General features: G+C 50.2%; 63 protein-coding genes (2 of these 63 only partly in view). 58 read left to right on the forward strand and 5 right to left on the reverse strand.

The genetic code is table 11. The features are described from left to right. From BMX45_RS03540 to BMX45_RS03580, 9 genes are all read left to right on the forward strand, one after another. On the forward strand, positions 1-2,014 hold the 3' portion of the coding sequence (locus BMX45_RS03540) for a DUF6259 domain-containing protein (RefSeq protein WP_090908518.1). Its footprint begins 212 nt before the window's first position; 2,014 of the gene's 2,226 nt are visible here — the last part of the coding sequence; its start codon lies off the left edge, out of view; its stop codon occupies positions 2,012-2,014. A gap of 160 nt (positions 2,015-2,174) precedes the next feature. After that, on the forward strand, positions 2,175-4,193 hold the full coding sequence (locus tag BMX45_RS03545; RefSeq protein WP_090908519.1) for a hypothetical protein: 2,019 nt from the start codon (positions 2,175-2,177) through the stop codon (positions 4,191-4,193). A gap of 14 nt (positions 4,194-4,207) precedes the next feature. Continuing rightward, positions 4,208-5,290, forward strand: a complete 1,083-nt coding sequence (locus BMX45_RS03550) for a glycoside hydrolase family 172 protein (protein ID WP_090908520.1) — start codon at positions 4,208-4,210, stop codon at positions 5,288-5,290. A gap of 98 nt (positions 5,291-5,388) precedes the next feature. After that, positions 5,389-6,402, forward strand: a complete 1,014-nt coding sequence (locus BMX45_RS03555; protein WP_090908521.1) for a LacI family DNA-binding transcriptional regulator — start codon at positions 5,389-5,391, stop codon at positions 6,400-6,402. A 307-nt stretch (positions 6,403-6,709) separates the two neighbouring features. Continuing rightward, a complete protein-coding gene (locus BMX45_RS03560; protein ID WP_090908522.1) occupies positions 6,710-7,204 on the forward strand; it encodes a hypothetical protein in 495 nt (164 codons plus the stop codon). A 292-nt stretch (positions 7,205-7,496) separates the two neighbouring features. Beyond that, positions 7,497-8,453, forward strand: coding sequence for an acetamidase/formamidase family protein (locus BMX45_RS03565; protein ID WP_090908784.1), 957 nt, complete (start codon positions 7,497-7,499; stop codon positions 8,451-8,453). A 93-nt stretch (positions 8,454-8,546) separates the two neighbouring features. Then, positions 8,547-9,335: an alpha/beta fold hydrolase gene (locus BMX45_RS03570; RefSeq protein ID WP_090908523.1), complete on the forward strand. Its 789-nt coding sequence runs from the start codon at positions 8,547-8,549 to the stop codon at positions 9,333-9,335. Beyond that, positions 9,323-10,369, forward strand: coding sequence for an ATP synthase beta subunit C-terminal domain-containing protein (locus BMX45_RS03575; RefSeq protein ID WP_090908524.1), 1,047 nt, complete (start codon positions 9,323-9,325; stop codon positions 10,367-10,369). The genes BMX45_RS03570 and BMX45_RS03575 overlap by 13 nt, the downstream gene beginning before the upstream one ends. 226 nt (positions 10,370-10,595) lie before the next feature. Then, complete coding sequence (locus BMX45_RS03580; protein ID WP_090908525.1) at positions 10,596-11,069, forward strand: DUF3574 domain-containing protein; 474 nt, start codon at positions 10,596-10,598, stop codon at positions 11,067-11,069. Between the two features lie 96 nt (positions 11,070-11,165). On the opposite strand, the gene BMX45_RS03585 is transcribed toward BMX45_RS03580, so the two are convergent. Further along, entirely contained in the window at positions 11,166-12,152 is a 987-nt protein-coding gene (locus BMX45_RS03585; RefSeq protein ID WP_302847860.1) for a DNA-3-methyladenine glycosylase family protein, read from the reverse strand. A gap of 147 nt (positions 12,153-12,299) precedes the next feature. On the opposite strand from BMX45_RS03585, the gene BMX45_RS03590 reads away from it, so the two are divergent. From BMX45_RS03590 to BMX45_RS03630, 9 genes are all read left to right on the forward strand, one after another. Then, the gene (locus tag BMX45_RS03590; RefSeq protein WP_090908526.1) at positions 12,300-12,893 is read left to right on the forward strand and encodes a bifunctional transcriptional activator/DNA repair enzyme AdaA; all 594 of its coding nucleotides are present in this window, start codon (positions 12,300-12,302) and stop codon (positions 12,891-12,893) included. After that, positions 12,883-13,428, forward strand: coding sequence for a methylated-DNA--[protein]-cysteine S-methyltransferase (locus BMX45_RS03595; protein WP_090908527.1), 546 nt, complete (start codon positions 12,883-12,885; stop codon positions 13,426-13,428). Before BMX45_RS03590 ends, BMX45_RS03595 begins: the two co-directional genes overlap by 11 nt. Next, the gene (locus BMX45_RS03600) at positions 13,421-14,134 is read left to right on the forward strand and encodes a 2OG-Fe(II) oxygenase (RefSeq protein WP_090908528.1); all 714 of its coding nucleotides are present in this window, start codon (positions 13,421-13,423) and stop codon (positions 14,132-14,134) included. The genes BMX45_RS03595 and BMX45_RS03600 overlap by 8 nt, the downstream gene beginning before the upstream one ends. A gap of 83 nt (positions 14,135-14,217) precedes the next feature. Continuing rightward, entirely contained in the window at positions 14,218-15,036 is an 819-nt protein-coding gene (locus BMX45_RS03605; protein ID WP_090908529.1) for an SPL family radical SAM protein, read from the forward strand. A gap of 172 nt (positions 15,037-15,208) precedes the next feature. Further along, positions 15,209-15,973, forward strand: a complete 765-nt coding sequence (locus BMX45_RS03610; RefSeq protein WP_090908530.1) for an SDR family NAD(P)-dependent oxidoreductase — start codon at positions 15,209-15,211, stop codon at positions 15,971-15,973. A 159-nt stretch (positions 15,974-16,132) separates the two neighbouring features. Continuing rightward, positions 16,133-16,729 carry an HAD-IA family hydrolase gene (locus BMX45_RS03615; protein WP_090908531.1) on the forward strand — a complete coding sequence of 199 codons (597 nt, stop codon included), beginning with the start codon at positions 16,133-16,135 and terminating at the stop codon, positions 16,727-16,729. Between the two features lie 255 nt (positions 16,730-16,984). Next, the gene (locus BMX45_RS03620) at positions 16,985-17,434 is read left to right on the forward strand and encodes a 2-phosphoglycerate kinase (RefSeq protein WP_254777936.1); all 450 of its coding nucleotides are present in this window, start codon (positions 16,985-16,987) and stop codon (positions 17,432-17,434) included. A 125-nt stretch (positions 17,435-17,559) separates the two neighbouring features. Continuing rightward, complete coding sequence (locus BMX45_RS03625) at positions 17,560-18,099, forward strand: hypothetical protein (protein ID WP_090908532.1); 540 nt, start codon at positions 17,560-17,562, stop codon at positions 18,097-18,099. A gap of 296 nt (positions 18,100-18,395) precedes the next feature. Then, a complete protein-coding gene (locus BMX45_RS03630) occupies positions 18,396-19,859 on the forward strand; it encodes a chitinase (RefSeq protein WP_090908533.1) in 1,464 nt (487 codons plus the stop codon). A gap of 166 nt (positions 19,860-20,025) precedes the next feature. On the opposite strand, the gene BMX45_RS03635 is transcribed toward BMX45_RS03630, so the two are convergent. Beyond that, positions 20,026-22,422, reverse strand: a complete 2,397-nt coding sequence (locus tag BMX45_RS03635; protein ID WP_090908534.1) for an Ig-like domain-containing protein — start codon at positions 22,420-22,422, stop codon at positions 20,026-20,028. A 383-nt stretch (positions 22,423-22,805) separates the two neighbouring features. Here BMX45_RS03635 and BMX45_RS03640 point away from each other — a divergent pair, with 383 nt between their 5' ends. The 8 genes from BMX45_RS03640 to BMX45_RS03675 all read left to right on the forward strand — a co-directional run bounded on the left by BMX45_RS03640 (position 22,806) and on the right by BMX45_RS03675 (position 28,512). Further along, entirely contained in the window at positions 22,806-23,417 is a 612-nt protein-coding gene (locus BMX45_RS03640) for a YkoP family protein (RefSeq protein ID WP_090908786.1), read from the forward strand. A gap of 34 nt (positions 23,418-23,451) precedes the next feature. Beyond that, positions 23,452-24,768 carry an alcohol acetyltransferase gene (locus BMX45_RS03645; RefSeq protein WP_254777937.1) on the forward strand — a complete coding sequence of 439 codons (1,317 nt, stop codon included), beginning with the start codon at positions 23,452-23,454 and terminating at the stop codon, positions 24,766-24,768. Continuing rightward, complete coding sequence (locus BMX45_RS03650; protein WP_090908536.1) at positions 24,765-25,445, forward strand: DUF6320 domain-containing protein; 681 nt, start codon at positions 24,765-24,767, stop codon at positions 25,443-25,445. Before BMX45_RS03645 ends, BMX45_RS03650 begins: the two co-directional genes overlap by 4 nt. Positions 25,446-25,460: 15 nt before the next feature. Further along, positions 25,461-26,060: a GNAT family N-acetyltransferase gene (locus BMX45_RS03655; protein WP_090908537.1), complete on the forward strand. Its 600-nt coding sequence runs from the start codon at positions 25,461-25,463 to the stop codon at positions 26,058-26,060. A 228-nt stretch (positions 26,061-26,288) separates the two neighbouring features. Continuing rightward, positions 26,289-26,921 (forward strand): hypothetical protein, encoded by a 633-nt coding sequence (locus BMX45_RS03660; RefSeq protein ID WP_254777964.1) that lies wholly within the window; start codon positions 26,289-26,291, stop codon positions 26,919-26,921. A 27-nt stretch (positions 26,922-26,948) separates the two neighbouring features. Then, positions 26,949-27,476 carry a hypothetical protein gene (locus BMX45_RS03665; protein ID WP_090908539.1) on the forward strand — a complete coding sequence of 176 codons (528 nt, stop codon included), beginning with the start codon at positions 26,949-26,951 and terminating at the stop codon, positions 27,474-27,476. 11 nt (positions 27,477-27,487) lie between these two features. After that, positions 27,488-28,027 carry a redoxin family protein gene (locus BMX45_RS03670; protein ID WP_090908540.1) on the forward strand — a complete coding sequence of 180 codons (540 nt, stop codon included), beginning with the start codon at positions 27,488-27,490 and terminating at the stop codon, positions 28,025-28,027. 14 nt (positions 28,028-28,041) lie between these two features. Next, the gene (locus BMX45_RS03675) at positions 28,042-28,512 is read left to right on the forward strand and encodes a hypothetical protein (RefSeq protein WP_090908541.1); all 471 of its coding nucleotides are present in this window, start codon (positions 28,042-28,044) and stop codon (positions 28,510-28,512) included. Between the two features lie 30 nt (positions 28,513-28,542). On the opposite strand, the gene BMX45_RS03680 is transcribed toward BMX45_RS03675, so the two are convergent. Next, a complete protein-coding gene (locus BMX45_RS03680; protein ID WP_368087160.1) occupies positions 28,543-29,313 on the reverse strand; it encodes an ABC transporter substrate-binding protein in 771 nt (256 codons plus the stop codon). 440 nt (positions 29,314-29,753) lie between these two features. Between BMX45_RS03680 and BMX45_RS03685 the strand changes: the two genes are divergently transcribed. From BMX45_RS03685 to BMX45_RS03785, 21 genes are all read left to right on the forward strand, one after another. After that, on the forward strand, positions 29,754-30,155 hold the full coding sequence (locus BMX45_RS03685; protein ID WP_090908543.1) for a NusG domain II-containing protein: 402 nt from the start codon (positions 29,754-29,756) through the stop codon (positions 30,153-30,155). A 367-nt stretch (positions 30,156-30,522) separates the two neighbouring features. Next, positions 30,523-31,173, forward strand: coding sequence for a hypothetical protein (locus BMX45_RS03690; RefSeq protein ID WP_090908544.1), 651 nt, complete (start codon positions 30,523-30,525; stop codon positions 31,171-31,173). Next, positions 31,170-31,511: a DUF3139 domain-containing protein gene (locus tag BMX45_RS03695; protein ID WP_090908545.1), complete on the forward strand. Its 342-nt coding sequence runs from the start codon at positions 31,170-31,172 to the stop codon at positions 31,509-31,511. The genes BMX45_RS03690 and BMX45_RS03695 overlap by 4 nt, the downstream gene beginning before the upstream one ends. A gap of 48 nt (positions 31,512-31,559) precedes the next feature. Then, positions 31,560-32,105, forward strand: coding sequence for a GNAT family N-acetyltransferase (locus tag BMX45_RS03700; protein WP_036661139.1), 546 nt, complete (start codon positions 31,560-31,562; stop codon positions 32,103-32,105). Between the two features lie 207 nt (positions 32,106-32,312). Further along, complete coding sequence (locus BMX45_RS03705) at positions 32,313-32,780, forward strand: hypothetical protein (protein WP_090908546.1); 468 nt, start codon at positions 32,313-32,315, stop codon at positions 32,778-32,780. 36 nt (positions 32,781-32,816) lie between these two features. Then, positions 32,817-33,422: a GNAT family N-acetyltransferase gene (locus tag BMX45_RS03710; protein WP_090908547.1), complete on the forward strand. Its 606-nt coding sequence runs from the start codon at positions 32,817-32,819 to the stop codon at positions 33,420-33,422. 74 nt (positions 33,423-33,496) lie between these two features. Continuing rightward, complete coding sequence (locus BMX45_RS03715; RefSeq protein ID WP_090908787.1) at positions 33,497-34,243, forward strand: GNAT family N-acetyltransferase; 747 nt, start codon at positions 33,497-33,499, stop codon at positions 34,241-34,243. Positions 34,244-34,479: 236 nt separating this feature from the next. Continuing rightward, complete coding sequence (locus BMX45_RS03720) at positions 34,480-35,178, forward strand: class I SAM-dependent DNA methyltransferase (protein ID WP_090908548.1); 699 nt, start codon at positions 34,480-34,482, stop codon at positions 35,176-35,178. An 18-nt stretch (positions 35,179-35,196) separates the two neighbouring features. After that, positions 35,197-35,676, forward strand: coding sequence for a GNAT family N-acetyltransferase (locus BMX45_RS03725; protein ID WP_015735951.1), 480 nt, complete (start codon positions 35,197-35,199; stop codon positions 35,674-35,676). Positions 35,677-35,725: 49 nt separating this feature from the next. Then, positions 35,726-36,382, forward strand: coding sequence for an HAD family hydrolase (locus BMX45_RS03730; RefSeq protein ID WP_090908549.1), 657 nt, complete (start codon positions 35,726-35,728; stop codon positions 36,380-36,382). A gap of 4 nt (positions 36,383-36,386) precedes the next feature. After that, positions 36,387-36,986 carry a GNAT family N-acetyltransferase gene (locus BMX45_RS03735; RefSeq protein WP_090908550.1) on the forward strand — a complete coding sequence of 200 codons (600 nt, stop codon included), beginning with the start codon at positions 36,387-36,389 and terminating at the stop codon, positions 36,984-36,986. Between the two features lie 12 nt (positions 36,987-36,998). Further along, positions 36,999-37,268, forward strand: coding sequence for a hypothetical protein (locus tag BMX45_RS03740; RefSeq protein WP_090908551.1), 270 nt, complete (start codon positions 36,999-37,001; stop codon positions 37,266-37,268). Positions 37,269-37,332: 64 nt separating this feature from the next. Beyond that, positions 37,333-38,031, forward strand: a complete 699-nt coding sequence (locus BMX45_RS03745; protein ID WP_090908552.1) for a YjjG family noncanonical pyrimidine nucleotidase — start codon at positions 37,333-37,335, stop codon at positions 38,029-38,031. A gap of 151 nt (positions 38,032-38,182) precedes the next feature. Then, positions 38,183-38,539 carry a zinc ribbon domain-containing protein gene (locus BMX45_RS03750; protein ID WP_254777938.1) on the forward strand — a complete coding sequence of 119 codons (357 nt, stop codon included), beginning with the start codon at positions 38,183-38,185 and terminating at the stop codon, positions 38,537-38,539. A 30-nt stretch (positions 38,540-38,569) separates the two neighbouring features. Beyond that, positions 38,570-39,217, forward strand: a complete 648-nt coding sequence (locus BMX45_RS03755) for an HAD family hydrolase (protein ID WP_090908553.1) — start codon at positions 38,570-38,572, stop codon at positions 39,215-39,217. Positions 39,218-39,547: 330 nt separating this feature from the next. Next, positions 39,548-40,165, forward strand: a complete 618-nt coding sequence (locus BMX45_RS03760) for a YqaA family protein (RefSeq protein ID WP_090908554.1) — start codon at positions 39,548-39,550, stop codon at positions 40,163-40,165. Further along, the gene (locus BMX45_RS03765) at positions 40,166-40,702 is read left to right on the forward strand and encodes a phosphatase PAP2 family protein (protein ID WP_090908555.1); all 537 of its coding nucleotides are present in this window, start codon (positions 40,166-40,168) and stop codon (positions 40,700-40,702) included. A 22-nt stretch (positions 40,703-40,724) separates the two neighbouring features. Next, positions 40,725-41,966: an MGDG synthase family glycosyltransferase gene (locus tag BMX45_RS03770; RefSeq protein WP_090908556.1), complete on the forward strand. Its 1,242-nt coding sequence runs from the start codon at positions 40,725-40,727 to the stop codon at positions 41,964-41,966. An 18-nt stretch (positions 41,967-41,984) separates the two neighbouring features. Next, complete coding sequence (locus tag BMX45_RS03775) at positions 41,985-42,620, forward strand: DedA family protein (protein ID WP_090908557.1); 636 nt, start codon at positions 41,985-41,987, stop codon at positions 42,618-42,620. A gap of 153 nt (positions 42,621-42,773) precedes the next feature. Next, complete coding sequence (locus BMX45_RS03780; RefSeq protein WP_090908558.1) at positions 42,774-43,139, forward strand: glyoxalase superfamily protein; 366 nt, start codon at positions 42,774-42,776, stop codon at positions 43,137-43,139. Continuing rightward, positions 43,139-44,044: a hypothetical protein gene (locus BMX45_RS03785; protein WP_254777965.1), complete on the forward strand. Its 906-nt coding sequence runs from the start codon at positions 43,139-43,141 to the stop codon at positions 44,042-44,044. The genes BMX45_RS03780 and BMX45_RS03785 overlap by 1 nt, the downstream gene beginning before the upstream one ends. Positions 44,045-44,318: 274 nt before the next feature. Here BMX45_RS03785 and BMX45_RS03790 read toward each other — a convergent pair whose 3' ends face one another. Further along, entirely contained in the window at positions 44,319-45,026 is a 708-nt protein-coding gene (locus BMX45_RS03790; RefSeq protein ID WP_254777939.1) for an aminotransferase-like domain-containing protein, read from the reverse strand. Between BMX45_RS03790 and BMX45_RS03795 the strand changes: the two genes are divergently transcribed. The 9 genes from BMX45_RS03795 (at position 45,026) to bshB2 (ending at position 52,662) form a co-directional block, all read left to right on the forward strand. Beyond that, complete coding sequence (locus BMX45_RS03795; RefSeq protein ID WP_254777940.1) at positions 45,026-45,943, forward strand: aldo/keto reductase; 918 nt, start codon at positions 45,026-45,028, stop codon at positions 45,941-45,943. The genes BMX45_RS03790 and BMX45_RS03795 overlap by 1 nt on opposite strands. Positions 45,944-46,114: 171 nt before the next feature. Continuing rightward, positions 46,115-46,639 carry a YfiT family bacillithiol transferase gene (locus BMX45_RS03800; protein WP_090908561.1) on the forward strand — a complete coding sequence of 175 codons (525 nt, stop codon included), beginning with the start codon at positions 46,115-46,117 and terminating at the stop codon, positions 46,637-46,639. Positions 46,640-46,797: 158 nt separating this feature from the next. Then, on the forward strand, positions 46,798-47,799 hold the full coding sequence (locus BMX45_RS03805) for a Gfo/Idh/MocA family protein (RefSeq protein ID WP_090908562.1): 1,002 nt from the start codon (positions 46,798-46,800) through the stop codon (positions 47,797-47,799). A gap of 22 nt (positions 47,800-47,821) precedes the next feature. Beyond that, positions 47,822-48,769, forward strand: a complete 948-nt coding sequence (locus BMX45_RS03810) for an AraC family transcriptional regulator (RefSeq protein WP_015735934.1) — start codon at positions 47,822-47,824, stop codon at positions 48,767-48,769. Between the two features lie 14 nt (positions 48,770-48,783). Further along, complete coding sequence (locus BMX45_RS03815) at positions 48,784-49,872, forward strand: Gfo/Idh/MocA family protein (RefSeq protein WP_090908563.1); 1,089 nt, start codon at positions 48,784-48,786, stop codon at positions 49,870-49,872. 191 nt (positions 49,873-50,063) lie between these two features. Then, on the forward strand, positions 50,064-50,858 hold the full coding sequence (locus BMX45_RS03820; RefSeq protein ID WP_090908789.1) for a helix-turn-helix transcriptional regulator: 795 nt from the start codon (positions 50,064-50,066) through the stop codon (positions 50,856-50,858). Positions 50,859-51,043: 185 nt separating this feature from the next. Then, positions 51,044-51,535: a 2-thiouracil desulfurase family protein gene (locus BMX45_RS03825; RefSeq protein WP_090908790.1), complete on the forward strand. Its 492-nt coding sequence runs from the start codon at positions 51,044-51,046 to the stop codon at positions 51,533-51,535. A 103-nt stretch (positions 51,536-51,638) separates the two neighbouring features. Next, positions 51,639-51,983, forward strand: coding sequence for a YojF family protein (locus BMX45_RS03830; protein ID WP_015735930.1), 345 nt, complete (start codon positions 51,639-51,641; stop codon positions 51,981-51,983). 22 nt (positions 51,984-52,005) lie between these two features. Beyond that, on the forward strand, positions 52,006-52,662 hold the full coding sequence (bshB2, locus tag BMX45_RS03835) for a bacillithiol biosynthesis deacetylase BshB2 (RefSeq protein WP_009596037.1): 657 nt from the start codon (positions 52,006-52,008) through the stop codon (positions 52,660-52,662). 155 nt (positions 52,663-52,817) lie between these two features. Here the strand turns inward: bshB2 and cdaS are convergent, their stop codons facing one another. Continuing rightward, positions 52,818-53,435 carry a sporulation-specific diadenylate cyclase CdaS gene (cdaS, locus tag BMX45_RS03840; protein WP_090908564.1) on the reverse strand — a complete coding sequence of 206 codons (618 nt, stop codon included), beginning with the start codon at positions 53,433-53,435 and terminating at the stop codon, positions 52,818-52,820. Positions 53,436-53,676: 241 nt separating this feature from the next. Here cdaS and BMX45_RS03845 point away from each other — a divergent pair, with 241 nt between their 5' ends. Together BMX45_RS03845 and cysI are read left to right on the forward strand one after the other, a co-directional pair. Next, positions 53,677-55,515, forward strand: coding sequence for an assimilatory sulfite reductase (NADPH) flavoprotein subunit (locus BMX45_RS03845; protein ID WP_090908565.1), 1,839 nt, complete (start codon positions 53,677-53,679; stop codon positions 55,513-55,515). A gap of 36 nt (positions 55,516-55,551) precedes the next feature. Beyond that, positions 55,552-57,256 carry the 5' portion of an assimilatory sulfite reductase (NADPH) hemoprotein subunit gene (cysI, locus tag BMX45_RS03850; RefSeq protein ID WP_090908566.1) on the forward strand. The gene runs 20 nt beyond the window's last position, so only the first 1,705 of its 1,725 coding nucleotides appear in the window; the start codon lies at positions 55,552-55,554; its stop codon lies beyond the right edge, outside the window.

Raw genomic sequence — 57,256 nt, forward strand, 5'->3', positions numbered from 1 at the left:
TCGGTTGAGCTGGGACACGCAGGAAGGTATGATCGTCACGGCTTCCGTAAAGCTCGCAGAAGAAGCGGATTGCATTGAATTCCGATGTGCAGCAGAGAACCATTCGGGAACGCGATTGCTGGGCCTGGAATATCCGGTTATTCCGAATTTGACCACGATCACGGAGCACGGCGAGGAGGATTATATCGCCCATTCCTTTGCAACCGGCTTTGAGGTCAACAATCCGATGAAGGTATTTGAAACGGACGGAATCGGATTTCGTTTCATGCCGTATCCGGAGAGTTTCTCCGGGGCAACGATGCAGTTTTTTGCCTATTACGGCAAAGACAGGGGCGGGCTGCAACTCGCTGCCCTGGACGGCGAGGGCCATCCGAAATGGCTCAATTTCTTCAAGAACGGGAACGGCTTGCTGGAAGCCTCCGTGATCCATGGCTGCAGTGATATGGGACCCGGCAAAGGGATCAAGCCGCATTATCCGGTGCAAGTGTCGACTCTGTCAGGAAGCGGCTGGTACGAAGCCGCTGACCGGTACAAGTGCTGGGCCGTGCAACAGAAGTGGTGTAGACGCGGCAAGCTTTCGGAGAGGGCTGCGAAGGAAGGCAGTCCATGGCTGCATGAGGATATGGGCGCAGCAACCTTTGGAATCAATGCGGGATCGGATCGTACGGCATGGATACAAAAATACCATGACAGCATCGGAACGCCGATGCTCCACATCCTGGGCCCCGATTGGACGCATCGGCCGCAAACCTTCGGCAGCGGCGTGCCGGGGGGATATGATGATTGGTTTCCGACCCGCTTCAACCCAGAAAACATCGCTCTGATCCGAAAGCTAGGGCATCGCTTCGCTCCGTTCGAATTCGATTACCTTTATCATTTTGACGGAGCCGACGGAGAGCTTGGCAGAGCAGCCGAGCAGAAGTTTCCCGAGCTGAAAAAAAGCGTGGATGCTTACCGCTTTCCGTTCCTTTGTCCGGCGCATCCGTACACCCACGATTTTCATGTGAGGCGGGATACGGCGCTGCAGCAGAGCGATGACATCGATTCGATCTACTACGATATCTCCGCCAACAACATTCTGAAGATCTGCATGGATGACAGCCACGGTCATCCGGTCGGAGCCGGCAGCGTCATTGAGGAGGCCTACCGGCGGAACTATGCCGATACGAAGGCGGCCATGTGCGAAACAGCCGGACGCTATATCCCCATGGGTACCGAGATGATGAATGAGACGATGCTGGATCTGATCGACTACTACCAAGCCCGGGCAGGGGGACAGCCGGCGGCGCCGCTCGAAGGATGGCCGATCCGGGAGCTGCTCAAAACAGGTGCGGCCTATCTCATCCCGATGTTTACTTACGTATATCACGAGTACGGCGCGCTGAGATTGGACGGCTGGGGCAAGCTGACCGAGGAAATCGGGGAGCTTTACTATTTTACGGTAGCACGCACGTATCTCTGGGGCGGCCTGTACGAATTGAATTACGAGTACAGTCCGATGGAGGCGCTGGACGGCAACGAAAATACCGCGGAGGAGCATTATTATCCGTTTGAACCGCGCGGGTATGCCTTCTCGGCGAACAGGGCCGATTACTTGGCTCTGTATGCACGGCTGCGAATCGGTGCCGCGAAGCCGTATTGGTCGTATGGCACGATGCTTCGGCCGCTCTCCTTCGATGTTCCTATGACGCCGCTGAAGTGGTTTCATTATAACCACGGCAAGGATACGCCGGAATATAATAACTCCGGAGAACTGCTGATCGACGCCGTTATCCACTCGGCATGGCAGAATGAACAAGAGGATGTCGGCTTGTTCTTTGCGAATGTGACCGGAGAGGAGCAGACAATAAGCTTCGAGCTCCGTCCGGAAGACTACGGAAAGACGACCGTGACCGGGCAGCTGTACACGACAGCGGGAGAGCCGGCCATTGATTGCTCCATGGAAGAAGGCGGGTTGCGTTTGCTTAAGCTTCCGGCACGAAGCATAGCGATGTTGGAATTGACTTCGCCTTAACTTGGCACAATGACGCGGTTTTCTGAGGCGGACGATGATAGAAGTCGGGCGGCAACGTCGGACAATTGGATCAGATTAACGATTTCAGCCTGTTAAAGAATGGACGTCGTGTCGCTGGCGGGGGATTCCTTACCGGAATACGAGCAGAATGGAGGGCTTTATGGCACAATTACCGGACGCTTATGTAAAGCGGTGGGATTATGATCAATTAGGGAGTGTTGCTCCCAAGTTGAATCTTAAACAAATCGATAAAGGTACGTATCACTGCATGATGACATTTGAGCTGGATCAGGAGATACGGCAGGATGACTGGCAGGTGCGCCTGGAGCCCGCGTTCCAGCCGTATTTTCACTGGGCTCCTCATATAACGCCGCCTTCCCGGCATGTGATGGATCAGCACTGCTTTCGGTCGCCTGCTCTCATTGCTCATGATGGCACCAGGCTGCTTATACTGATACCGGATCTGGACCTGATCGCGAAGGATGCGGACGCTCGTTGGTACTTGGATCTGGATGCTCCGAACAACCAATTCGTCTTGGGAATGAGCCGGACCCGTGTGAATGATCACGTCCTGTTTGAGAAGGTGGAGGGTGCTGCTTATTCGCCCGGGACGTTCTGCATCGGCTTCTACCTCATGACGTTGGAGGATGATCAAGCTGCATTGAACCCCTGGCGGCCGGTGCTGCAATTTTTATGGGGGCGATGGGGTCACTCCCGACTCCGTCAGGGCATCCATGACAGAGCTCCTCTCGAACACTATGTAAAACACGCTTACGACTGGGCTTTTCGCCATTGGAAAGACACGGTGTGGCAGGAATTCGTATGGAGCGGACTGAAGGTCGGGGCTCCCGTATTCATTGCCGACGTGAGTCAAAGCCCGAATTATCCTGGTGTTCCGAACGAACGGGAAAGCCGATCGATCTGGAACCAAGCGTGGTTCAGCTCCCTTCGTTCGGCGCAAGGCATTTATCGTTACGGTAAGAAACAGGATGATCCGGAACTGGTTCGCAAGGCCAGGCTCATGAAAGAGCTGGCTCTTGCTGCTCCGCAGCGCAGAGGGTTCTTTCCCGCCGTTATTGCGACGGAGATGAAGCGGGTGATGGTGGAGGGACAGGAAGTTAACCGGTCCGGTAGTTGGGACCATGCCTTCTGGGGGAATTCCAATCGCAATCCGGCCGATCCTTGGGGCTCGATCGCGAAAGCGCCTTACCATGTGCTGGACATGAGCTGGACGGCGCTGCTCATGCTTCGCTGGCATGATGAAATCGAGCCGGATCCAAGGCTCATGGAATACGCCGTACGCTATGCGGATGCGCTTCTGGCTCTTCAGGACGAGAAGGGCTATTTTCCGGCCTGGCTTGACCAAGATGCGTTAGTGCCGCTGGATATTCTACGGGAGTCTCCGGAGACGTCGCTCTCCGTCACGTTTTTGCTGAAGCTGCACGACATGCGGCCGGATCCCAAATATCTTGAAACGGCAGTAAGGGCGCTGGAGGTTGTCATCAACGAGATCGTGCCGTCCGGCAGATGGGAGGATTTCGAGACGTATTGGTCCTGCTGCTCCTATGGCCGCGAAGAGCTCCCCGGCCGCAAGGTGGTTAGGAATAACATGTTCAAGCAGTGCAATTTCTCCATGTTCTGGACGGCGGAGGCCTTATTTCAGATGTACAAGACGACCGGCGAGATGCGATATCTGACACTCGGCCAACGTGTGCTGGATGAAATGCTGATGACGCAAGCCTCCTGGCAGCCTCCCTATTTGCATGTTGACGTATTGGGCGGATTCGGCGTCATGAACTGCGACGGGGAGTGGAATGACGCGAGGCAAAGCCTGTTTGCCGAGCTGATCCTTCAATATGGCGTGGAATTGGACCAACCGGAATATATTGAACGCGGTGTTGCCGCATTGCAGGCCTCTTTTGCCATGATGTATTGCCCCGAGAATATAAAAACAAAGCAGCAGTGGGAACGGGCGCATCCTTTCTTTAACGAGAAGGATTACGGCTTCATGATGGAGAATTACGGTCATGACGGCGATGTAGGTGAGGACGGGCGGGGCATGGGGACTTTCACCATTTTTGATTGGGGGAACGGCGCGGCCGCCGAAGCTTACCTGCGGATCAAGGCCCATCTGGGTCAGACGTTGAAAGACCGGTACGGGTACGATATCACACATTAAAGGAGCGATTACGGATGATGAACTTTAACGGGCTCAACATGCATCTCGGAAACTTATCCAAGCTGTCTAATGCGCAGACGAGTTCCATCAGCGCGGAGAATTTTACAGGCGAGAAAGGAAAAGGGGGCATGGCGACGGACGGCACGGGTGCAGCGGCTTCCAGGGATCTGGGCGCGGGCTGGAAGGTGTCTCCTTCCGTGGAGATTATGCCGGGAGAAACCTTTACTATGGGTGACATTCAAGGCCCTGGGGCCATTCAGCATATTTGGCTGACCTGTCATCCGTCACTGTGGCGCAATATGATCATCCGCATGTATTGGGACGAAGAGCAGGACCCTTCGGTTGAGGTTCCGGTGGGCGATTTATTCTGTAACGGGTGGGGTGAACGAAGCGATGTCAATTCGATTCCGGTTGCCGTTAATCCGGCCGGCGGCATGAACAGCTACTGGCAGATGCCGTTTCGCAAGCAAGCCCGATTGACGATGGAGAATCGCGCGCCGGAAAAGGCGGTCCTTTACTACCAAATCGACTATACCCTGACGGACATCCCCGAAGACGAGGCTTATTTTCATGCACAGTGGCGGAGAACGAATCCCGTTCCTTATAAGGACGTTTACACGATCCTGGATGGCGTGAAGGGACAGGGGCACTATGTAGGAACTTACCTTGCCTGGCAGGTGAACAACAGCGGCTGGTGGGGCGAAGGGGAGATCAAGTTTTATATGGACGGGGACCAGGATTACCCGACCATCTGCGGTACGGGAACGGAGGATTATTTCGGCGGAGCGTGGAACTGGGAACAGCCGATCGGTACGTATCGAACCTACTCGACGCCTTATCTGGGGATGCACCAAGTGCTGAAGCCGGACGGATTATATCGCAGTCAGCAGCGCTTCGGCATGTATCGATGGCATGTCATGGATCCGATCCGCTTCCAAAGCGATCTTCGCGTCACGATCCAGGATCTCGGCTGGAGGTCCGGAGGCAGATACCTGCCGCAGCAGAGCGATATTGCATCGACGGCGTTCTGGTATCAGGCGGAGCCCCATGGGCCATTCCCGGAACTCCCGGATAACGATGAGCGGGAGGTTATATAAGCAGGCGCTATTGCTTAGCTTCCGGTATGGTGATAGTGTGAAGCCATGAACCCTGTTGCATCTGCTTGTCAGTTTCATGGTCGTTAATGGAGGATAGGATGGACAAACATACAATTTATACCATTGCAGATCGGGTAGGCGTATCTCCTTCCACGGTGTCCAGAGCCTTGTCGGGGAGAGGTTACTGCAGTCCCAAGACGAAGAGCAAAATTCTGGCGGCTGCCCAAGAAATGAACTATGCACCCGATCATGCAGCGAAGATGCTGAAATTGAGGCAAACCAATAAAATCATTTTTGCCGTTCCGGATATATGCAACCCTTTCTATTTTGATATGATCAACGGCATCAATCAGGTGCTGGAGGAGCATGATTACCTGATGATTCTGTTCTACACCAAGCACAGGCTCCAGGAGGAGATGAAGGCGATTCAGACGCTTCGGGAAAACGTCGCCGACGGCATGATCATGGTGTCTTTCGATTTTGGAGAAGAAAATATCGGGGCTATCAATGCGCTGCAGGCTCCGGTCGTGCTGACGAATAAATACGTGTCGCCAGGTGGCAGCGACCGCTTCGATTACGTATATGTGGATACGTATGACGGAATCAAGCAAAGCACGGAGCATCTGATCAAGCAAGGTCTGCGCAGCATCGCCTATGTCGGCGGTAATCTCGGCGAGCAGACCGGCCATGAGCGGTTCTGCGGGTATCGGGATGCCATGCTGGAGGCAGGAATCCCCTTGGCTCCTCGTTTTATCGCCGAATCCGACTATACGGAAAGCGGCGGTTATGCGATGGCGAAAGCGTGGCTGCAAGGGCCCGACCACCCCGAGGGCATCGTTGCCGCGAACGACTTAATGGCGATCGGCGTCATGAAAGCTTGCGAAGAAGCCGGATTAAAAATTCCCCATGACGTTGCCGTTGTGGGCATGGATAATCTGGACATTGCCTCCCGCGTATATCCCAAGTTGACGTCCGTTGCTTTGCAGCAGGAGGAAATCGGCCGCAAAGCGGCCCAGATCCTGATGGATCGCATAATGGGAATTCCGAGGGAGGAGCGGGCCGTGAAATTGATGCCGCAGATGGTCGTGCGCGATTCCAGCGTAAAGCCATGAAGCGAGGATGGAGTATAATGGGATGTTTCCGAATGAACATGAACGTCATGATAAAGGCTTCATCATGAACTAGCACGCTTGCAGTTGAATATGGTGTTAAACCGTTCCTAGCAGGACAACTGCCAAGGGAACGGTTCTTTTTTTGCTGTAAGGAAATTATCTTTGGACATAAAAAGCTGCAAAAACCTAGTCGCCATCATATAATCAGGAGGAGGCAATTTCGTAATGAGCGAAGAATTCAATCAGGGGCGTGATCGCAATTTCTAAAAAAAGCAAAGTACTCTTTGGACTCGGTTTGGTTGTTTGTATGACGATTTTGTCGGTTTATATGCTAAGCAGCAACAAGATGAAGCTGTATGGTAACGACAAGGAATCCATCGTGAACGTCATCCATTCCATTGATGGATATGAAAATAAGGCAATCGACGTTCTGGATATTCACGATAACCATGATAGCCGAGTGGTTGCATTTACATCCGATCAAATTCCGGCTTACATTCAGTTCACACGAAATGCTAAAGGAAATTATGAATGGAATCATATAGAAGCAGATCGAGATGCTTTTGGTTTTTTCATGCTCAATTACCCTAAGGAAAAAACTCCACGGGTCATGATCGTAGCTAGTGCGGCGAGCCCGATCGCCAAAATGCAGGTCAAGGTCAATGGGGAACTGCTTGAACAAACATTCGCTCCCTATCGCTCGTATGTATCCTATATCGATTTACCGCCGTCTGATGAGCAATCGTATACATTCAGGGATTATAAGTTCTTTGATAAGGATGGCGTGCTCCTCGATAAATGACATGCTTGAACTATTGTGGTTATTCGTATATAGCATCTCAGCACAAACATCAATAAGTCCCCAACCTTCGCGCTTGCGTGATCGGGTTGGGGACTTTGTCGTGGATCGAGGATTTATAGGATCATAGCGGTACTGAGAAGAGGTGTTGTAGCAATAGGTGTAATTATTATTACTTTTGAAAGTAAATAATGATTGACTGTTAGAGTAATTTAAAATACTCTATAAAGTAACAAGGAGGTTCGCATTGAAAAAGTCCAATCGAGTCATGGTTGTTGTGAAGGGAGAGAAACGGATGTCAAAGATCCATAGTCTTCAACCGGATATTCACACGCTTCACGGATTTTTTAGCAAGGAGCTGGAACCGGCCCTCTATATTCAGTCCGGGGATACCGTAGTGTATCGAACCCTGGATGCGGGATGGGGACTTGCGAAGCGCTCTGCTCCGGGAGCGCCGAGAATGAAGTTTACGGAGCGTGTGCCGGAGCGGGTGGAGAAGCAGTTTGGGCATGCCTTATTGGGTCCCGTGCATATCCACGGGGCTAAACCGGGGCTTACCTTGGAGATTCAGATCAACGAAGTCGTTCCCGGGCCGTGGGGTTGGACCTCTGCCGGTGGGTTTCCAAGCTATTGGAACGAGAAGCTGGGCATGACCGATACCCAGGAAATGACATTGGACTTTGAATTGGATGCCCAAACAATGACTGGCAGGAGTCAGTTCGAAAATTTCAAGTATAGCGTCGGACTGAAGCCATTCATGGGGATTATGGGCATGCCGCCGGAGGAAGAAGGTCAGCATACGACTTTTGTGCCGCGTCCTTATGGAGGAAATCTCGATTGCAAAGAATTAACCGCCGGGAGCTCCTTGTATCTGCCGATTCCGGTAGATGGCGGACTGTTCTCAACAGGGGATGGACATGCGGCTCAAGGCGACGGCGAAGTTAGCGGTCCCGCTTTGGAATGTCCCATGGAGAAGGTGAGCCTAACCTTTCATGTCCGTGACGACATGCCCATTAAGATGCCCAGAGCAAAGACGAGTACCGGTTGGTTAACGATGGGATTCCATGAGGACCTGGACGAAGCGATGTGGATGGCCTTGAGCGGGATGCTGGATCTCATGACCGAGCTTTATTCCATTTCGAGAACGGAGGCGTACGCATATGCCACCTTGACGGTGGATCTGAGAGTAACCCAGATCGTGAATATCCTGAAGGGCGTGCATGCATTATTGCCTTTTGGCACGTTGAGGTGAAAGAATGCATCAAGTGTTGGCTTAGCGACTGAAAAGGATATCCCGATGATTAAACTTCATAATTAAATGTCGATTTTATAGGAGGGCTCATGCATGCAGTTATACGAAACGATGGTCAATAACCATGGGGTACATATTCACGTGACGGAGGTACATCGAGAACTTAGGAATGGACAAAGCACACTGGTTATCATCCCGGGCCTTTCCGAGTCGGCCGAGGATTATATCGACATTATGGAAAAAATGGTAACGCTGTCGCCCAGGCATATCGTTGTCATTACGCTCCGAGGCCGTGGCCAAAGTGATGCTCCTGATTCGGGATACACGCTCGAGGATCATATCAGCGATCTGGATGCGGCCATTCGCCATCTTGAACTGAAACAGTTCGTACTCATGGGGTACTCGCGAGGGGTAGCCTATCAATTAGGTTATGCCATTCGGAACCCGAAACGCATTGAAGGTTTGATCATCGGAGACTATCCGGCGATACATACCCAGCTGCCAGCGGGATGGGTGGATTTCTTTGCAACGCTTCCGCCTTGGAGAGGGAAGAAGCTATTTGACCGGATGAAACCATCGGCCCTGCATGCCCTGCAGAAGGATTCCGCGAAGGTAGAATTTTGGAGCGACCTGTCCCGATTCACATGCCCTGTTCTCATTATACGTGGCGTAAAACCGCATCCCGGGTTATCATTAGAAGCAGTGGAACAATATAAGCTATCGCTGCCTCAGGCACGAATCGTGGAATTCGAGCAGCATGATCATAATATTTTCGAACCGGATGCGGACGAGTTTGTTCGCACCGCAGACTCTTTTCTGAGAGAGATGGAGAAGAAATCAATAAACTATCACAAAAAGGGTGTACGGACTTGGACAATCTGAAGCTGAATGTATCACTTTTACGACAAAGGGTTCCGAACCTCACCAGCGCAGCCAAATCCGTCGGATTGCGGCCCGCCACGGTTTCCAATCTATGTACGGGAAAAATACCCGTAGGCCGGGCGGAAGTTCGCACCATAGCCGCGCTGGCAGCCTTGGCGAAATGCAGCCTTGACGAACTGATCCTGCGCGGGGAAAGCGTGGAGATGATCGAAACGGGCATTAAGCCTCTTGATCTATTCGCTCCTCTGGCAAGAGGCGGTACCGTCGGGCTGGTAGCTCGTCCCGGTATGGGGCAGCTGGTGCTGCTCGGGGAGTTGTTTCATCACTTCAAGCAGGAAGGGTATATGACGATTCTGCTGAAGCCGGAAGGGAACTATCCGGAGCTGCAGGATATGCTGAATGACGTAGAGCGGGTCGCTTCTTCAATAGAAGAAATCTATTCTATCGTTGCACATGCGAATACCGATAAAGAAATTGTGTTTGCCGCGGACCGGGAGCATGTCTTAACCGGTAAAATCTATGATCTTCAGGAACGTTTTCAACAGGAAGGCATCCAGCAAATCACGACTTTTCTTGTGGACCTTAAAGGTGCGGTTGTTGATGAAGACATGCCTTACGGACCGCTGGAGACGCTGTGGTATTTCGATGCCGATCTGGCGGCAAGACATCTGTTTCCTGCCGTGAACCCGTTATATTCCACCTCTTCCGTATTAGAAGGCGTTCATCTGGATCAGGCTCACTTAGCGGTCCAACAGCGCGCCCAGAAGCTGCTCCGCCGCTATCGGGAGCTGCGTTCGCTGGTTCAAGTACGAGGATTGGAGGCCATTCCGTCATCCGAAATGGAGGTTTATGAGCGGGGAGAACGGCTCGAAGCTTATCTAACGCAGCCTTTTTACGTTGCCGAAGCTTATACCGGACTGCCAGGCGAACGGGTCCACTTGCAAGAGGCGCTGCATGACGTGCAAGCCATATTGAACGGCAGCATGGATCATCGAACGGTGGAGAGTTTATCCTGGATCGGGACAATAAAATAAGAAGTTAGTTGACCAAAGCTGAATTCCCTAAGTTTGTTCATCGGGAATATCGGCTTTTTTACATGATTTTGCATAATATAATCCGTACGTCCCATAGCTGATACACAAAGGTCAGTATATAATATGTGCTAGTTTGTACCGTACAAACGGCAAGAAGTTGTATGTAACAACTGAAACTCTGCTGATTCCGTACGGACACGACACTATACATAAGGGAGAAATGGACATGAAAAGAAAAGGTTGGCTTATCGCATTTGCAGCGGCATTATTGTTAACGCTTATCGTAGTACCGGTTCAGCAGTCTTTTAGCGCAGAGGGCAATCCGACGGCAACGGCCATTACGCAGAGCGCCCTGAACGATCAGTTCCATTTGGATCACGTCGTGAAGATTTACGTGCCTTCCACCGTGAAGGGGGATATTCCCATCACGGATGCGGCTCATCAGAAGTTTGTCGATCAAGCGTTGACGAAGCTGTCCGGCTGGTTTGGCGGGGCAACGGCAATACCGGGCGAAGGGGCTTGGGTGGATAACAACAAAACCTTGATCAAGGAAAAAGTAACCATCGTGTATGCTTTTGCCGAGAAACTCGACAAGGATTCGCTCAATCAAGTGGTGGACTATGCGAAGAAGCTCAAGGATGATCTTTCGCAATCTGCCATTTCGCTTGAGGTTGACGGTAAACTGTATTTCATTGAATAGCGGTCTCCAATCCATGAAGTGATCATAGGGGAGGTCTCCCAGCTGTCTGGTATATGGCAGAAGAGGGAGACGTCCTCTTTATTTTGTGTGGACTTGTTAGTAGAGAAACCTCCACAGATAAAAAGTGGCGTAGGATTCCCAGTTCGCCCATCCTGCGGACAGCTCCAGAATCTCCTTCTTCGTCGGCTTCGCCTCTAGTCCCAGCAGATGTTTGATGGCATTATGCAGTCCCACATCATCGATGGGAAAAGCCGCTGACATTCGCAAACAGCGCATCAGCACATAATGGGCCGTCCACGGTCCGATGCCACGGATGCCGACCAGTTGTTTCTCCGCTTTCTTTAAGCTGCCAGCTTCCAGCAGCAGTTCTTTCGTTAATTTTCCATCCGTCATAAGCCCAGCTACTCCGAGGAGATACTCGCATTTTTTCACGGTCATCCGAAGTCCACTTAGGTCTTCAACACGCAGCGGCGCGATGTCCTCAGGCCTTGGAAACATCCAGTAAACCTCGCCTTCACACTCGATGCGTCTGCCGAAGGCCTCGACGAATCGCCTTTTTAGCGTATACGCGTAAGCCAGGTTAATCTGCTGTCCCAGAATGCCCCAGCATAAAGCCTCGAACAGATCCGGAATGCCCATGTTGCGAAGCCCGTAGAAGGACCGGACGGCTTGACTGAGCAGAGGATCGGTCTCGGCCATCGAATAGAACGGCACAAGATCGGTGTTTAGATCGAACCAGTCCCGGACATAAATGGCTACCTCCGCCCGCTTGCTTGGTTCGGTCGGTGTGGTATTCCCCAGAAATCGAACCAGGATCGCTTGCTCTTGATTCCCGGCGCTGACTTCGATTACGGCGGTGTCATCTTCAAGCGGGATAGCCCGGTAGATGCTGTCGTTCCGAATCGTAAAGAGACATTCATTCGGCGATCTTTGCAAATAATTGAGGTTCTCCTGAAAGCTGAATTCCTTCGGCACGAATAGCTTTAGCGTATGGATATGATCCTCCCAGCTGTCCATGGGAAGCCGTTGTGGTTGGTCCATGGTATACGGCTTGTCGCCGCGATTGTGGTCGGGTTTATGCATGATCATCGTTTCCTTTCGTTCCTGATCTACTCTATACTAGTTGTACCATAAACGCGGACCTCATAATTTTGTTATCTTGCTCTTATATTCCAAAAAGCGTACAACCGGATCTTCCTGTGGTTATAATGTTAGCGGAGGTGAGGAAACGTGGCAAACCGGATACAACCGACCGAAGCCCAGTGGAAAGCCATTATCGACAATGACAAGGACAGTGACGGCAAGTTTTTCTACGCGGTGCAGACGACGAAAATCTTCTGCAGGCCATCCTGCAAATCCAGGCCCCCGAAATTTGAAAATGTGCGCGTGTTTCAATCGGCGGATGAAGCGAGGGTTGAGCGCTTCCGGCCATGCAAAAGGTGCAAGCCGACCGGCGAGCGCCTGCCGGACCACGAATGGATCGAACTCGTTGCCGAGTATATCGATGCGCATTATACGGATCATTTGACGCTGGATGTCTTGGCGGATGTAAGCCACGGCAGTCCGTACCATCTGCACCGGATTTTTAAGCGGGTCAAAGGGCAGACTCCGATGGAATACATTCAGGATTACCGGATCGGCAAGGCCAAAGAGCTTCTTGCGAATACCAGCCTGGCTATTTCGGATGTCGGCCATCAAGTGGGCCTAGAGAACACGGCCTATTTTATCACGCTGTTTAAGAAGAAGACGGGAAGGACCCCCCTGAGCTATCGAGGGCAATATCTGAACAATACGAGTGCGGAGGTGCATAATCATGAAATCTAATCATTCGATCATAAGCTGGACACGATTGCGTCATGATGACTGGAACATATATATCGCGGCCACGCCGCAAGGTTTATGCTACATCGGATCACCGGATAAACCGTTCAAAGAGCTGGAGGAATGGGTGAACGCGAAATTTCCTGGCTGTGAACTATTCCAGAATGATGCGGGCATGCAGCCATATGCCGCCGAGCTGGCGGACTATTTTCAGGGGAAACGGGAGCGGTTTGAGTTCGCAATGGATTACAAGGGTACCGATTTCCAGATGGCGGTATGGAATGCACTGTGCCAGATCCCGTATGGGCAAACCTTCACGTATTCGGACATTGCGCATCAGATCGGCAAGCCGGCGGCTGTGCGTGCTGTTGGTGCGGCTATCGGGGCGAACCCGCTGCTTATCACCGTGCCTTGTCATCGGGTAATCGGCAAAAGCGGCGCATTGACGGGATATCGCGGGGGACTTGAAATGAAGACAAGATTGCTGCAATTGGAGCGAATGAACGTCTCCGTGAGGGAGACGAAGGAGTATGCCTAATCCTTTGCTGCAGCGCATAAAGAATCTGGATTGGCCTGCCGTACAGGCAGCTTTGGATGAACAGGGATATGCGGTCATTCCCAAGCTGCTCTTGCCCGAGGAATGCGCAGAGATCATAGGCACGTATACGGAAGAGCAGCGTTTTCGCAGCACGATCCAAATGGCCAGGCACCGGTTCGGACTAGGGGAGTACAAATATTATCAGGCGCCGCTTCCCGAAACGCTGCAGCAGCTTCGGGAAGGCTTGTATCCTGAACTTGCGCTGACGGCGAACCGCTGGTTGAACCAGCTAGGGCATGAAGAGAAGTATCCGGCAAGTCTGGATGAGTTTCTGGGGATGTGTCATGCCCAAGGTCAGGAGCGGTCAACGCCGCTGATTTTAAAATATGAAGAAGGCGGATATAATTGCCTGCATCAGGATTTGTACGGTGATGAGTTCTTTCCGTTCCAAGCGGTCTTTGTGCTGAATGAGAAGGAAGTCGATTACACGGGCGGGGAGTTTCTGCTGGTGGAGCAGCGGCCGCGGGCACAGAGCCGGGGACATGCGATCGCCTTGGATCAGGGAGCGGGACTGATCTTTCCGACCAACCATCGTCCGGTGCAGGGAACAAGGGGATATTACCGGACTACGCTCCGGCATGGCGTCAGCACGGTCACGTCGGGGACAAGATACAGCCTGGGGATTATTTTTCATGACGCGAAGTAAAGGAGCTGGATGCGCATTCACTCATTCGTTATGAAAGGAGGGACGTAGTATAATAGAAGAAAGTATAGGAATGAGGTGTCCAGGTGAAACATGAAGTGCTTTATAAAACGCCGAAGACCCTGCTCAATAAAGGAACCGGCTTCCTGAATGGATACAGCCATACCTTGAATCCGTATACAGGATGTACCTTCGCTTGCTCCTACTGCTACGTCCGGCAAATGCCGGTTTCAATATTCCGAAATCAGGAATGGGGGAGTTGGGTTGACGTTAAGCTCGAATCTGCTGCCATTCTGCGTAAAGAACTGAAGCGTGCCAAGTCCAAGGGGCCCGTCACGATCTTCATGTCATCCAGTACCGATCCCTATCAGCCGATTGAAGCCAAGGAAGAAGTGACCCGTGCCTTGTTGGAGGCTATGGTTAGCGAGCCGCCGGATTTCCTGCTGGTGCAGACGCGCAGTCCGTTGGTCCGACGGGATATCGATTTGCTGCAGCAGTTAGGAGCATGCGTGCGGGTAAGCATGACGGTCGAGACCGATCGAGAGGATATTCGCAAGCATTTTACACCTCACGCTCCGCCGATCCAAGCCAGATTAAAAACCCTTGAGCTGCTGAGAGACGCAGGAATACCAACGCAAGCAGCGATTGCTCCCGTCCTTCCAAGCACGGAGGCATTTCCTGAGATCCTCAGACCGCTCGTCAATCGCGTGTGCATCGACGATTATTTCATGGGGGACGGCAGCGGAGGCAAACGTACGAAACGGCTGCCCGTTCAGGCGTTGTACGAGAAGCTTGGTCTGGAAGATTGGTATGATCCCGCCGCATATCAGGCGGTCTACGATCGATTCAGCAGGGCGTTTCCGGAAGAGCAGCTATTTGTCAGTCAGAAGGGTTTTGAACCTTAAAGCTATAGATAGCTAGTCTAGCAGATGAGCGCTGAGATGTTGGATGTTAAATGAAAGAGTTTGAAGGCGAGAACCGGGAGGTAGCTTCCGGTCTTTTTATCATGCCCAGCAGTAGATGATTATGGTATGATAGGCGAAAATAACCAGTCAAACGTAGAGGAGCGAATGAACAATGAAGTTGGATTTAACGGATCGAATTGCGTTAGTCACCGGTGCTGCAGGCCAATTGGGCCGTGTTATGGTCCGAACTTTGGCGGAATGCGGCGCAGATGTGGTGATCCATTATCGGGGAAGCTTAGCCAAGGCGGAAGAGCTTCAGCGCGAGGTGGAGTCGATGGGCAGACGGGCGTTCACGGTGCAAGCCGACGTGACGGATCAAGCATCCGTGAATGCCATGCGGGATGCAGTGCTTGAACACTTTGGCATGCTGCCTCATATCATCGTTGCGAATGCCGTGGAATCCTATCAATGGACATCTGTTTTGGAGCAAGCGCCGGAAGATTACGAGAGCCAGTTCCAATCCTGCGTCATGCAAAGCGTCTACCTGGCAAAAGCCTTCGTGCCAGCCATGATTGAGCGCAAGAGCGGCCGCTTCATCGGCATCAACACCGAATGTTCGATCCAGAACTTCCCGAGTCAATCCGCCTACGTTGCAGGCAAGCGGGGCATGGACGGCGTCTATCGCGTACTCGCGAAAGAAATCGGCGAGCATGGGATCACCGTCAATCAAGTCGCGCCCGGCTGGACGATCAGCGACCGCGATCGGGAGAACGGTACCGAGCATAGCGCCTCCTACGAAGCCTCCGTGCCGCTGAAACGCCGCGGAACGGACCAGGAGATTGCCAATGCCGTGGCATTCCTGGCTTCGGATTTGTCGTCATTTATCACAGGGGCTTATATTCCGGTATGTGGCGGCAATGTGATGGTGGGGATTTAGCGGTTCGACCCATGGTTGTAAGTGGGAAACGTCCACGAACTTCGGAATCGCATTGTGATTAAGGGAAGGCGAAGTTCGTGAACATGTTAAGCGGACGGTTCCTCGTAAACACGTATACATACATTTCATGAATTCAGTAAGATATAAGGAGACGGGACGATGACGGGAAAACCACAATTGGTATTGGATTTAGCTGGCGTATTGGTGAGTAATTTTTCATCTGCTTTTTGGCTTACATTAGCGGAGGGCTCCGAAATCTCGTTTCAAGATATCAGGGTACAATTTGATGAGGTTCGAAAAGACTTATGGACAGGAAAGATGAAGGAAGATGAGTTTTGGGGATGGATGAGCCTGCGAATGAAGCAGATCAACAAAGAGGAGGCCAGGGAGTTAATAACTCAATCGTTGCAACCGCTTCCTGGATTAAATCACTTGGCGCAATGGAGCGAAATTGCGGATATCCATGTATTAAGCAATCATTGCAAGGAATGGCTGGAGCCGATATTAGAAAAAGTAGAACCTTATGCTAGGAGCATTACCATTTCGAATCAAGTCGGTTTGAGGAAACCCGATCTGCAAATTTATAAACATGTTGTGAAACAATTCGAACGTTCCGAACTGACGGTTGTTTATGTTGATGATCAGGAAAAGAACCTGAAACCGGCTATCGACCTTGGATGGAGAACCTTGCTGGCCGATCAAGAGCATAAATGGATAGAACAAGTGGGACCTATGTTGGTGACAAACGTCTTGTAAGACAGGCGAGAACCACTGGGAAAAATGATATTGGAAATGTAGTCAATGAAAAGTGAGGAATTCTCATTGTTTGGACTGGGCTGCATTTATGAGTCGAGAATGCTTGAATTAACAACAACGTCTTACGATTTTTCGATGAGCAGCACACTTCATGAAATCATTCCAGAGATTTGAACGAAGCATCAAGCATGCAGGGAGGACGCCATGTAAATGATCATATTAATCAGCGGAAACAGCTGTACGGGAAAGACATATATGGCTCAACGATTACTTGAAAAGTATCACATGCCTTATCTGTCCATCGATCATTTGAAAATGGGATTGTACAGAGCCGACATGAACTGCGGTTTCACGCCGATGGATTCAACCGAGCATATCGGTGAACGATTATGGCCGATCATCAAAGGGATCATCATGACAAACATCGAAAACAAGCAAAATCTAATCATCGAAGGCTGTTACATACTGCCTCATCATCTGCAAGATTTTGAGCCGCCCTATTCGCAATACATCATTTCCGTGTTCTTAGGATTCTCGACCACGTACATCCGGCAGAATTTCCAATCCAACATCGTTCAACACCGCAATGCTATCGAAGCGCGAATGTATCCTGAAGAGAGAACTGTTGCCGAGTATATTCACGAGCATGATGTATTCCGTGAAACGTGTGCGGCATCGAATGTCCCCTATTTTGAAATTCAATAGAACTATGAAGAAGAAATCGCAAATATATATGCTTACATAGATCGTGAGAAGAAGAAACTCGAACATGAACAGCGGTAATTAAGGAACAAACCTTAACATAGGTTGACGAAGAAAGGACAGTCGCCATGGATTTATATCTATATCATTATTATGATGCGGCAACAGGGCCCTTTCAAAATCTATCCGCGTTATCCATCGAAGAAGCGCTGCAGGTACAGAGGAGACTCAAACAAAATAAAAATTGGTTTGCGAGTCAACGTACAGATGATTATATGAACATCCGTCGCGATCTGGAAGCACGGGCGAGAGCTCTATTCACGGCCAAAGGCGGCAAACCAACAAAAGAATATCCACATTACATGACGCTTGGACCTTGCGAATGGATTAAGAAATGGTATCCGAATGGAAAAGAAATCAGGATTCTGCTGGATGATATGCAACCCGAAATGATGAGTTTCACTTATGGGGACTTATTTCCTACTATGCGGTATCTAGACGACAAGCCTTATAGAGGAAAGGTATATGTTAAAAACGAAATCCTTCAACTTGTAGACGAGTTTGGCTGGCCTCAAGATTGGAATAAAGACGGACATCATGGACCCGAGCGGTATATTGAAGTGCAGGTATGGGACGATCGGGCACTCGGTCCTTATATGAAATCCTAGATTGGATGAAATTGATAAAATGAAATGTTCTGACCACAATTCGATTAAAACTCGACTTGTGGTTTTTCTTTTCACTAAATTGATCCTTTTGAGCTATTGATAATGATTAACATATAAAGTAAATTTTTTACATATTCATCAACTTACGACATACGTAAAAGCATCAAAATTGAGTATGAACAATGCATCGACATGGTTTTAAGAATTAACAAGTTAATTTTCATAAAGGAGGTGATGCGAGCTTACATCAAGATGGGCTAACGTTTAATTATCAATGATTGAGGAGGGATTAATGGATGAAAAGGGATATCTCCAGCGTGCTGGACAAATCGAGAGTGATGTTATTGCCTTTCATGGTCGTCATGTCTATGATTATGAACTTCTTTCCCCTTGAAGTTTCTGCAGCAGATCGGGGCGCTTGGGCACCTCATGTATCTTATGTCGTTAACGACAACGTGACGTACGACGGGAAAGCGTATAAAGCGATTCAATCTCATACCTCATTACCCGGGTGGGAACCCCCCAATGTTCCTGCATTGTGGCAGTTTGTTCAAGGTAGTGGAGGTAATGATACAGTAGCCCCGACAACTCCTACGAATGTAATTGTAAGCGCAATCACTTCTTCAACCGTTACTTTATCCTGGCAAGCCTCTACGGACAATGTAGGTGTGGCAGGATATGATGTATACCGAGGAACATCCCTTGCCATCTCTGTTACAGGAACGACAGCGACAATAACGGGTCTCTCACCGAACACGACATATTCTTTCAAGATCATTGCAAAGGATGCTGCCGGAAACCTTTCTCCTGCCAGTGCGATCGTCAATGCAACTACTTCAGAAGGAACGGGTGGAGGTCCCCAGCCGACGAAGCATATATTGACAGGCTACTGGCAGAACTTTGTCAATGGTGCCAGCAAATTGAAAGTGAGAGATATACCGGATCAGTACGACATCATTGTTTTAGCGTTTGCCGAGATGGATCCTGCTAACCCTGGTGGTGTCACTTTCAACGTTGATTCCGCACTATCCGCGGCTCTTGGCGGGTACACCAATGCCGAACTAATCGCGGATATTCAGGCTAAACGCGCTCAAGGCAAGAAGGTCATCATATCCATCGGAGGGGAATTAGGGAACATTAATTTGAATAATCCTTCCCCGAATGTAGCGAACTTTGTGAACAGCATGTACGGAATCATCACTCAATATGGGCTTGATGGGATAGACATTGATCTGGAGCATGGCATGAATGTACCTAATTTAACCAATGCGATCCGCCAACTGAAACAAAAAGCAGGAAATGATTTTGTTCTGACGATGGCTCCCCAAACGATAGACATGCAGAATCCAAACACTTCTTACATGCAGCTATATAACAATCTGAAGGATATGACAACCGTAATTAACGTCCAGTATTATAATTCTGGATGCATGTTAGGACGTGACGGGAAATGCTATTCCCAAGGGACGGTTGATTTCCTGACGGCTCTTTCGGACTTAACGCTGCAGTGGGTATCACCTTCCCAATTGGGAATAGGAGTACCTGCTACCTCTTCAGCTGCCGGAGGAGGATATGTTTCTCCAACGGTCGTAAATAATGCCCTCAATTGTCTAGCAACCGGAAACAGCTGTGGAAGTTATAAGCCCGTTGCTAAATATCCCGATATACGAGGAGCGATGACTTGGTCCATTAACTGGGACGCGACCACGAATTACACGCTTGCCAAAACGGTGAGACCATTCCTAAACACCCTTCCGTAACACGCAGGATATTTGTACAACTTAAGTAGATTTTATATAAAATAAGGAAACCTCTCCTAGATGAGTGGTGGTCTCAAACCATCATGATCACAGAGAGGTTTCTGTATGGATATCTAACTTCAACGGAGCAGGCGGAATCTTATAGCTTTGAAATTCAAACTGCGTTTCACGGCTCCCATATCACCGTTGGATACGGGAGTTGGTCATAAGCACTTGCCCAGTAGTAGGAGTCCGCCATGATTCGCCTCGGCAGGAAGCCGATCTCGCCGCGGGATGCGGAGACGGGCTCGGACTGTGATTGGAATATGCCTTCCGCACTTGTTGCGGCCGCAACGTATCTGCCTGCCATATGGGTGAATCGTCCGCTGATTTTGGCCGCAACAGGCATTCTTGTCTCCATATCGACCATCTTAAAAGTGACTTTGGCGTTGCCGGCGGTGTAAGTGATGTTCATCTGGTCGATCACCATCGGTTTCATCGCAGACGGCATCGTCGTTGCGGATGCAGCCAAACTGGGAGCTCCTTCATTGCCGCTGATATCGACTGCAGTGATTTTGTAATAATAGGTGGTGTCCGGCAGCAGCCCTGTATCTTTATAAGAAAGTCCTTTCGAGGTACCGACGTAAGTAGTGGGTCCAATCTCAAAGCCGGCTTCGGTCCCACGATAGATCCGGTATGCATTTACGGCACTGTTATCCATAGCCATATCGTAGGTTACATTGATCCGTTGATAATCAAATGCGATAGCTGCCGTTCCGCTGACCGCGCTTGGCGGTTCATGGTCGGCAGGAGGCTGCCAGGTATAGCCGCCGGGTCCCCATTCGCTTGGAAAATCCAAGATTGAGGAGTAATGGTGGAGGGCAATGCCTCCAAACGCTGGATCATTCTGAACAGAGTCGTACACCTCGTTTAACTCCGACTCCATATAAATTCGTCCTTCTTCATGGAAGCTGATGGTTTCGGGATCCCCGCCGTCCGCGATGTCTTTGGTCTCGACACCGATCACAACCGACTTCGGCTTGCCGATCAGATTGGCGTAGGCCAGCTCGTTCAGCGCTTGCGCGATAATGCCTGCACTGCCATCCGCCTGATCGCGGTAATTCATGATCGAGATGTAATCGGCGGTATCCTGAATGTGTTCAGACAGCCATTTTGTTTGCCCGTTCCACGGGATATTGCTCGCATCGGCGGAAGTGTCATACCATCTCGGGATCGCTGCGCCAACCGACAAGGTGAGTCCCGATGCTTGTTTGCGTTCCATGAGCAGCTGCAGCATATCCAGATACTGAATCTGGACGGAGGGCTTTGCGGTTTTGAAGTCCGGCAGGATATACGGCTCCGTATCCACGTTCACGCCGTCGAAGCGAGCGGATTCGCCGGAAGCCAGGTTGTAATTCAGAATCTGCTCAAACTCCCGCACGGCGTGAGTATGATATCGGCTGTAGGCTCCGAAGTAAGGCGGGACGGTGCCCCCGGCGATTAAGGCCTGAACATAAAAGCCCTCGGCGTGAGCCCACTCAACGAACTGTTGAACTTCGCTCCGGTAATCCTCCAGCATTTTTGCTCCGTTATATTGCCCCACAGCCAAATAGAGCGTCGTGATGGGACGTTGATGAAACGTCGTAACATCCTTTGCCATGGAAGAGAGAACGGCTCGGGAATTCGGATTCAGGACCAGGGGATAGGAGGCATTTTCCCAGATCCAGATCGCACGATCCTGATCCGGCAGCGGTTCCGGGTCATACGTGCTGCTGGTCACCGTCTCAGGATTCGTCGCCGAGGGATTGTAAACATCGCCCATTACATTAGCGAGATGTGGGTCGATATGATCATCCGCCATATAAACGGTATTCGTAACCGCTGCGAAATCCTGATCTTGCTGAGCCGACGTCTGTCCCCCGGTTCTTGCATAGACCGACAGACTATAACCTGTATTGCCGCGTGTATCGGTTGCCCTTGCCTCCAGACTGTGTACCTGGCGAGGGTATTGTCGTAAATCCAATGTATATTGATATCCGTTCTTGGCAGGGGGAACCTGCAGCCAGTCGCCGCCGTCGATGCGGAGCTCAACCAGCGCTATCGGATTTTTACCTTCTGCGGATACGTTGATTTTCATTTTGTTGCGCTGCAGCGTAGACTCGGTTGGGCTGGTAATCTCCACTTCCGGTGTATCAGCTGCAGGATTATCGATGTTCAAGTGAATCCAAGGAGACCAGATGCCATAACGCGTATTCGCGTCATTGCCTTTCAGGACCATTTCGACGGGGCCGTCAAGTCGGCTTGTGTCGAGTTTATAGGACCAGTTCCCGCTGTCATCGCCGTTTGGATCCTCCATCTGAACATCCGCCATGAACTCACCGTTCACGATGAGTTGAAGCTCATACACCCCGGAATAGGTTCCGAATAACTCCGTTACGCCCGGCTGCAGTGCTTGCCCGTCCTGATGGGAGTCAATCGTAATGAACGCTGCCGCTTTAGCCTGCGGTAATGGAACGCAGAGTGTAGTAAACAGAATGGCCGCCAGAAACAAAAGCCCGCACCTTCGTAAATGTGAAAGCATCATCTTAGTCACATCCTTGTCAGTTTTGATGTAAACCCAATGGACTCAACGGCAGCCATCATGGTCTAAAGAGCCTAAAACTACGATATTGCGCATAATTAAAGCGCTTGCTTTTTTAATATTACGAAAAAAATCGATTAGAACCGATGCCTGGCATGTGTCAGGTTATTTTTGTTGTGCTCGAATGAGTGTTCATTCAATCGACACGAGCAGTTTGAAACGGGCCTCCGCCCTGAGACCGAGTAAAACTCTATACCTGAGGCGGTGTGAACCTGCGCAGATCTCCATTAAGATGTGAGTAACGAATTTTCCTGACTAATGATGGAATGTAATCTTCATCAAAAAATGGGGTGTTGGAGCTGCTGCAAAAATCACTTAAAACCATCATGCAGAGCACATGGATGATATGGGAACGTATCTTCAGTTTTATTTCCAAATTCCGCAGCTTGCATATCTCGCGCTTTGGCATATGCACGGTCATGATCAAGAAGCATCGGGGGGAGCGCATCGTCTGCGAGGATTCCACGGTCATTCGAGATGGGGATCTGGTAGGCGAGCTTCATTTGGATAATGAGACGATTCTGAAGCTCATTCGAGCAGAAGGGCCGGACCGCGCGGCCCTGAAGATTGCGAGACTTGGAAGAAAATCCATGCAGCAGATTAGCCGGGCTTATGAAAGCCAGTCCGAGTTCAGCGAGGTTAACGCATTGGTCGGGATTACGCTGCTTCACCGGGGATTAACGCATGGGCTTGGTTTTGAGCATCAAGCAATGAAACCGGATCTGTTCCAGAAGCTGACCACTTCCTATCTGCGCATGCTGTTGTCCGTGATGCACCCGGAGGGGAAGAGCCGCATCGATCGAAGAACCGAATTGCTCGTACCGATGAAGCTGATTCATACCCGATCCTCTTTAAGGAAGCGATTTTCGATGGCAGATCGGAGACAGCCACATAAAGAGGGGAACGCGGTCTTCGTATCGGCTGCGGTAGAAGGTTGAGTATAAGGGCGATGTATCCATATAGTAGACCGGTATGCTGTTTAAAACGGGAGAACATGAAGAAACGGGGAGAACGTACATGGAAGAATGGTATAAACTTGACCACGCGGGTAAGCTGTTCCCCGCGGTTGCGGGGAGGGAGAATTCATCCACCTACCGGCTGTCGATGATGCTGACAAGCCGGGTGAAACCAACGGTTTTGCAAGAGGCGCTGGATAGCGTAATTAAGAGATTTCCTCTACTGAATGTCGAGCTAAGAAATGGACTGTTCTGGAAATTTCTGCGGGAGAAGGAGACACGCTTGATGGTGGAGCCGGAATCCGCCTATCCCTGTGCCCCCGTCACTCTTTCGCATGAGAACGGAAGCTTGGTGAGGGTTCTGTATTACGGCAGCAAGATCAGCGTGGAGATTTTTCATGCTTTAACGGACGGGGGAGGGGCATTGGAGTTCCTCAAAACCTTGGTATTCCAGTATTTATCTCTGCTCGGCGAGGACGTGGAAGACAAGGAAGGCCTGATTCTGCCGCCCGCTTCATTTGCCCGTTATGCTGAAGCTCAAGATAGCTTTCAAGCGCATTATACTTCGGCCACTCCCGATGCCAGGAAGCCGGATGCACTTCAGATTCCGGGCACCCGTTTCTCGCCTTATGGACACAACGTCATACACGGGATGGTTCACGCATCGCGGCTGAATGCGGCAGCCAAGCAGAAGGGAGTAACCCTTACCGCTTACCTGACGGCAATTTTGATTATGGCGGTTTACGATACCACACTGCCTTTCAATAACGATAACCGGCCGGTCGTGATCAGCATGCCGGTGAACCTGCGAAAAATCTTTCCTTCCAGCAGCCTCCGCAACTTTTTTGCGGTCATCAACATTGGCGTGCAACTAAAGGAAGGCATGACATTCGAGCAGGTGCTCGAAATCGTTCATGCACAGATGATAGAGAAAACGACCAAGTCTTATTTAAGCCAAGCGATGGCCGGCAGCATGAAGTACGAAAAAAACCTATTTTCCCGCTTCACGCCGCTGAAATTAAAGGATCTGGCGATCCGTTACGGCTTCGACCATTTCGGGGAAGAAGCCAAAACGCTTACGCTTACCAACCTAGGCCGAGTCGACATTCCAGCGAGCATGGCATCCCATATCGAGGCCATGGAAACCACGATGTATCCCACATCCAAAAGTCCCATGAACTGTGCCGTTAGCTCGATCAACGATCGGCTCACCATCACGTTTGCGCGAAATATCGTCGAAAGCGATGTGATCATGCGCTTTTTTCGCCAGCTTGCCAGCCTAAGCGAATTGGACATTACGATTGTCAGCAATGATTGGGGGATGGGCGCATGAAATGCGAAAGCTGTGGCGTATCCGTAGATCCGGCGCATCAAGCGTGTCCCTTATGCCGCAGGAATGTGCAAGGTAAAGATGATAATCACCTCGTAAGTAATTCATGGTATCCCGTCTATGAGGCTGCGGAGGAGCAGCATGCGAGCAGCAGTCTTGTATCCAAGTGGCTTACCTTTCTTGCGGTATCCGTCATGGGGATATCCGTCCTGATTAACCTACTTGGAAATCGCGAGGTATGGTGGAGTTTAACTCTCATACCCTGCGTGTTGTATGCGTGGTTGTCCATCAGGCATACCCTGATGTCCGAATCGCATCTCGGAGGCAAAATTATCGTTCAGCTGCTCGGGTTATCCGGTATGCTGCTGTGGATCAACGTGGCGTCGGGAACGTCTTACTGGTCGACCGGCTATGTCATTCCGTTCCTGATGATGGCGGCAACCTTGCTCATTACCGTTATATGCTGTTCGCGAAAAATGGGCTGGCGGGAGTTCGCAGGTTATTTATTAACTCTGATCCTTCTTGGTATCGTTCCCTTATTGCTGTATGCCGTTGGCATGTCGCATGTATTATGGACAGCCGTTGCGGCGGCGGCGTACGCCTTGCTGACATTCGGCGGGATGTGCCTGATTGCAGACAAGGGATTCCGCAAGGAAATGAAGCGCAGACTACATTTTTGACAGGAGGTAATCACGATGTGCGCGATCACGGTTAGAAGCATGGCCGATTACGAACGCGATGTTCGCGGGGAAGTGGCCGAGGTGTTTGTTAACGGGTATTATAAGGAGTTGTCTTATTTCACCCGAGACCGGAACATGCTGGAGAACGCCTTCCGGACCTTGTTCAGCCCGGAGGTGTTTTATGTGGCGGAGGTCCAAGGAATCATTGTCGGAATCTTGGCTTGTTCCCATAATGGACAGCGGGCCATGCCGGTCGCGTTAGCTCCGCTTCAGGCTGCTTTTGGAGACAAGACGGGAGAGCTTGCATATCACGTCATGAAGAACGAATTCAACCCGGCATTGCCCTATAATGACGAGACCGGATACATCGAATGCGTGGCTACAACCGAAAAAGCACGCGGCAAAGGCGTTTCAACCGCTTTAATGAAACACGTCATGACGGAGCTGCCATACAGGCGTTACGTTCTGGAAGTGACGGACAGCAACCAAACCGCGCTTCGATTATATCAGAAATTAGGATTTCGGGAGTTTAAGCGTATATCCGAGGACTCGGATGAGAAAGGCTTCAACGACCGGATTTATATGGAGTGGACCAAATCGGCTCCACGCGGTTAGGCAAGCGTGCTATGTTTTGGATTATTTGAAAAAAGCGAATAACTTGCAGAAAGCCGTTCATGGAGATTGTCCATGGACGGCTTCTTTTTATATACATCAAATAGCCACGGGCAAATATGCCCAAGCCATCGTAGATTCGTGCAAATAATCGACAGGCTATCGCTCATAAGATGAAGTGTTAAGGATTCATGTAACGGGATTGTGGGGAGGTGGCATGGCTTGTTGACGATGCTGCTCTTTATGTTTGCGGTCGGTGCCGCAATGGCCAGCGTGGATACCACCTGCGGACTGAACGTGCTAGGCAGCCTGGACAGCACGAAGGTCAGTAAATTCAAATATGCGCTGGTCTATATCGCGACCTGTACCCTTGGCGGCGCCGTAACGGGGCTTGCGGTCGGGGGCATCAATTATGTGCTGAAATTAACCCCCGCGGGCTTATATCAAAACTACGTCATCGTTGTGCTGTTGGTCGTGTTTCTGGTCTTGGAGTTGATTCAAAAATCGGGAATCCTGCCCTCCGGCAATTTCATCGTTCCCTCGGAATGGATCAAGTCTGCAGGGTATCGATCCGCGGCGTTATGGGGCCTGATTCTGGGCTTGGGTTTCATCACGCTGCAAGTGGGCGTCCTCTATCATGCCTACATCGTGGTTTCCTTGTTTGCGGCTCCATGGTGGTTGAGCCTGCTGGCAGGCGCGACGTTTGGAATGGTTCGAGGCACCGTGTTCAGCCTTCCGCTGATCCGGTCCATCGTCTATCGCATGCTTAATAGAAGAGTATACAGCTTCACGCTGCTGACCGCGGTTCGGCTGGCGGCTTCCATGCTGCTGATCATGGGAGCCATCATCTGCATCATCAGCTGATGATGCCAAAAAGGAGCATACAAGTCCATGTACGAATTTCTTGCGATATTCGTTACGCTTCCCATGCTATTGTCGGTGGCAAGTTATGTCTGGGGCCGTGCCTTCGGTGATCCGGATCCATTCCCCGGGGGAGCCGGGCTGCATGTGCTGCTCATTCTTCTGCAATTGTTGACGGTGACCTTGGTATACAGCTTTCCGTCGTTGATCAGCTTCCTGGGCATTTCCTTGCTCTATTTCATTCAAGGAATGGGCGTGGCTTATTTCATCCGAATAAAAGGAAGGGTGGACTGCGGCTGCTTCGGGCCTCAGATCAGCTCCAGGCTGGGGTTTCCGTTGATTGGGTTGAATCTGGCGGTGGGCTGCGCGGGATTGGTTTCCAGCTATACCGCTAGGCTTGCGTTTCATCAGTCGTTTACAGTAACGGGTCTGCTTATGGAGGGCATGATATTACTGCTTGCTCTGTTTGTTGTTGTAGGGGTTCCGGATGCCTTACACGCCATCCGAATATACCGCGAAATTGCCGCACCGCATATTTCAAAGATTAAAAGAAGGTAGAGGAGGCCGCGATGAACACGTTCTTCTGGATCTCATATGCCATGCTGTGGATTTTGGTCGTGCCTTTGGTGATTCTGAATTTGGTCCTGTTCCGGCAGCTCGGGATTATGGTGATGGGTACCGCAAGAGGAGTGAATCAGTCCGGTATCCCGGTCGGCAACAAAATGCCCGGAGCCACAACGACAACCTTGCAAGGAGCCGAGTGGTCCACCAGCGAGCTGATTGGCAAGCCATCCCTCATGCTGTTCGGATCACCGACGTGCAAGGAATGCGCCGAGATCCTGCCGGATTTTCAGCGGATCGCCATGATGAATAACGTGAAACCGATCCTGCTGTTATTTTCGTCCGCGGATTTGGCTTCGGATTATGTCCGCAAAATAGCATATGACGATGAGGTGCTGATCGTAAGCTCGGAGTTCGCAAATCACTTGGATGTACAGGTTACGCCTTACGCCTATGCGGTGGATACAAACGGCATCATCAGGCATAAGGGTCTGGTCAACAGCCGGGAGCAGCTTGAAGCGTATGCGAAAGCATCAAGAGTTTCCTAAGACGAGGTGAGAGCATGTGGAGGAAGCCGGAGAGCAAGGACGAAGAGGCGCAAGTGCTGATCAGCCGGGTTACCCGGAAAATGAACCGCAAGACGCTCCTGAATAAATTCGCGCAAAGGACGGCCGAGGCGCTAGCCAAAGTGTTGGTACGGCCCAACGATGACGATATCCTCAAACACGCGTTTGCCGCGGGGCCCTGCAGACCTCCGCACGGACAATATTGCACGGGCTGCGGCGCAGATGCCTCCTGCCCGTCCGATTATATCGTTTGCACGCCAAAGACGGTGATCAACGATTGCAAGGGCTTATGTCCTTATCCTTCCGGGTGGTGGTATACAAGCGATCCGGTGGGACATCGGGCCAAGTGTCAGGATTGCATCTCGCAATACGTACATCCTTATGTCGGACGGGACTGGTGTTACCAGGGGGCCAGAGTCTATGGGCGGTATGTAATCTGTGCATGCCGTTCAACGGAAATGTATTGATCGAAGAATGAGGCATGCATAGAATAATTGTTATGAAATGGGCGGGGACAATAGTTCAGGCAGCAGATTCAGCAGTTTTACCAGCGTATGTGCATCCCCGTAATTCCAACGGTCGGCTTCCAGTACATAAACAAGGCCGTTTTGGACAGCCGGCAGGTTGTACCAAATCGAGGATTGCATCAAGTTTTCCGCTGCTTGCTTGGATAGGGGGTTACCGGGAAGAAGCATAAAGATACGATCGCCGGCATATGCGGGCAGATCCACAGCCGATATTTCCTTATAACCCATCCCGTCGCTCAGAATCGTACGGACAGGTTCCGTCGGGTGAAAACCACGGGTGTGGTACAGCCCTGTCGATAAACCGGACATCCCCATAACGAAGAGACGCGACCCATGGTCAAAAACGAGGACGGTTGCCGTTTCACCAGGCTTAATCGCTCGCTGAAGTTCCTTCCACATGTCTTCCGACTTGGCCTGGTACCATGCCAACCATTGCTCTGCCTCGCAGGTCCTTCCAAGCCTATCGCCAAGCGTGTGCAAGCGGTGGGCGAGAGGAGCGAATGAATTAAATGTGACGGTAGGCGCGATGCTGGAAAACCACCGATACTCTTTTTCATCGGCATGCGCCAATATAATCAAATCCGGTTTCCATTCCAAGGCTTTAATGGAATTCTTCTGATGGCTTATTTCAAAAACATACTGCCTATCGGCCTTTGGATTATGAGCTTTAGAGGTGTGTTTGCCCATCGGCTGCATCCCGATCGCAAGCAGATCGCCGAAAGTCTCGCCGTAATACAGAATCCGCCGGGGTAGTAGAGTACTTGGGACAAGCCCGTGCTGGCCATGGCAAACAGCCGATCTCCGGGATAGTAGGTGAAGACGGAGGCCGTCTCATCGGCTTGTATGCCGGTTGAATGCAGCTGCTGCACCGGTTCCATTGCAAGCCATCAGCGCGAGACTCATCAACGTTAGGATGCTGATGGTTACGGGTAATTTTTTTGCAGGTTTCATGATTTCTCCTCCACAATGGTATTCGATGATTCATAGACAATGATAATCATTCTCGATACGAACATCATAACGGATGCTGATTCCGGACTCAATGGACAAAAGAAAAGGTGCCCTTTCATTTTGTACAAGCCGTTTAACCCGGATAGCGAATGTGACAAAACTCATTTCCACGGCTTCGAGCATCGTTCATACTTGGGTTCCGAAGACTTTGCACGTCGGGAGGGAGCACTTTGTCCAGAATAAGACGCGGAGATATGCTTTTGTTCGCCATCATCCTGATCCTTGGATCCTTCACGGGGCTGCAATGGTGGAAGCATAGCCATGTGGAATATCAGCAGGGTCAGCTTCAGGCGCTGATCACGGTGAATGGCAAAGAATACGAAACCGTCCCGCTGAACGGGGACGAACGCATCATCGACATTAAGACCAAGTTTGGACACAATACATTGAAAGTTTATGACTACGGGATCCAGATGATATATTCGGATGCTCCGAAGCGAATCGCGCTGGACATGGGTTTTATCTCGGAACCTTATCAACAGATTATTTGCGTGCCGACCAGAGTCGTGGTAGAGGTGCTGGTACCTGAGCAGGAACGGAACGAGTCCGAACTGGATGCCGTGGTGAGCTAGGCTCAGGGAGAGAAGTAAGTATCATGGGCTTAAATGAAAGAACCGGGTTTTGAACCGGTTCTTTTTGTTGTTTAGGACATCTGGTGTGAATATAAGGTTAGCGTAACTTTGTCGCAGAAAAGACAGTTATAATAAATGAAGGGATAAAGTTGCGTAACCACGTGCTTCCGGAGCATAAGATCCGTAGATCTTAGGTCGACGGGATGCCCAGTCGCAGAGTAAAGGTGGGGAGTTAACATGGAAATGGTCGCACTGATACTAGTTGTGGGCTTTTTGTTCGTTGTGGTATATTTGAAGGCAATTTGGAACGTGTTGCTGGACATTCGAAATGAGTTAAGAAGTGATGGCGACAGAGGGGCGTGATACGATGCAGAGCGAGAAAAAAGACTACTCCCATGTATACTGGATCGGAGGCTCCCCCTGCTCGGGCAAGTCGACGATTGCCGAAAAATTGGCGAAGGATTACAGCTGCACCTATTATCAATGCGATCTATTCAACGAGAAGCATGTGACCATATGCCATCCGTCGGAGCACCCCACCATGTCCCGATTGAAGGATATGTCCTGGAATGCATTGTGGTCGCGGCCGGTGGAGCAGCAGGTTGAGGAAGAATTGGAATTTTACCGCGAGGAATTTGGCATGATTATGGATGATGTTTCGGCCCTGCCGGACACGAGCCCCATCATCGTTGAAGGTGCGGCTCTATTGCCGGAAAAAGTCGAGCACCTGGTACCCAGCCCGCATCATGCGATATGGATCGTCCCGGTTCCGGCATTCCAGAAGGAGCATTATGCCAAACGGGAATGGATCCACGAAATTTTGGTATCATGCGATGATCCCGGCGCCGCGTTTCGAAACTGGATGGACCGGGATATCGGGTTTGCGAGATACGTGGCCAAGGATGCCTTGGACCGCGGATTCAAGGTGATGTTCGTGGACGGGAGCCGAAGTGTTCGGGAGAACTACGAAGAGGTCAGGCGTCATTTTATGCTATGCAAACAACAGGGTATCCAATGAAGAAAATCAAAATCGCATTGTTGGTTTTGCTAGTGTTTGTGCTCTTGTCTCCCTTTGTGTATGTGCAAGCCAACAAAATGATCTATGCCAAGAAGGTGAAGACCTACCTGCTTGAAGAAGAACATTATACGCAGGATGAAATCCAGTCGGTCCAAGGCATCTGGGGCGTTAAGCTGCCTCCTTTTTATGCCGTCGTGGTATTTAAAGACGAGCCTGAGGTAGAGTATATTTATTTTGCCCATGATACGATTATGCAGTTTGAATACCGATTGACGCCTGAGGGGGAAGCCCGTGGAATTACACGATCCATGCTAAAGCATGATATCCCAAGGGATTGATATGGTGTTGCAATTTTTAGTTTAAAGCTGTTCAGGGGGGAGCATCGCATGTCCATAACGCTACAAACTTCACGTCTGCAGTTGAAAACCGTGGATCGGGAACGGGCAGCGGATGTGTTGGATTTTATCGTCAGGAACGATGAGTTTTGGAAGATTTGGGAGCCTGCCAGGGAAGCGGAGTTTTATACCCTGGAGAAACAGGCTGAGATTCTGGCAGCGGAAAGTCGAAGCATCGCTGACGGTTCCCTGCTTAAAGTGTGGCTGCATCAAAACGATGAGATGATCGGCTCGATTGCGATCAGCAATATCGTGCGGGGTGTTTTTCAATCGGCTCATGTCGGGTATAAGCTGGCGCAATCTCATACGGGAAAAGGGTATATGACCGAAGCTCTGAGCGCCGTGGTCGGCTATTGCTTTGATACGCTGGAGCTGCACCGTTTGGAAGCCAACATCATGCCGAGAAACAAAGCCTCGATGAACGTCGTGAAACGACTGGGCTTCTATGAGGAAGGTCTGGCGATCAAATACCTGAAGATAAACGGCGTATGGGAAGACCACCTTCACATGGTGCTCCGTAACGAACGTATGGAGTAGATCATGTGGAAGAGAGAGTCTCTACACTTATTCTTCTCGTTTCATCATGACAACATCTAGTCTGGGACCTGAGATTCCATGTACGAAGGTGCTGAGTTTTTTATTTTGATGAGTAAGAGATAAAGTGGAGAGGTTCGTACAGAACACGGCTGCGGAGTTGAGCACATTATTGGCTCCCGAAGGGATCCATGTACAAGGAGGTTAGGCGTGTTACTGAAATACATACAACAAACGGGTTCGTGGATCTGTATCCTATGGATCGTGTTGGCATTATGCTCTTGTCAGAATGGAGGGGAGCGGGTAGAGCACATTGAGGCTTTTATCGTTGAAGATGTGATGATAACTGCAGATGGACTCAACATACCTTCAGGTTATAAAAAAGTGAATTCGATAACCAGTCATGAAGATAATCAAGGGGCCACGCTGACGCGTGTACGAGCGATTGAGGACTATTACGATAGCGAAGGGAAGTTTGTGAAAACCAGGGTGTATGATCAGAGTCATAAACGATGGAAAAATATACCGAACGAGGATTCCAGCAGCCAAGAAAAGGAGCTTGAAACACCTCTAACCATCCACATCCCCGACAATCATTCCTGGACACCCGTTCAGTTATCGGATCAACAAAAGGATGAAATAAAAGCCCATGTTATCAAACACACCCAAAAATGGTGAGTCTATTCGTAATTGTCGATAGGAGGAGGACTCCTCATGTTTCATGTAGAGATTAGGCGACCTAATCGTAATGATACGAAAGCGATGGAGCATTTTTTCCGGTTCGTGATTATCGATACGTTTGCCAAAGAAGGCTTGGCAGATTTATCGGAGGACATCGAGCAGGAGATTGACAGCAAGATTAGGTGCTTGAACGCGGATATTGCAACAAACGGAGAGCAGAGGTATTTTCTGATCGGACTTATAGACAACAGCGTTGTAAGCAGCATCGCGTTTGGCCCGTCCAGTGCATTGATACGGGAAAGTTCCAATGGAGTACTGCGTGACGTGGTTGAAATCGGAACGGTATTTGTGCATCCTGATTACCAGCAACAGGGAATCGGCAATCTGATGCTTCATATCATGTATCTTACACCGCTCAATAAGGGGATAACGGAGTTTTGTTTGGATAGTGGATACACGCGTGCTCAGAAAATATGGAAGAAGAAACTAGGTGAACCCGATTACGTCCTTCAAGATCACTGGGGGAGCGGAGTCGACCATATGATATGGAGAAGAAGGATGACGGACGTTCCCATTGTGTTTAGTATCGCCGATAGATCCAGGGAATTAGCAGGATCGAGTGACGTGCAGGATACATGAAGAAGATTATTTGGGTTGTATAAAAATACAAATAGATGTATATTAATTCCTATCATACGGTAGGAGTGGTATACGTGCTAAAGAGAATCGAAGAACTTGCCTTAAACGCTTGGCCAGCGCTTCAAACCTTGACGCACCATGGATGGCTGTTACGATTTGCAGACGGTTATACGAAGAGATCCAACTCGATTAATGCCTTATACACGGATCCATCGATAGACCTTGACGCCCAAATTTATGAATGCGAGCGGTTATATGTTAAGGCTGGGCTTGACGTCATATTTAAAATCACCCCGTTCAATCCGCAGGAGCTGGACCGTATGTTGGATTCCAGGGGTTATTCCATACTCGATCCAACCAGTCTGAGGGTGTTAGATCATCTGGATCATCTGGAGCTTCCAACGCATAAGGAGGTTAAGATCGAAGAACGGCTGACGGATGAATGGCTGAGCGTGCTGACCGAGATAACTGGAATATCCGAGAAGTATAAGGCTGTAAAAAGACAGCTGTTCAACTATTCCGTGATACAATACGGATTCTTCATCCTATATGATCTTGGTGAACCTGTGGCATGCGGGATCGGGGCAATAGAGCAAGGCGTCGTCGGCATATTTGATCTCGCCACAGCTCCGGCATGCCGAAATCGCGGGTTCGGAAAGCAGTTACTCTTACATATTCTGCATTGGGCCAAGAAGAATGGAGCTGCAAACAGCTATCTACAAGTGGTCCAGAACAATGTTGCTGCAAACCGGTTGTACGATCGTCTTCAGTACAGGGAGATCTATTCCTATTGGTATAGACATAAGCGTATCGAAGGATAAAGGCAGCATCCGTAGCGTATGAACCGGTGAATCTGAGCTTATCGGATCCAGATCCAGGGGTTACCCAATCGAATGAACAGTTGTATAATCATGGAAGATGCCTGCCACAGAGGACCCCGCCTTAGATGAAGCTGTCTAAGTTGGGTCTTTTTAGTCAAATGAGCTGTTCGCAGTCATAAATCGCGTTTTCCCTTTTTCTAACGTACTCATGAAGGATACAGAAAGTTGGTGAAATCATGTTTGACTTATCTTCGAAGTATTATGACGTGATCTACAGCTTCAAGGACTATGAGCAGGAGGCGCGGCAGGTCCGGGAATATATAGAAAGACAAAGCAAGGTGTACCAAACCATTCTGGATGTAGCCTGCGGAACGGCGGAACACGCTGTTTTCTTGAAGCAGCACTATGCAATCGATGGAATCGATTTGAACCCCGAATTCGTAGCTATAGCGAAGTCGAAGAATCCCAAGGGGGATTATTCGGTGGCTGATATGACCCGTTTTCGACTCGGCCGGAAGTATGACGTGATAATGTGTCTGTTCAGCTCCATCGGATATGTGAAGACACCGGAGCTGTTGGTTCAAACCCTTGTGCAGTTTAGGGAACATCTGAACGAGGATGGTGTTATTCTGGTTGAGCCATGGCTAACGCCGGACGTTTGGACAACCGGAAGAGTGGACACGATCGCGACCGAGCGCCATGGGATCCACATGAGCAGAATGTCCCATTCGGATCGCGCAGGTAATGTTTCGATCATGAATTTTTCGTATTTGTTTGGCAGCGAGGTTGGAATCGAGCATTACACGGAGGAGCATCGTATGGGTCTGTTTACCGTGGAAGAGATGATCGGGGCATTTCGGGAAGCGGGACTGGATGTGGAGCACGATACGCAAGGCTTGATCGGAAGAGGCATGTATATTGCCCGAATAGCTTAGTAAGGAGGACCTCAAAATATGTATGCGCATAGACCGCTGAGGGATGAGGATTTGCAAGCGATTTGCAGCTTTCCTCAAACGCCGGAAGAACTGTTTTACATGAGCCCGAGATCGGAATTCCCTTTGACGCCGGATCAAATCCTGAGTTTGCTTGAGAACCGCTTTGATCCCACGGTTATCGTTGAAGAATCCACCGGGCAGGTCGTCGCCTACGCGAATTTTTATGAAGATGCGGATGGATCGTTGTGGCTTGGCAATGTCGTTGTTGCACCGTCGCACCGTGGACTCGGTGCAGCGCAGAAGCTGTTGCGTACCATGATGGACATCGCCAAAGAAAAATACGAAATGGAACGTTTTTATCTAAGCTGTCATAATACCAATTCCAGAGGGCTTGTTTTTTATCATAAGTTGGGGTTCGAGCCGTTCGATGTCCGCATCACGGCGTTAGATGATGATCGGAAAATGATTACCATTCAGATGAGGCTGGATTTGGTCTGAGCAAGTCGTGTTGTTCAGTCGGATTCTGAGGTGAAAGGGGGGCTTTGGGATGAACACCATACAAGCGGTGCTGTTTGATTTCGATGGTACTTTAGCAGATACGCTGCCGCTCTCGTTTAAAGCGTTCCGGGCGGTTTTCTTGAAGTACGAAGGCCAGCGGTTGACCGATGCCGAGATCGTTCAGACGTTTGGGCCAACGGAGGAAGAGATCATTGCCAATTATCTTTCGAATCCGGCCCATGTTGATGAAGCCGTAGAATATTATTACGAAGTGTTTGAGCAGAATTTTCAAGAGCATGTGCAGGTATCGGAAGCCGTACAGGATCTAATTGTGAAGCTGTCGGATTTACGTTTACCCATGGTTATTATCACGGGCAAGAGCAGAAGATGCCTGGATATATGTTTAAGAAACCTGAAACTGGACGGGTATTTTGCCGCTACCATTACGGGAGATGAGGTTGAACGTTCCAAACCGGACCCGGAAGGGATATTCAAAGCCGTTCAGCTGTTGGGTCTGAGGACATCGGACGTGGTTTTTGTCGGGGACAGCGATGCCGACATTGCGGCTGGCAAAGCAGCTCAGGTATTAACCATCGGGGCGCATTGGTTTGATACCGTTCAGAATGCACAATTTGCGGTGGAACCCGACTACATTTTTACACGGACCGATGAGTTGATAACATGGATCATGGCGAGGAATCATTGAGCGAATGAAAGCAGGGGGTATATTGAAAAGCAAGACAACGATCGAATTCCAGGGTAAGCCCTTTACGATTGAATGTGAGGACATCTTCCTTCGGGAATATTTGTTGGAGGATCTGGATGCGATCTGCAAGATCACGCACGAACCGGAGATCAGACATTTCCTGCCTGGCTGGGATGTATCAAGGGAACAGCGGCGAGAGTGGTTAACCGACTATGAAATGCCGGAGAATCGGCGGTTCCTGCAAGCCGTTCAAGACGGCGGGGATGTGGGGCAGCTGCGTCTGCGGTTAGCCATCGTCTTGAAAGAAACAGGGGAATGCATCGGCTGGTGCAATAGCGGTCCTAAGGAAGAGCTGCACCCGCCTAACCGGGAGATTATGTACGGAATCTCCAATCGGTATTACAATAAGGGATATGCCACCCAAGCCGTGCGGGCGTTAATCCGTTATTTGTTCCGGAATACAAGGGAGCGAGAACTCAACGCAATCGCCGTCGTTCATAATCATGCTTCCAATAAAGTAATCCAAAAGTGCGGATTTGCCTATATCGGCGAGATCGAACTTGAGCAGGAGCGGTATCATCACTATAAATTATGCGATGAGTAACAGGGAGGCCCAATGAAACAGCTTGCCCTTGGAGCGGGGATCTTCATTGTGACGGAATTGCTTTTGATTACGCTTTTAGGCGTGGACGAATGGGCAATGATGGTGTTCTCAGCAGGTGTAATCATTACGATATTATTGTTAATTTTCATGCGTCTGACGGAGTTGGTGAAGAGTAACAGAGACCGTCTAGATCATCAACAAAGGCAGAGGATCCAGGAATTGAACCGACAATCCAGATTAACTTCGACATCCGACAATGGTTCGATGAATCCGGATGAATAAAATGTTATGCTGGGTAGCGAAAGGGTAATGGTTTAAGTTAAGCAGCAAGAAAGGAGGCCCAGCCTTGCGATACAACGTTATTTTATTTGATGCGGACGATACGCTATACGACTATGCCCAATCGGAGGCGTTTGCGTTAGCCGGCGTTTTTGGCGAAATCCACCAGGAGTGCACGAATGCGATCGTAGACAGTTACAGGCGCATAAACCAGCAGTTGTGGAACGATTTCGAGCAGGGGATCGTGACGCAGGGCGAATTGCGTACGGCTCGGTTCGAAAGACTCCTGGAGGAACATAGTATCAAATGCGCTTTGGACGCTGAAGCCTTTAGCAATATCTACATAAAGTATTTAGGACAGGGCTCCTTTCTCATGGAAGGGGCAGAGAAGCTGTGCAGTCAACTGTCCGAGCGCGGTCAACGCATGGCCATCATCACGAACGGAATCAAGGAAGTGCAGTTTAATCGTATCAGCCGATCGGCGCTGTGCGATTCCTTTGAATGTATCGTGGTTTCGGAGGATGCAGGATCTCAAAAGCCGCACGAAGGAATATTCGATTACGCCTTCGATAAGTTAAACCACCCGGATAAAAGCGAGGTGCTCATTGTTGGCGATTCGTTAACTTCCGATATACAAGGAGGCATCCGTTACGGGATAGATACCTGCTGGTATAACCCGCAGCGAAAGGCCAATCCGACGTCCATTCACCCCAAGTATGAAATACATACTTTGGAGGAGCTCCACGACGTCATTTCATCCGAATGACCGTGCTTTGGCCAGATCGATGAAGTGGGGGACAACATGATCCTTCCTAGACGTTTATTATTTATGCTGAGGGTTTTTCCATAGGCTCCATGCGAAAAGGGGGGGAAGTGCTGAGGTGGTTCAGTGTCCATGGTGTGCACAGGAGGTAACGTTGATTGATAGTGTGTGTCCGGAATGCAAGCATGAGGTATTGCCGGAGCATCTAGGCACAGAGACGAATGAACAGACTACCGACCGGTACGATTCAACAGCCGAAATGGATTACCTAAGCATTGAGGAATTAATGGCCAGCAAGTTCCATTGCCGCCGCTGCGGTCACCGTGAATGCAGCTCGCAGGAGGTCAGCATGAGCGGTACGGGCTTAAGCAAAATATTCGATATCGACCATCATCATTATCTCTTCGTATCCTGTACGCGGTGCGGTTTCGTCGAGGTATTCAATCCCGATGTCCTCCGCGGACATCAATCCGGAGTGCTGGGAACGGTGCTCGATATCATCTGGGGTTAACTAACAGAACATCAGCAAAGGAGCATGAACATGATACAGGCATTTATTTTTGACATGGACGGGGTCATTATTGACAGCGAACCGCTGCACTTTGAAGTGGATATCCAGGTGATGAACTACTACGGATCCTCGATAACCCATGAACAGTTGGAAAAGTATGTAGGCATGACCAATCCGGAGATGTGGGCAGCCATTAAACATGAGCATCAGCTTGCCCAATCCGTTTCGGAGATTATCGAATACCAATTGTCCAATAAAATCGAGATGCTCACCTCTCGGGAAATGGAGCCGATTGACGGCATCCGGGAGCTCCTGGCTGAACTTAAAGCACGTCGTATCCCTGCTGCGATTGCATCATCCTCGCCTCCCGTATTTATTACGGCCGTCTTGCGCAAGTTCGATCTCCTGGATCAATTCGAATGCGTCGTGAGCGGTGAAGAGGTGGAAAAAGGAAAACCGGCGCCGGACGTGTACCTCAAGGCGGCCGAATTGTTAGGCGTGGAGCCCGAGCACTGCATGGTGCTGGAGGATGCACGGCATGGCGTTGCTGCAGCGAAGGCGGCCGGCATGACATGCATCGGCTTCGTGAACCCGAATTCGGGAAATCAGGATTTGTCGCAAGCCGATCATGTCGTGGATTCCATCGGGGAGGTTCTGAAGATTTGCCAATTTAAATAGACTTGGTCTTGAATCCTGGCAGTTTGGCCGCACATTGCGGCTGAGCTGTTTTTTTGTTTTTGGTTCAAATGGTTATAAACCCAACTTCTTGATCGTAAAACTCGTTTATACTATATCTACTATATTATATCTACTATTAGGATCTAGACCTAAGTCTAGGTTCATTATCGTCTGAAGACGGAGGGCATCCTGCTCCATTCATGATATCCTTGCATTAACATGATACGGGAGAGGAATGTGAACCGATGATTTCAAATTCGAATGTAAGCAACGATATCGCACGATACACGGGCTGCCCAAGGGTCAGCCAAGCAGAGGAGATTAGGCCTGATGGATTTTTTACGTAATTTAGGCGATATCGGATTATTCATTCATGCCATGATCGACGCGATTATTTTTCCGATTCCGGCACTGTTCTCGCAGTTGTCCTTAAGTGCCTTGAGTCCGGACCGTGCGATCTGGCTCGCCACGATCGGGTTTGTCGGGTGCTTGATCGGAACGCCCATCGGATATGGAATCGGCAAGGCTTCAGGGAATTTGGTGTTGACGAAGATCATGAAGAAAAAATGGTATGATTCTGCGACCGCCTTGTTTACCAAGCATGGCGAAGCCGCTATCCTGGTCGGTGCGTTTACGCCGATTCCCTTCAAAATATTCACCATTCTATCCGGCTGCATGAACTATCCTTTATGGAAGCTTATCAGCTATGCAGCGCTCGGACGCGCCGTGAAGTTCTACACGGTGGGTGTGCTGTTCTACGTATATGGCCGTGCTGCCGAGAACATGGTGGACAGCGTGCTTACGATTATTTTGTTATCCGTAGGTGCTCTGATCGGGGGCATTTGGCTGACGGTGCGGCTTATCAAGAAGCGCAGGAATAAACGTTCGGAGGTCCCTGTCGTGCAGGGGCCAAAAGATTCAATTGACGTAACGGCAGGTGAAGAATAAATGATAAAGCGACTGCAAAGCTTTGATCACCGGGTATTCGTCTGGTGCAACCAGACGATCAGCAACCGTGCCTTTGACCGGTTGTTCGGCGGCATCACCCATCTCGGCGGATCCACCTTCACCATTCTGAGCGCATTGCTAATCGCCTGGGCAGCATTCGAAGCTTGGGATATAACGGCATATCAGAGTGCCATTGCGTTAACCGTTAGCCATCTGATCGTGGTCCTCATCAAGAGAATCGTCAGAAGAGATCGTCCCTTCCGGGTTTTGGAGCAGGTAAAGATCGGAAATTTCCCGCTAAAGGATTACTCCTTCCCTTCCGGCCATACAACGGCGATTTTTGCAGTCATTACCCCGCTGTTGTTTCTGGTTTCGCCGCTGCCGACGATACTGCTGATCATTCTGGCTGCGCTGGTCGGTCTATCCCGTATCTATTGGGGATATCACTACCCGACCGATTGTCTGGCGGGAAGCTTGATCGGATTCGGATCGGGATGGCTGGTCGTTTACCTGATGCATGTCTTGGGAAACACATAACGTTAGATAAGGAGTAATATCAATGAGATCCATATATGAGCAAAAAATTATCATCTTAACCGGAAGTCTGGGAGAGGGTCATAACCAGGCATCAAAGGCCATTGTGGAATCAGCAAAAAGAAAATACCCTCATCTGCGCGTTAAAGTCATTGATTACATGGAGCTAACCCATCCGCGGCTGCATGTGGCCGGACAGTTTTTCTTTGTGCAGTGGATGAAGCATTTTCCATCCGTTTACGGTTATTTGTTCCAAAAAACGCGCGAGGAAAACACGCTCATTCAGATGCTGAAACGCTTCAGTACCTTCAGTCTTCAAAAACTGAGCGGGATGCTGGAAACCGAAAAGCCGGCTATCGTAGTCAGTACGTTTCCGCCGGCAGCGGCAGGCATGTCCCTGTTGAAAGCGATGGGTTACACGGACGTGCCGACGGCCACCGTCATGACGGATCATACGGATCACAGTTATTGGATCCATTCGCATACGGATTATTACATGGTCGGGTCCGATGTGGTCCAGGTTGCATTGGAGCGCAAAGGCGTGCCGAGCGAAAAAATCTCCGTGACCGGGATACCCGTCAACCCGCTCTACAGTCAACCGGTGGATGAGGAACGGCTGCGAGATTATTATGGCTTGAAACCATCCGAGCAGGTCGTGTTGATCATGGGCGGCGGAGAAGGGATGATCGATAAAGAAATTATCGAGCTCTTGAAATCCAGGGCATACCCGCAGGATATTCGGTTTATGGTCGTGTGCGGACGCAATATGAAATTATATCAATCGCTGCTGGAAGAGTTTGCGGAGCATCCGCAAATCACCGTCATGGGTTATGTGGATCGTATGCATGAATTGATGGCGATGGCCGACTTGATGGTGACGAAGCCGGGAGGTCTCACGATTTCCGAAGCATTAACAATGGAACGTCCCATGCTGTTGGTAAAACCCTTGCCGGGCCAAGAGCAGGATAATGCGGACTACCTGGTTGGCATTGGCGTGGCACGTCAAGCTATGGCGGGAGAGCTGCAGCATCAATTCATGACGCTAATGACGGATCCGTCCTTGCTGCAAGAGATGAAGCGAAAAGCGGCCATTAACACGCACAAAGATTCGGCGCTATCGGTTCTGACCCGATTGATGGAGATTCAACGGCGTTACCGCCCTTCACGAGAATGGGCCGAAGAAAAGAACACGGTGCCCTACGAGGTGCTGAACAGGGAAGTTTATGTGAATGAAGCCCTGCACCACTACCATGACAGTTATCGGTAAGACGAAGGAGTTTTCCCCATGAATTTGTTTGAATTGGTTGAGCGGTTGTTTGAACAATATGGTTATCTGGTGTTATTGATTGGGCTTCCTCTTGATTTTATTGCTCTTCCAATTCCTCCAGGAAACACTACCCTGACTTATACCGGGTTCCTGGCCTATAAGGGGGTCATCGACATGGTTCCGGCCATGGGATCTGCTTTTATAGGAGCGGCCATGGGACTGACCATTACCTATATCCTCGGCTACCGGTTAGGGATGCCTCTGATTGAACGCTATGGAAAATGGCTGTTCATCAAGCCGTCCCTTGTGGAGAAAACACAGGCGTATTACAGCAAGTATGGGAACAAGCTGCTCATTGTCTGTTTTTTCATTCCCGGAGTCAGGCAGTTTATCGGGTACTTCATCGGCATGATTCGGGTTCCCTACCGGACGGTTTGGATATATGGATACACGGGGGTGGCTGCATGGGTATTGGCATTCTTCAGCATAGGCTTTATATTCGGGGAGCAGTGGCAGTACATTCTGAATGTGGTGGAGCATTATTTAAAAGTCATCTTTCTCTGTCTGGCAGGTTCAGTTCTCGTTCTGCTGGTACGGAGCCGCGTGAAACGCGAGAAGGCCAAGAAACTGACCAACGCGACAAGGAATGAATAGTTAGGATCCATGACCCGGCGTAGGATCATTGGTTTGCTCGGGTATATATAAGACAGGGACGAGCTGTGACGTGATTTGTGGTACGATCTACAATAAGTCAACAGCAGCCCATACATAATGTATACGAATGATGAGAGGAGAGAGGGGCCTGGCATGAGCAAAACCATACCGTTGTTCAGGGTGTTCGACGAAACGAAGGCAAGGGAATTCTACATGCAGTATCTTGGTTTCACCTTGGACTGGGAGCACCGGTTTGACGATTCGGCGCCGCTTTACATGCAAATCTCCAAAGGTTCGTTATTGATCCATTTAACGGAGCATTACGGCGACTGCTCCCCTGGAGCAGCCATCCGCGTGGAGATCGCAGGAATTGAAGCTTTTCACGAACAGCTGTCAAGCCAGAACTATCCGTATCAGAGACCCGGAATTGAGATCGCCCCATGGAACAGCAAAGAGCTATGTGTAACGGATCCGTTCGGCAACCGAATCACTTTCTACGAGGAGATGGAATCCGAGTGATGAAGCTAGACGAGATACGATGGGAACAAGCAAGGCAGTATATGCTGCAGCGGGCCAGAAACCTTGAACGGGCCTTGTTCCGATATGAATTCGAGAACGGGTCGTTTACGGATGTGCTGATTGAGCTCTCCAGCTACCAGAACGAGGATGGCGGATTCGGTCATGGCCTTGAGCCCGACCTTCGCTGCAAGGAGTCATCCGCCCTGGCGACGACCAGAGCCCTGGAGATTCTTCGGTTACATCCGAATCATCCCGAACGGAACGAACGGGTTATATGCGCGTTACAGTATCTCGAGCACACATATGTGCCTGAACGCTCAGGATGGGACATTATCCCCGAAGAAGCGGAGCAGTCACCTAGAGCGATTTGGTGGCAATACGGCGCTTTTAAGGACCATTGGGGCAATCCCAATGCAGAAATCATCGCTTATTTTATCGATGAACGGGAGCTGTATCCTCTGGAATCGCTGGATTTCTTGGTTCGTTATGCTCTGGACTACCTGAATCGAACCAGCGATTTAAAAGAAATGCATGAGCTGTTTTGTTACTTGCGCTTGAATGAGCGGTTGCCAAAGGAACAGGCATCCGAGATCAGGGAGGCTTTGGAGTCTTTCATGGACAACTGCATTAGCCTGGACCCCGGCAACCGGGAGGGATACGGGGCAACACCGCTGAGCATAATGGACACACCGAACTCTCCTTATTTTCCAAAATATCGAGCGCTTCTTCCGGGTGAGCTGGACTTGCTTATAGAGAACCAGGGCGAAGATGGCGCCTGGGAGCCGAATTGGAGCTGGTACCAATTCGAGGACGTATGGCCGTCGGCCAAGGAAGAATGGAAGGGCGTTATGACACTGAATGCGCTTCGGACGCTGCGTAATTTTGACCGGATTGAGGGGATATGATGGCAAGATTCTGAGGATGAAACAGATATGGCTCGGTTCGCCGTAAAGCGAACCGAGCCATTGTTGTTTGGAGAAAGGAAGATATGCCCGCGTATCAAGATGAATCCCTGCAAGAGGAAGCAAATGCGTAAAGCCTGCTTAAGCCTTCTTCGATCTCTATCGTCGAAAGGTTTCCATACCCCAATACGATCCCTGTCGAACTCGGAGGACGCGATGGCGAGATTCTGTAATTAGAAGCAGGCTCGACGCGAAACCCGTGTGAGACCGTATCGTTCTAGGGGAGGAGAGCGTAAGCTTGAGGACCGAATATCACCTGAAGATGCATCCCCGCATCATCGCCGACGATGGAAATATCCTGCCCGAACAAGTGATGGAGCCGTTCCGTTAATACATTGCGGCGTTTCTTGTACACTTTTTTCATCTTATGGATATGCCGTTCCAGATGGCCGTCCAGAATGAATTGGCTTAGCGCTTGTTGAATGGCGGTCGGGGTATGTATATTCAGTTTATCTTTCATCTCGGTTATGGCATCGGTTAGATCCGGCGGCACGATCATGAATCCGATTCGGAGGCTCGGCGTTAAGATTTTGCTGAATGTTCCCACGTAAATGACTCTCGAAGGCGAGAGCGTCTGCAGAGGAGGTACCGGGATTCCTCGAAGCCGGAATTCGCTGTCATAATCATCTTCGATCACGAAGGAGTCGGCTTCCTCCAGCATCCGGATGACCTGATGTCTGCGCTGGATGGATAATACGCTGCCGGATGGAAACTGATGTGACGGCGTTAATAAAACCAGATGACCTGGCGCGAAACTCCTCAGGGCGTCGATGCGCATGCCGCTGTGATCCACCTCAACCGGTGCAAGCCGATAGTTCATCATCTGAAAAATATCGCGGGTAATATCGATCGTGGGGTCTTCGATATAGATGGAATGAAACCTGGAGGCTAACGATAAGCCTGCTCGGCTTAGGCTGCTGGGCAATGGGCGGGAATTTTACGTTGGACAGCTTGTCCGACGGATGGGGTGAGGTGGACGAACGTGAATCCGTTGCAGGGATTCATGCCGCCCTGGACAGAGGCGTTAACTTTTTTGATACGGCAGACGTATATGGTACCGGGCATAGCGAACGGGTGCTTGGCCGAGCATTAAAAGGAAAGCGGCACGAAGCGGTGATAGCCACCAAATTCGGTTATACCTATGATGAAGCAACGAAGGAAGTTTTTACGCGTTATAATGTTACGCCGGATTATATCCGTTACGCTTGTGAGCAGTCTCTTCAGCGACTCGATACGGATTATATCGATCTCTATCAGATTCATGTAGGCGGATTACGACTGGATGAGGTGGAAACGGTGATTGATGCCTTAAACGGCCTTCGTCAAGAAGGGCTGATCCGTACATATGGCTGGAGTACCTGGGATACGGCCAATGCCGAGTTATTTGCGGAGCGATCCGAAGCGGCAGCCATTCAGCACGTGCTGAATGTTCTTAGTGACGATAAGGAGATGATTGCCCTTTGCGAACGTCATGGTTTGGCGAGCATCAATAATACGCCTTTGGCAATGGGGCTGTTAAGCGGGAAATTTAATCAGGACACCCGATTCAGTGATCAAGATGTGCGAGGAAGCGGTCACGACTGGGTCGCCTATTTCAAGGAGGGTAAACCCGTACCGTCGTTCCTCGCTAAACTGGAAGCGGTGCGGGAGATTTTAACGAGTGAAGACCGTACTTTAGTTCAAGGAGCGTTAGGATGGATTTGGGGAAGAAGCCGCGCGGCGATTCCGATTCCAGGCTTTAAAACGAGAAGTCAAGCGGAAGAATTAATAGGAGCCGTTGCTTTTGGACCTTTAACGGCTGGACAGATGAACGAAATCGAAGGTATACTGGGCTCCATGTAGTCACATTCCAGTTATGTAGCGGGAGAGAAGCCCTTGGCAGATGCCGAGGGCCTTTTCGACGGGAAATAAGCAGCATCCATCAGGAGTGCAGACACTATTATTTTTCGGCGGAGATGCTTAAATGATGACGACATGGAATGATTTCAAACATAATGGAAGGAGAGAGGGAACATGGATTTGAGGTATCCGATAGGACAGTTTGACTGGGGAGGCAGCAAGTCGCCAGAGCACAGGAAGGTCTGGGTCCGAGAGATTAAGGGAATGCCGGAGAAGCTGAGGGCAGCGGTCCAGGGGTTAAGCCACGAACAACTGGATAAGGCTTATCGCGAGGGCGGCTGGACGATCCGCCAGGTTGTTCACCATCTTGCTGACAGTCATATGAACAGCTATATCCGGTTTAAACTTGCGTTGACGGAAGAGAACCCGACGATTAAACCGTATGACGAACAGAAATGGGCTGCCCTGCACGATTCCTTGACACAAGACATTGACGCTTCGCTTGCATTGATCGACGGATTACATGCCAGATGGGTCGCATTATTGGAGAATATGAAGGATGGGGACTATCTGAGAACGTTCTACCATCCCGAGAACCAGCGAACAACGAGTTTGGAATACGCCGCAGGCATGTATGCATGGCATGGGAATCACCACATTGCCCACATCACGTCAGCCAGAGAACGATTTGGATTTTAGTCGAAATCACAAAGAACTCCGTCATACGACGGGGTTCTTTGTGTGCGGACATGTCGTGATTTCTAACTTGATTGTCGCAATTTTACACTGTGAATCAGGCGGTACGTGTGATAGATTAATGGCATGATGTCTTAATATTAGATACTGAGGTGACTAGAATGATCAGAATCGGAAAAATTAGTTATTGGCATGTGCACGCATGGGATTATACGAAACAAGCGCAGGAGCATCCCGATGCTCAGATCGTAGCGGTATGGGATGAGAATCCGGAGCGGGGAAGAGAAGCCGCCGAGAAGCAAGGCGTGCGTTTTCATGAATCGCTGGATGACATGCTGCAAAGCGACGATATTGATGCCGTGATCGTGGATGCCCCGACATCCATGCACAGAGAAGTCATGTTGAAGGCCGCAGCGGCAGGCAAGCATATTTTCACGGAAAAAGTAATTGCTGCAACCCTTCAGGAGGTCAATGATATCATGAAAGCCGTGAAGGAGAATCAGGTCAAATTCACGGTATCGCTGCCGCGGCTGAATGACGGTTATACGCTGGCGATCCGTGAGGTATTGGAGCAGGGATTGCTGGGAACCGTGACGCTCGTTCGCGTTCGCTTGTCCCACAATGGCGCAACCGCCGGTTGGCTGCCTGAGCATTTCTACAGCCTGGAGGAGTGCCGCGGGGGTGCCCTGATCGATCTGGGCTGCCATCCGATGTATTTGACGCGCCTGTTCCTTGGCGAGGAAGCCATTGACGTCCAAGCGAATTTCGGATACATAACGGGTAAAGAGGTAGAAGACAACGCCGTTGCCACGCTCTCTACGGCAGCGGGTGCCGTCGGCGTGGTGGAAGCCGGATTCGTTAACAACTTCTCTCCGTTCACGATCGAGATTCATGGCACGGATGGAACCATCCTGTACGGAACGCCGGATAGCAAGCTTCTGATTCGTTCAACGAAAAAAGAAGAGTACAAGGATGCGTGGGTGGAGTTGCCGGTACCGGCGAACCGCGCAAGCGCTTTTGAACAATGGATTTCTCATATTCAAGAAGATACCGTTGCCGAAGAAAATATCGCATACGCGGTTGAATTGACCAAGTTGATGGAGGCAGCCAATCGTTCGGCCAAGGAGCATCGCGCTGTTCGATTGGATGAACTTCAAGCATAAGATACAGGGATGATGCACCGGGATGAATAACCATTTTCCATACGAAATGATGAAAGAGCGGCAGGATGCCTTGGAGCGGCTTGATCTTAGGGTCTATTGGGGACGTTACGAGATCCGAGTCCTTCGGTTTCATCTCACCACCTTCCCGCCCGGGAAGATTGTCTCCTTCCATAAGCATGCGGAGTATGAATTTCATTTCATACCCCGCGGCAAGGGGACCGTTATTATGGAGGATGAGCCGTATGCGCTGCGGGAAGGGATGTTTTATTTAACGGGTCCGAACGTGCTTCATTATCAGGAAGCGGATACCGCGGAACCGATGGACGAATTATGCCTGCACGTCGACATCATTCCCCGCGATGAGATTTCCGAGCCTGAGAGCCCGGCACTGCCTGTTTCGGATCCTTGGGAAATGGCGGAAGCCGATGACTGCATGGAGAAGCTGAGAGAATTGCCGATGAAGCCGACGATGGACATCCATCGCGCGATGCCTTATTTTCTTGAGGCTTATCAGGCTTCGCAGGAGAAATATTCGGGTCTGTACACAACGATCAAGCAATGCCTTATTCAGATATTGCTGCGCGCTGTGCGCGCATATGAATCCGAGCCATCGGAAGCGGAGCTGCCTTCGCGCGATATGAAGGCTTACCGTTATCAATTGGCGCTGGAGTATATCCATGCGAATTCTTCGGGGGAGGTTGTGCTGGATGACGTCGCAGAGAAGCTGCATATCAGCTCAAGACAGCTGCAGCGGATATTCAAGGAACAAGCGGAAGGCCAGTCCTTCAGCGAGATCCTGGAACATGTCCGCCTGGAAGCCGTGTGCAGGAAGCTGATCGATACCAATTGGTCGATTGACAAAATCGCCATTCACGAAGGCTTCTCCAGCGGCAGTTATCTGCATACCGTTTTCCGAAAGAGATACGGATATACGCCAACAACATACCGAGCCATGAATGTGAAATTGTAGGGGGAGTATCAGCCATGGGCAAAACCATTCGAATTGGAATTATCGGAAGCGGCGGCATTGCGGGGGAACATGCAAAGTACTATAAACAAATTGACGATGTGCAAATTGTTGCCGTAGCTGATATTTTACCCGGCAGAGCCGATCAGTTTATTGAGCGCTGGGGATTGCAGGGAGCCATCGGATTCGATGACCACCGCAGATTGTTGGATCTTGACCTGGACGGCGTAAGCATCTGTACGCCGAACGTCGCTCATTACCGTACGACGATCGATGCGCTGTCGGCGGGCAAACACGTTATGCTTGAAAAACCGATGTCGGTCACTTTGGAAGAAGCGATCGAGATGGTTCAAATCTCGAAGAAGACCGGGAATATGCTTAATGTAGGTTTTCAGCCGCGATATGACCCGAACATGGGCATCATTAAGAATTTGATCCAGAACGGCGAGCTTGGAAAAGTGTACTATGTGGAAACCGGGGGCGGCCGCCGACGGGGAATGCCGGGCGGCACGTTTGTTCGCCAGGAAATCGCCGGGGCAGGCGCTATGGCGGACATCGGATGCTATTCCCTGGACATGGCGCTGAACGCCCTGGGATATCCCAAGCCATTAACGGTATCCGCTTATACGTCGAATTATTTCGGGACGAATCCCAAATACCATGCGGAAGCCGGAGCGTTTAACGTAGAGGATTTCGGGGTAGCCATCATTCGGTTTGAAGGCGACCTTGTGCTTAACTTTAAAACATCCTGGGCTATGCATATGGATACGCTCGGAGCAACGATGTTCTTGGGGACGGATGCGGGCATGAAGATTACGCCTGCAGGCTCAGGCCCTTGGAGCGGTGTATGGGACGGGAAGGTAGGATCGATTTCCTTGTTCCACGATATTCAGGGCCATCATACCGAAAGCGCAATACCGCTGATCAGCCATGAGCTGAATGTATTTCAGGAGAAAATCAAGGATTTCGTCAGCGCGGTGCGCGAAGGCAAACCGGCGCCGATTCCGGGTGAGCAGGTGCTTCGCAATCAAGCGATACTGGACGGTATTCTGCGATCCTCCCAAAGCAAAAAAGAAGTGGAAATCCATATTCCTGATATGGATTAAGCTGATGAAAGCCGTGCAAACAGCGCGGCTTTTTAGTTGCAATTTTAATTATTTAATTCGTGAATATAGCATTGCAAATGCTTCCATTTTTTAGATGGATATGATAGTATGAATGCGAACAATTGTTCTTCGAGAGAGATGAATTGGAATCCATACATAACATATCCGGTATGAAAGATGGTGCGGACCTGATGACTGATCGATATGGTGAAATCGATGAAGTAATCGCTTATATTCACAAGAATATTTACGAGCCTCTCCCATTATCAACGCTTGCGGATTACATAGGGTACAGTCCCTATCACTTCTCGCGTATATTCAAGGATCGAATCGGGCTGCCTCCGTTATATTATGTTTCATCGCTTCGCTTGGAGAAGGCAAAGGATTTGCTGTTACATACGCATCTAAGCATACGGGATATCGCCATGGAGATCGGCCAGCAGAGTCTGGGGACGTTTACGACACGATTCACGGAGAGGGTGGGGGTGACCCCTTCGCAATTCCGGAACTCTAAGGAGGAGGCCGACGAGCATCTGTTAGCCCTGCAGAAGCTGAACAGCTGGCGCGAGTCCATGCCGGTTGATAATCCCGATTTGACGGTTGAAGGCACGATCGAGGCCGCGGCTCCCTTTCAGGGCGTGATTTTGATCGGGCTGTTCGCCAAGCCGATCCCCGAAGGGTTTCCCCTATACGGTACTTTGCTTTCTTCCGTCGGCTCCTTTCGTTTCTCAGACGTCAGACCCGGCACTTATTATTTGATGGCTACTTCGGTCCCATGGGGCATGCAGGCGGTCGATTTTCTCCTTCCTCAGTCCACTACGCTGCGTACCCGTTCCAAGGAGCCCGTTATCGTAAAGCCGTACGCCAGGACGCCGCATCTACATGTTACGCTCCACGTTCCCCGGCTGGATGATCCGCCGATTCTGATTTCCTTGCCGATATTAATGAATCATTTCCTTAAGAGGGTTGCTCCCATGCTGAGATGAGCCATGATGGAGTGAAGCGGTTTGGTTCGTAAAAGAGATACACTTTTGGCATTAAGGGCTTCCGAACACCATGGCAGCTCTTTATTGCATTTCGTTGACATTTGGGTTCTGATTCATGATACTTGAATGAGGGCGAACGGCTTCGATTGTAAGTTTGTATGAACGAAAGATTTGAGGTGGCATCTGTGATTGTTGTAAGCTCATGTTTAGCCGGTATGAAAGTTCGCTATAATGCGACTGACAGCATGGATACGAATATTCAGCTGCTTGTTGAAGCGAAGAAAGCCGTAACCGTATGTCCCGAACTGCTGGGTGGATTCACCATCCCTCGAGAACCTGCGGAGATCGTTGGAGGGAACGGGGATGATGTACTGGAGGGTAATGCCAGAGTGGTGGAGCTATCGGGCAAAGACGTGACCGAGATGTATATCCAAGGTGCATACCAGGCTCTTCGAATGGCACAAGACCTTGGAGCCTTGCTGATTGTCCTGAAAGAGGGAAGTCCTTCCTGCGGAAGTGCCATGATTTATAACGGAGAATTTGACAATGTGAAACAGGCCGGTTATGGCGTGACTACGGCTCTTCTGCGCCGGGAAGGCTATACGGTTATATCTGAGCACGAGCTAAGCGTTTATGCGGCACAGCCGGAATACGCAACTCTCTTTGCCGAGAGATAATTTTGTTCATCGGTTTTGAGGGTTTTCGTCCTGCTCAATAATTATGATAGAATTATCATATCAACTGCTTATGGCGTAGTGATTCTTTATATTGGAGGGAAATATGGAACTCATAAATCAAACTGAAGTACAGCAAATGATCGATAAATTGAAGGATCAGGATTTATATATCCATCTTGAGATGACGACAGGCGCCTATGCTGCCCACTATGACAGCTCCAAACACCCGGCGGCTAATTTTATAACGAACGCAACGATTCGTTACAGTCATGGTTCCATATCCGGAAACGGGCCTTACCGGGTCGGATTGAAGATGGGCCAAGGCTGGGTATATACGGAAGGACTCACCCACTTCGAGCAGACGGACACCGAACGGCTCATCATGGCGGGTCATGACAGTCAGGGGAAACTGGTTGTCGCTTTGCAGCTGAGCCGGGAACCTTTTTAATAGAGAGAGGAGACGAGGATTGATGGAGCAAAACATACTGGTCGTATTGCCGCATCCGGATGACGAGGCTTTTGGTTTGTCCGGAACGCTGGCTAAATATATTATTGAAGGCGCACATGTAACCTACGCCTGTTTAACGCTGGGGGAAATGGGCCGCAATATGGGCATTCCTCCCTTCGCGAATCGCATTACGCTTCCAACGATACGCAAAGCGGAGCTGGAAGAATCCTGCAAAGCCATCGGCATACAGGATCTGAGATTGCTTGGTTTCCATGATAAAACGATTGAGTTCGAGGATCAGGACAAACTGGACGGCGTGATTGCTTCTCTGCTTCAGGAGATCAAGCCATCGCTGGTGTTCACGTTCTACCCTGGATACAGCGTACACCCCGATCATGATGCAACAGGCGCGGCCGTCATTCGAACGATTGGTCGGATGCCTGCCGAAGAAAGACCCGTGGTCCAATGTCTGGCTTTCTCCAACAACTGTGAACAGGAACTGGGTAAACCGGATGTCTACCAAGACGTATCCATGTTTATGGTGCAAAAGCTCAACTCCATTCAAGCTCATCGCTCTCAATTCCAAGCAGCCGAGCTGCTTGGCAAGAAACAGATGAAGGCCAAGGAAGTGGAGCAGCGCTTCGGAACGGAGCGTTTCTGGACCTATACCTTTGCTTAAAAGATCCATCATCGGTTGGATCCATAAAAAGAGCCGCAGACTCAGCATCTGCGGCTCTTTTTTTTCAAGGATTAGTCTAATGAGATATGTCGGCTTTGGTCAGGAAGGGTTACTCATCATTTGCTTATAGGAGGCAGATGAATCAACAGCCTATGCTAGGGGGTGCTGATGGATAAAGGATACATTGTGCCTTCCATGCAGAAGGAGGTTCTCCCGGTCTCTTCCGATACAACGAGAACCAAGGCATCACTGATCTCGGATAAGCCTATGGCTGCACGATGACGGGTGCCGAGCTTGCGATCCCCGTAGGTCTTGGCGGTTAACGGGAGCACGTTCGCAGCCGAAATAATCATATCTTTGCGCACGAGCACAGCTCCATCGTGGAGCGGACTGCCCGGAACGAATATGGATTCAAGCAGAGGGCTCGTGATTTCTGCCGACAAGGGAATGCCGGGCGTTATTAAGGAATCCAGACCGTCCTCTCGTTGAATAACAATTAACGCACCCAGATTTTTTTGGCTGAGATGGTATACAGATTTCGCGATTTCTTGATATTTGCTGGTGAAGGGGAAGAGAAAACAATTGAGATAATACGTTGATGAAATCGATTCGGCTTCCATGAACTTGGTTCGTATCGAGTCCAGCTCCCCTAGCAGGCAGGAGCCGTCCTGATCCAGATTGACGATAACCTGCTGCAGATGGCCCTTGATATCCGAGAGCTGTTCCTTTAATTTGCGTTTCAGCGGGGTAAAATTGCAGTCCTGATTGTGCATCCGATGTCTTCCTCCTTATCATTGGTATCATTACCATTCGGTGGTGGCGATATTCCATAATTCGGCTAGCTTTTATCCAGCAAACGTCGGGAAAACCGATTTATCAGGAAAACTGATAAATGCTATAAGAACATTGTAATTGACCGGTCCCGTAAGCTGTGATAGGTTCAGAGGAGCAATAAAATTAATTGTATCGCAATAGTGGGAATTAATAATGTGCGCTTTTGAGAGGTGGATATTGTTGGAACTTCAAGTAACGAACAGTCCTTTTAATCAGGAACAAGTGGAATTGCTGAATCGCTTACTGCCTACACTGACGGAATCCCAGCGGACGTGGCTGAGCGGCTTTATCGCTGCTTTGCAGGGAACGGCAGCCGCTGCGGCAGTTGCTGCTTCACCGCAAGCGAGTGCGGCGGCGGCCGTATCGGCACCGGTTGTGTCGGCTCCTAAAGAAGTCACCGTCCTATATGGGTCCCAGACGGGCAACGGTCATGGATTATCGAAAAAGTTATCGAAGAAGCTTGAAGAAGTCGGCTTGCAGGTCACCATGTCCTCGATGAGCGATTTCAAGCCGAACAACCTGAAGAAATTACAGAATCTCCTCATTATTGTAAGTACGCACGGAGAGGGCGAACCGCCGGATAACGCGATTCCATTCTATGAGTTCCTGCATAGCAAGCGGGCACCTCAGGTGGAGAATCTTCAATATTCCGTACTGGCGCTGGGGGATACCTCGTATGAATTTTTCTGCCAAACGGGTAAAGATTTCGACAAGCGCCTCGAGGAACTGGGCGGCAAACGGCTGACGCCAAGAGTAGACTGCGACGTGGATTTTGATGAATCGGCCGCGGAATGGATGAATCAGGTCCTCCTATCGTTGAATGAGGCCGGAGCGGGATCGGCCGTTGTTGAACATGTAAGCGCGGTAGCCCTGACCGACAGTACGGAATCGGAATATTCAAGAAGCAATCCGTTTCAAGCCGAGATTCTCGAAAATTTGAATTTGAACGGAAGAGGGTCTGACCGGGAAACCCGTCATATCGAACTATCGCTTGAAGGATCGAATCTGCAGTATGAGCCTGGCGACAGTTTAGGCATCTATCCGGAAAATCATCCGCAGCTGGTAGATGATCTCATCGCTGTCATGGGATGGAATGCAGACGAAGCGGTCGTTGTGAACAAAAGTGGCGAAGCGCGGACGCTGCGGGATGCCTTGCTCCGCCATTATGAAATTACGGTTCTCACGAAACCTCTGATTGAACAGGCGGCTAAGCTATCGGGGAGCGAAGGGCTTCAGAAACTGCTGCAGCCTGGACATGAGCAGGAACTTCGTGCCTATATCGAGGAACGGGATTTGCTGGATTTGGTACAGGATTATGGGCTGCAGCAAGTGGCGGCAAGCGATTTTGTATCCATTCTGCGCAAGATTCCGGCTCGTCTGTACTCGATCGCAAGCAGCTCCAAAGCGTTTCCGGATGAAGTCCATGTCACCGTTCGGACGGTCCGCTATGAAGCACACGGCCGCAACCGATACGGGGTGTGCTCGGTACAATTGGCAGAACGACTGGAAGCTGGCGATTCATTGCCGGTATACATTCAGCATAATCCGAATTTTAAGCTCCCCGAGAATCCGGACACCCCGATTATTATGATTGGACCCGGCACGGGCGTGGCCCCTTTTCGGGCTTTCCTGGGGGAACGGGAAGAGACGGGCGCAGAAGGGAAATCGTGGCTGTTCTACGGCGATCAGCATTTCACGACGGACTTCCTCTACCAGATCGAGTGGCAGCGCTGGTTGAAGGATGGGGTGTTGACTCGCATGGATGTTGCCTTCTCAAGGGATACGGACAAGAAAGTGTACGTGCAGCACCGGATGCTGGAGAACAGCAAGGAGCTGTACCAGTGGCTCCAAGAAGGGGCTTGCGTATATGTCTGCGGCGATGAGAAGAAAATGGCTCATGACGTGCACTCCGCGCTGGGGTCCATTCTTGAACAAGAAGGCGGGATGAGTCCGGAAGAAGCTGCGGAATATCTGACGCTCATGCAGCAACAGAAACGTTATCAGCGGGATGTGTATTGAGGTCATTCCCGTGGTTTTCGAGAGGAGAAAAGGAACATGTCTGATAATAACCTTGTATCACCGAATAGTGCGCCGCATAGCGATGTCGAGGACATCAAACGTCGAAGCAATTATCTGCGGGGCAGTCTTGTAGAAACATTAGAGGATCGCATTACGGCATCGATTCCCGAAGACGATAACCGCCTGATGAAATTCCACGGCAGCTATATGCAGGACGACCGGGACTTGCGAAACGAACGGCATAAGCAAAAGCTGGAGCCTGCTTATCAGTTCATGCTGCGCGTACGCGCAGCGGGCGGTGTCGTGACGCCGGAGCAATGGCTGATGATGGACCGCGTTGCCCAGAAGTATGCAAACGGCACGATTCGGTTGACAACGCGTCAATCCTTCCAGCTTCACGGTGTATTGAAGTGGAATATGAAGAGCACCATTAAAGAAGTCAATGAAGCCATGCTTAGCACGCTGGCCGCTTGCGGTGACGTTAACCGTAATGTCATGTGCAATCCGAACCCCGATCAATCCGAAATTCATTCGGAGGTATACGAGTGGGCACGCATGCTTAGCAGCCATCTCGATCCGCGTTCGCGTGCGTATCATGAGATTTGGCTGGACGGCGAGAAGATCGTGGATAGCACGCAGAATGGTGAGGAACAGGAGCCGATCTACGGCCCGGTGTACCTGCCGCGGAAATTCAAGATTGGGATGGCTGTGCCGCCTTCCAACGATGTCGATGTGTACTCCCAGGACCTCGGCTTCATAGCGATCGTGGAGGACGGCAAATTAAAAGGCTTTAACGTCTCGGTAGGCGGCGGCATGGGAATGACGCATGGTGATCCGCTAACCTATCCTCAAGTGGGGAAAGTCATTGGATTCTGCAAACCCGAGCAGATCGTGGACTTGGCCGAGAAAACGGTGACGATTCAGCGTGATTACGGAGACCGCGCAGTGCGGAAGCATGCCCGTTTCAAATATACGATTGATGACCGCGGCATCGATTGGTTCCTTAGCGAGCTGACCAGCCGTCTGGGATGGAAGCTGGAGGAGGCAAAGCCGTTCCATTTCGACCATAACGGCGATCGTTACGGCTGGGTAAAAGGCAGCAACGGCAAATGGCATTTCACGCTGTTCATCCAGAACGGGCGCGTGAAAGACGAGGCAGATTACCTGCTGATGACGGGTCTTCGCGAAATCGCCCAAATCCATAACGGCGATTTTCGATTGACGGCCAATCAGAATCTGATCATTGCCAATATCAGCAGCCACAAAAAGAAGAAGATTGAAGAACTCATCAAGCGTTACGGGCTGACGGACGGCCATCATTATACTGCGCTGCGCAGAAATTCCATGGCATGCGTAGCCTTGCCGACTTGTGGGTTAGCCATGGCCGAATCCGAGCGATATTTGCCGACGCTATTGGATAAAATCGATCCGATCCTGGAAGAGAACGGACTGAGCGAAGAGGACATCGTCATTCGAATGACAGGATGCCCGAACGGCTGTGCCAGACCGATGCTGGCCGAAATCGCGTTTATCGGCAAGGCACCAGGCAAATACAACATGTACCTGGGCGGCGGATTTTCCGGACACCGGCTGAACAAGCTTTATAAAGAGAACATCGGGGAGGCTGAGATTCTGGACTCCCTTCGCCAGATTATGAAGCAGTACGCACAAGAACGCGAAATCGGCGAGCGCTTGGGCGATTATGTCATCCGCGCCGGTTACGTGAAGGAAGTACTGGACG

The sequence above is a fragment of the Paenibacillus sp. cl141a genome (assembly GCF_900109305.1).
GTDB classification, from domain to species: domain Bacteria; phylum Bacillota; class Bacilli; order Paenibacillales; family Paenibacillaceae; genus Paenibacillus_AQ; species Paenibacillus_AQ lautus_A.

Excerpts from the sequence above, each read along its gene's own strand:
- BMX45_RS03545 (WP_090908519.1), top strand. The coding sequence starts at position 2,175 with ATGGCACAATTACCGGACGCTTATGTAAAGCGGTGGGATTATGATCAA.
- BMX45_RS03550 (WP_090908520.1), top strand. The coding sequence starts at position 4,208 with ATGATGAACTTTAACGGGCTCAACATGCATCTCGGAAACTTATCCAAG.
- BMX45_RS03555 (WP_090908521.1), top strand. The coding sequence starts at position 5,389 with ATGGACAAACATACAATTTATACCATTGCAGATCGGGTAGGCGTATCT.
- BMX45_RS03560 (WP_090908522.1), top strand. The coding sequence starts at position 6,710 with ATGACGATTTTGTCGGTTTATATGCTAAGCAGCAACAAGATGAAGCTG.
- BMX45_RS03565 (WP_090908784.1), top strand. The coding sequence starts at position 7,497 with ATGTCAAAGATCCATAGTCTTCAACCGGATATTCACACGCTTCACGGA.
- BMX45_RS03570 (WP_090908523.1), top strand. The coding sequence starts at position 8,547 with ATGCAGTTATACGAAACGATGGTCAATAACCATGGGGTACATATTCAC.
- BMX45_RS03580 (WP_090908525.1), top strand. The coding sequence starts at position 10,596 with ATGAAAAGAAAAGGTTGGCTTATCGCATTTGCAGCGGCATTATTGTTA.
- BMX45_RS03585 (WP_302847860.1), bottom strand. The coding sequence starts at position 12,152 with ATGCATAAACCCGACCACAATCGCGGCGACAAGCCGTATACCATGGAC.
- BMX45_RS03595 (WP_090908527.1), top strand. The coding sequence starts at position 12,883 with ATGAAATCTAATCATTCGATCATAAGCTGGACACGATTGCGTCATGAT.
- BMX45_RS03600 (WP_090908528.1), top strand. The coding sequence starts at position 13,421 with ATGCCTAATCCTTTGCTGCAGCGCATAAAGAATCTGGATTGGCCTGCC.
- BMX45_RS03610 (WP_090908530.1), top strand. The coding sequence starts at position 15,209 with ATGAAGTTGGATTTAACGGATCGAATTGCGTTAGTCACCGGTGCTGCA.
- BMX45_RS03615 (WP_090908531.1), top strand. The coding sequence starts at position 16,133 with ATGACGGGAAAACCACAATTGGTATTGGATTTAGCTGGCGTATTGGTG.
- BMX45_RS03620 (WP_254777936.1), top strand. The coding sequence starts at position 16,985 with ATGGCTCAACGATTACTTGAAAAGTATCACATGCCTTATCTGTCCATC.
- BMX45_RS03625 (WP_090908532.1), top strand. The coding sequence starts at position 17,560 with ATGGATTTATATCTATATCATTATTATGATGCGGCAACAGGGCCCTTT.
- BMX45_RS03630 (WP_090908533.1), top strand. The coding sequence starts at position 18,396 with ATGAAAAGGGATATCTCCAGCGTGCTGGACAAATCGAGAGTGATGTTA.
- BMX45_RS03635 (WP_090908534.1), bottom strand. The coding sequence starts at position 22,422 with ATGATGCTTTCACATTTACGAAGGTGCGGGCTTTTGTTTCTGGCGGCC.
- BMX45_RS03640 (WP_090908786.1), top strand. The coding sequence starts at position 22,806 with ATGCAGAGCACATGGATGATATGGGAACGTATCTTCAGTTTTATTTCC.
- BMX45_RS03645 (WP_254777937.1), top strand. The coding sequence starts at position 23,452 with ATGCTGTTTAAAACGGGAGAACATGAAGAAACGGGGAGAACGTACATG.
- BMX45_RS03650 (WP_090908536.1), top strand. The coding sequence starts at position 24,765 with ATGAAATGCGAAAGCTGTGGCGTATCCGTAGATCCGGCGCATCAAGCG.
- BMX45_RS03655 (WP_090908537.1), top strand. The coding sequence starts at position 25,461 with ATGTGCGCGATCACGGTTAGAAGCATGGCCGATTACGAACGCGATGTT.
- BMX45_RS03660 (WP_254777964.1), top strand. The coding sequence starts at position 26,289 with ATGCTGCTCTTTATGTTTGCGGTCGGTGCCGCAATGGCCAGCGTGGAT.
- BMX45_RS03665 (WP_090908539.1), top strand. The coding sequence starts at position 26,949 with ATGTACGAATTTCTTGCGATATTCGTTACGCTTCCCATGCTATTGTCG.
- BMX45_RS03670 (WP_090908540.1), top strand. The coding sequence starts at position 27,488 with ATGAACACGTTCTTCTGGATCTCATATGCCATGCTGTGGATTTTGGTC.
- BMX45_RS03675 (WP_090908541.1), top strand. The coding sequence starts at position 28,042 with ATGTGGAGGAAGCCGGAGAGCAAGGACGAAGAGGCGCAAGTGCTGATC.
- BMX45_RS03690 (WP_090908544.1), top strand. The coding sequence starts at position 30,523 with ATGCAGAGCGAGAAAAAAGACTACTCCCATGTATACTGGATCGGAGGC.
- BMX45_RS03695 (WP_090908545.1), top strand. The coding sequence starts at position 31,170 with ATGAAGAAAATCAAAATCGCATTGTTGGTTTTGCTAGTGTTTGTGCTC.
- BMX45_RS03700 (WP_036661139.1), top strand. The coding sequence starts at position 31,560 with ATGTCCATAACGCTACAAACTTCACGTCTGCAGTTGAAAACCGTGGAT.
- BMX45_RS03710 (WP_090908547.1), top strand. The coding sequence starts at position 32,817 with ATGTTTCATGTAGAGATTAGGCGACCTAATCGTAATGATACGAAAGCG.
- BMX45_RS03720 (WP_090908548.1), top strand. The coding sequence starts at position 34,480 with ATGTTTGACTTATCTTCGAAGTATTATGACGTGATCTACAGCTTCAAG.
- BMX45_RS03725 (WP_015735951.1), top strand. The coding sequence starts at position 35,197 with ATGTATGCGCATAGACCGCTGAGGGATGAGGATTTGCAAGCGATTTGC.
- BMX45_RS03730 (WP_090908549.1), top strand. The coding sequence starts at position 35,726 with ATGAACACCATACAAGCGGTGCTGTTTGATTTCGATGGTACTTTAGCA.
- BMX45_RS03735 (WP_090908550.1), top strand. The coding sequence starts at position 36,387 with ATGAAAGCAGGGGGTATATTGAAAAGCAAGACAACGATCGAATTCCAG.
- BMX45_RS03740 (WP_090908551.1), top strand. The coding sequence starts at position 36,999 with ATGAAACAGCTTGCCCTTGGAGCGGGGATCTTCATTGTGACGGAATTG.
- BMX45_RS03755 (WP_090908553.1), top strand. The coding sequence starts at position 38,570 with ATGATACAGGCATTTATTTTTGACATGGACGGGGTCATTATTGACAGC.
- BMX45_RS03760 (WP_090908554.1), top strand. The coding sequence starts at position 39,548 with ATGGATTTTTTACGTAATTTAGGCGATATCGGATTATTCATTCATGCC.
- BMX45_RS03765 (WP_090908555.1), top strand. The coding sequence starts at position 40,166 with ATGATAAAGCGACTGCAAAGCTTTGATCACCGGGTATTCGTCTGGTGC.
- BMX45_RS03770 (WP_090908556.1), top strand. The coding sequence starts at position 40,725 with ATGAGATCCATATATGAGCAAAAAATTATCATCTTAACCGGAAGTCTG.
- BMX45_RS03775 (WP_090908557.1), top strand. The coding sequence starts at position 41,985 with ATGAATTTGTTTGAATTGGTTGAGCGGTTGTTTGAACAATATGGTTAT.
- BMX45_RS03780 (WP_090908558.1), top strand. The coding sequence starts at position 42,774 with ATGAGCAAAACCATACCGTTGTTCAGGGTGTTCGACGAAACGAAGGCA.
- BMX45_RS03785 (WP_254777965.1), top strand. The coding sequence starts at position 43,139 with ATGAAGCTAGACGAGATACGATGGGAACAAGCAAGGCAGTATATGCTG.
- BMX45_RS03795 (WP_254777940.1), top strand. The coding sequence starts at position 45,026 with ATGGGCGGGAATTTTACGTTGGACAGCTTGTCCGACGGATGGGGTGAG.
- BMX45_RS03800 (WP_090908561.1), top strand. The coding sequence starts at position 46,115 with ATGGATTTGAGGTATCCGATAGGACAGTTTGACTGGGGAGGCAGCAAG.
- BMX45_RS03805 (WP_090908562.1), top strand. The coding sequence starts at position 46,798 with ATGATCAGAATCGGAAAAATTAGTTATTGGCATGTGCACGCATGGGAT.
- BMX45_RS03810 (WP_015735934.1), top strand. The coding sequence starts at position 47,822 with ATGAATAACCATTTTCCATACGAAATGATGAAAGAGCGGCAGGATGCC.
- BMX45_RS03815 (WP_090908563.1), top strand. The coding sequence starts at position 48,784 with ATGGGCAAAACCATTCGAATTGGAATTATCGGAAGCGGCGGCATTGCG.
- BMX45_RS03820 (WP_090908789.1), top strand. The coding sequence starts at position 50,064 with ATGACTGATCGATATGGTGAAATCGATGAAGTAATCGCTTATATTCAC.
- BMX45_RS03830 (WP_015735930.1), top strand. The coding sequence starts at position 51,639 with ATGGAACTCATAAATCAAACTGAAGTACAGCAAATGATCGATAAATTG.
- bshB2 (WP_009596037.1), top strand. The coding sequence starts at position 52,006 with ATGGAGCAAAACATACTGGTCGTATTGCCGCATCCGGATGACGAGGCT.
- cdaS (WP_090908564.1), bottom strand. The coding sequence starts at position 53,435 with ATGCACAATCAGGACTGCAATTTTACCCCGCTGAAACGCAAATTAAAG.